Origin of the sequence: Kitasatospora sp. NPDC049258, from assembly GCF_040678895.1 — a bacterium.
GTDB lineage: Bacteria > Actinomycetota > Actinomycetes > Streptomycetales > Streptomycetaceae > Kitasatospora.
Genome location: NZ_JBFAQT010000003.1, coordinates 72,890 through 130,560, shown reverse-complemented (window position 1 = coordinate 130,560; position 57,671 = coordinate 72,890). Strand labels below are relative to the sequence as shown.

39 protein-coding genes and 1 tRNA gene (1 of these 40 cut by a window edge) are annotated in these 57,671 nt (G+C 73.5%); 11 read left to right on the top strand and 29 right to left on the bottom strand.

The window, feature by feature from the left end; all coding sequences use genetic code 11:
• The 4 genes from AB0K43_RS03895 to AB0K43_RS03880 form a co-directional block, all read left to right on the top strand.
• Positions 1–1,045, top strand: the 3' portion of a protein-coding gene (locus tag AB0K43_RS03895) for a serine/threonine-protein kinase (protein WP_363635463.1). It extends 956 nt beyond the left edge of the window; only the last 1,045 of its 2,001 coding nucleotides appear in the window; the start codon falls outside the window, past its left edge; it ends in the stop codon at positions 1,043–1,045.
• Between the two features lie 84 nt (positions 1,046–1,129).
• Positions 1,130–2,416, top strand: coding sequence for a DUF2786 domain-containing protein (locus AB0K43_RS03890; protein WP_363635461.1), 1,287 nt, complete (start codon positions 1,130–1,132; stop codon positions 2,414–2,416).
• A gap of 18 nt (positions 2,417–2,434) precedes the next feature.
• On the top strand, positions 2,435–3,463 hold the full coding sequence (locus AB0K43_RS03885) for an ADP-ribosylglycohydrolase family protein (RefSeq protein WP_363635459.1): 1,029 nt from the start codon (positions 2,435–2,437) through the stop codon (positions 3,461–3,463).
• On the top strand, positions 3,454–4,173 hold the full coding sequence (locus AB0K43_RS03880; protein ID WP_363635457.1) for a VWA domain-containing protein: 720 nt from the start codon (positions 3,454–3,456) through the stop codon (positions 4,171–4,173). Before AB0K43_RS03885 ends, AB0K43_RS03880 begins: the two co-directional genes overlap by 10 nt.
• 33 nt (positions 4,174–4,206) lie before the next feature.
• Here AB0K43_RS03880 and AB0K43_RS03875 read toward each other — a convergent pair whose 3' ends face one another.
• Both AB0K43_RS03875 and AB0K43_RS03870 read right to left on the bottom strand, forming a co-directional pair.
• Positions 4,207–5,181, bottom strand: a complete 975-nt coding sequence (locus tag AB0K43_RS03875) for an ADP-ribosylglycohydrolase family protein (RefSeq protein ID WP_363635455.1) — start codon at positions 5,179–5,181, stop codon at positions 4,207–4,209.
• Positions 5,182–5,192: 11 nt separating this feature from the next.
• Complete coding sequence (locus tag AB0K43_RS03870) at positions 5,193–6,398, bottom strand: cytochrome P450 (protein ID WP_363635786.1); 1,206 nt, start codon at positions 6,396–6,398, stop codon at positions 5,193–5,195.
• A gap of 112 nt (positions 6,399–6,510) precedes the next feature.
• Here AB0K43_RS03870 and AB0K43_RS03865 point away from each other — a divergent pair, with 112 nt between their 5' ends.
• Positions 6,511–7,635 (top strand): hypothetical protein, encoded by a 1,125-nt coding sequence (locus AB0K43_RS03865; RefSeq protein ID WP_363635453.1) that lies wholly within the window; start codon positions 6,511–6,513, stop codon positions 7,633–7,635.
• Between the two features lie 19 nt (positions 7,636–7,654).
• Here the strand turns inward: AB0K43_RS03865 and AB0K43_RS03860 are convergent, their stop codons facing one another.
• Positions 7,655–8,392: a Sir2 family NAD-dependent protein deacetylase gene (locus AB0K43_RS03860; RefSeq protein WP_363635451.1), complete on the bottom strand. Its 738-nt coding sequence runs from the start codon at positions 8,390–8,392 to the stop codon at positions 7,655–7,657.
• 118 nt (positions 8,393–8,510) lie between these two features.
• Here AB0K43_RS03860 and AB0K43_RS03855 point away from each other — a divergent pair, with 118 nt between their 5' ends.
• The 3 genes from AB0K43_RS03855 to AB0K43_RS03845 all read left to right on the top strand — a co-directional run bounded on the left by AB0K43_RS03855 (position 8,511) and on the right by AB0K43_RS03845 (position 13,874).
• Positions 8,511–10,901 carry a helicase-associated domain-containing protein gene (locus tag AB0K43_RS03855; RefSeq protein ID WP_363635449.1) on the top strand — a complete coding sequence of 797 codons (2,391 nt, stop codon included), beginning with the start codon at positions 8,511–8,513 and terminating at the stop codon, positions 10,899–10,901.
• A 94-nt stretch (positions 10,902–10,995) separates the two neighbouring features.
• A complete protein-coding gene (locus AB0K43_RS03850; RefSeq protein ID WP_363635447.1) occupies positions 10,996–12,060 on the top strand; it encodes a MoxR family ATPase in 1,065 nt (354 codons plus the stop codon).
• Positions 12,057–13,874, top strand: coding sequence for a hypothetical protein (locus AB0K43_RS03845; protein WP_363635445.1), 1,818 nt, complete (start codon positions 12,057–12,059; stop codon positions 13,872–13,874). Before AB0K43_RS03850 ends, AB0K43_RS03845 begins: the two co-directional genes overlap by 4 nt.
• Before the next feature lie 2 nt (positions 13,875–13,876).
• On the opposite strand, the gene AB0K43_RS03840 is transcribed toward AB0K43_RS03845, so the two are convergent.
• The 16 genes from AB0K43_RS03840 to AB0K43_RS03765 form a co-directional block, all read right to left on the bottom strand.
• On the bottom strand, positions 13,877–15,325 hold the full coding sequence (locus AB0K43_RS03840; RefSeq protein WP_363635443.1) for a WGR domain-containing protein: 1,449 nt from the start codon (positions 15,323–15,325) through the stop codon (positions 13,877–13,879).
• 70 nt (positions 15,326–15,395) lie between these two features.
• A complete protein-coding gene (locus AB0K43_RS03835; protein WP_363635441.1) occupies positions 15,396–15,992 on the bottom strand; it encodes a hypothetical protein in 597 nt (198 codons plus the stop codon).
• A 159-nt stretch (positions 15,993–16,151) separates the two neighbouring features.
• Positions 16,152–16,835, bottom strand: a complete 684-nt coding sequence (locus tag AB0K43_RS03830; protein WP_363635439.1) for a response regulator transcription factor — start codon at positions 16,833–16,835, stop codon at positions 16,152–16,154.
• Positions 16,836–16,843: 8 nt separating this feature from the next.
• On the bottom strand, positions 16,844–18,061 hold the full coding sequence (locus AB0K43_RS03825) for a histidine kinase (RefSeq protein WP_363635437.1): 1,218 nt from the start codon (positions 18,059–18,061) through the stop codon (positions 16,844–16,846).
• Positions 18,062–18,115: 54 nt separating this feature from the next.
• Positions 18,116–18,790, bottom strand: coding sequence for a DUF4097 family beta strand repeat-containing protein (locus AB0K43_RS03820; RefSeq protein WP_363635435.1), 675 nt, complete (start codon positions 18,788–18,790; stop codon positions 18,116–18,118).
• A 179-nt stretch (positions 18,791–18,969) separates the two neighbouring features.
• Positions 18,970–22,863 carry a DNA-directed RNA polymerase subunit beta' gene (locus AB0K43_RS03815; protein ID WP_363635433.1) on the bottom strand — a complete coding sequence of 1,298 codons (3,894 nt, stop codon included), beginning with the start codon at positions 22,861–22,863 and terminating at the stop codon, positions 18,970–18,972.
• Between the two features lie 103 nt (positions 22,864–22,966).
• Positions 22,967–26,443, bottom strand: coding sequence for a DNA-directed RNA polymerase subunit beta (gene rpoB, locus AB0K43_RS03810; protein WP_363635431.1), 3,477 nt, complete (start codon positions 26,441–26,443; stop codon positions 22,967–22,969).
• Positions 26,444–27,199: 756 nt separating this feature from the next.
• On the bottom strand, positions 27,200–27,583 hold the full coding sequence (rplL, locus tag AB0K43_RS03805; protein ID WP_363635429.1) for a 50S ribosomal protein L7/L12: 384 nt from the start codon (positions 27,581–27,583) through the stop codon (positions 27,200–27,202).
• Between the two features lie 90 nt (positions 27,584–27,673).
• Positions 27,674–28,237: a 50S ribosomal protein L10 gene (rplJ, locus tag AB0K43_RS03800; RefSeq protein WP_363635427.1), complete on the bottom strand. Its 564-nt coding sequence runs from the start codon at positions 28,235–28,237 to the stop codon at positions 27,674–27,676.
• A 394-nt stretch (positions 28,238–28,631) separates the two neighbouring features.
• Positions 28,632–29,456, bottom strand: a complete 825-nt coding sequence (locus tag AB0K43_RS03795) for a hypothetical protein (protein ID WP_363635425.1) — start codon at positions 29,454–29,456, stop codon at positions 28,632–28,634.
• Between the two features lie 193 nt (positions 29,457–29,649).
• A complete protein-coding gene (locus AB0K43_RS03790; RefSeq protein ID WP_363635423.1) occupies positions 29,650–30,534 on the bottom strand; it encodes a hypothetical protein in 885 nt (294 codons plus the stop codon).
• A gap of 235 nt (positions 30,535–30,769) precedes the next feature.
• Complete coding sequence (gene rplA / locus AB0K43_RS03785; RefSeq protein ID WP_363635421.1) at positions 30,770–31,492, bottom strand: 50S ribosomal protein L1; 723 nt, start codon at positions 31,490–31,492, stop codon at positions 30,770–30,772.
• 77 nt (positions 31,493–31,569) lie between these two features.
• Positions 31,570–32,004: a 50S ribosomal protein L11 gene (gene rplK / locus AB0K43_RS03780; RefSeq protein ID WP_350638176.1), complete on the bottom strand. Its 435-nt coding sequence runs from the start codon at positions 32,002–32,004 to the stop codon at positions 31,570–31,572.
• A gap of 162 nt (positions 32,005–32,166) precedes the next feature.
• Positions 32,167–33,069, bottom strand: coding sequence for a transcription termination/antitermination protein NusG (gene nusG / locus AB0K43_RS03775; protein WP_363635419.1), 903 nt, complete (start codon positions 33,067–33,069; stop codon positions 32,167–32,169).
• Positions 33,070–33,292: 223 nt separating this feature from the next.
• Positions 33,293–33,562, bottom strand: coding sequence for a preprotein translocase subunit SecE (secE, locus tag AB0K43_RS03770; protein WP_363635784.1), 270 nt, complete (start codon positions 33,560–33,562; stop codon positions 33,293–33,295).
• Positions 33,563–33,809: 247 nt separating this feature from the next.
• Positions 33,810–33,882, bottom strand: a tRNA-Trp gene (locus AB0K43_RS03765).
• A gap of 337 nt (positions 33,883–34,219) precedes the next feature.
• On the opposite strand from AB0K43_RS03765, the gene AB0K43_RS03760 reads away from it, so the two are divergent.
• Together AB0K43_RS03760 and AB0K43_RS03755 are read left to right on the top strand one after the other, a co-directional pair.
• A complete protein-coding gene (locus tag AB0K43_RS03760; protein WP_363635417.1) occupies positions 34,220–35,455 on the top strand; it encodes a pyridoxal phosphate-dependent aminotransferase in 1,236 nt (411 codons plus the stop codon).
• 96 nt (positions 35,456–35,551) lie between these two features.
• Positions 35,552–36,571, top strand: coding sequence for an adenosine deaminase (locus tag AB0K43_RS03755; protein WP_363635415.1), 1,020 nt, complete (start codon positions 35,552–35,554; stop codon positions 36,569–36,571).
• A gap of 19 nt (positions 36,572–36,590) precedes the next feature.
• Here the strand turns inward: AB0K43_RS03755 and AB0K43_RS03750 are convergent, their stop codons facing one another.
• Positions 36,591–37,631 (bottom strand): UDP-N-acetylmuramate dehydrogenase, encoded by a 1,041-nt coding sequence (locus AB0K43_RS03750; RefSeq protein ID WP_363635413.1) that lies wholly within the window; start codon positions 37,629–37,631, stop codon positions 36,591–36,593.
• Positions 37,632–37,747: 116 nt separating this feature from the next.
• Here AB0K43_RS03750 and AB0K43_RS03745 point away from each other — a divergent pair, with 116 nt between their 5' ends.
• Positions 37,748–38,386, top strand: coding sequence for a MerR family transcriptional regulator (locus AB0K43_RS03745; RefSeq protein ID WP_363635411.1), 639 nt, complete (start codon positions 37,748–37,750; stop codon positions 38,384–38,386).
• 49 nt (positions 38,387–38,435) lie between these two features.
• Here the strand turns inward: AB0K43_RS03745 and AB0K43_RS03740 are convergent, their stop codons facing one another.
• The 9 genes from AB0K43_RS03740 to AB0K43_RS03700 form a co-directional block, all read right to left on the bottom strand.
• The gene (locus AB0K43_RS03740; RefSeq protein ID WP_363635409.1) at positions 38,436–39,908 is read right to left on the bottom strand and encodes a DHA2 family efflux MFS transporter permease subunit; all 1,473 of its coding nucleotides are present in this window, start codon (positions 39,906–39,908) and stop codon (positions 38,436–38,438) included.
• A gap of 76 nt (positions 39,909–39,984) precedes the next feature.
• Positions 39,985–40,395, bottom strand: a complete 411-nt coding sequence (locus AB0K43_RS03735; RefSeq protein ID WP_363635407.1) for a DUF3291 domain-containing protein — start codon at positions 40,393–40,395, stop codon at positions 39,985–39,987.
• Between the two features lie 188 nt (positions 40,396–40,583).
• Positions 40,584–41,879: an FAD-dependent oxidoreductase gene (locus AB0K43_RS03730; RefSeq protein WP_363635405.1), complete on the bottom strand. Its 1,296-nt coding sequence runs from the start codon at positions 41,877–41,879 to the stop codon at positions 40,584–40,586.
• A gap of 10 nt (positions 41,880–41,889) precedes the next feature.
• Positions 41,890–42,111 (bottom strand): hypothetical protein, encoded by a 222-nt coding sequence (locus AB0K43_RS03725; RefSeq protein WP_363635403.1) that lies wholly within the window; start codon positions 42,109–42,111, stop codon positions 41,890–41,892.
• Positions 42,112–42,129: 18 nt separating this feature from the next.
• A complete protein-coding gene (locus tag AB0K43_RS03720) occupies positions 42,130–43,920 on the bottom strand; it encodes an acyl-CoA dehydrogenase family protein (RefSeq protein WP_363635401.1) in 1,791 nt (596 codons plus the stop codon).
• Positions 43,921–43,950: 30 nt separating this feature from the next.
• A complete protein-coding gene (locus tag AB0K43_RS03715) occupies positions 43,951–45,663 on the bottom strand; it encodes an acyl-CoA dehydrogenase family protein (protein WP_363635399.1) in 1,713 nt (570 codons plus the stop codon).
• Positions 45,664–45,671: 8 nt separating this feature from the next.
• Entirely contained in the window at positions 45,672–47,300 is a 1,629-nt protein-coding gene (locus tag AB0K43_RS03710) for a PfaD family polyunsaturated fatty acid/polyketide biosynthesis protein (RefSeq protein WP_363635397.1), read from the bottom strand.
• Between the two features lie 28 nt (positions 47,301–47,328).
• Positions 47,329–54,693: a beta-ketoacyl synthase N-terminal-like domain-containing protein gene (locus tag AB0K43_RS03705; protein ID WP_363635395.1), complete on the bottom strand. Its 7,365-nt coding sequence runs from the start codon at positions 54,691–54,693 to the stop codon at positions 47,329–47,331.
• Positions 54,694–54,772: 79 nt separating this feature from the next.
• On the bottom strand, positions 54,773–57,671 hold a 2,899-nt coding region (locus AB0K43_RS03700; protein WP_363635393.1), incomplete at its 5' end, for an SDR family NAD(P)-dependent oxidoreductase.

Sequence of the window (57,671 nt, the reverse complement as noted above, 5' to 3'; positions counted from 1 at the left end):
GGCGGCGGGCACCGCGGGCGCCGCGGCTCCCCCACGGCCCGCCACCGCCCCGGACGCCACCGCCCCGGATACCACGGCCCCGGATACCACCGAGCGGGACCGGACCGCCACCGAGCGGGACCCGGGCGCGCGGGACGGCCAGCCAGCGCCCGTGGTGCCGTGCGAGCCGCTGCCGCCGGGGGCGCCCACCGGCATCGGTTCCTACCGCCTGCTGGGCCTGATCGGCGCGGGCGGCATGGGCACGGTGTACCTGGCCCGGCGCCAGGGCTCGGCGACCCAGGTGGCGCTGAAGACCCTGCACACGGACCTGCTGGGCGACGCCGAGCTGCTGCGACGCTTCGAGAACGAGGCCGCCGTACTGGCCCAGGTGCCGGAGGCGTACACGGCCAAGGTGCTCGGCAGCGGCGTCGCGGACGGCGTGCCCTACATCGCGATGGAGCTGCTGGACGGCCGCCCGCTGGGCAGCCACCTGCGCGCCCACGGCACCTTCGGCTCGGGCGAGGCGCTGCGGGCGCTCGCCCTGGCGCTGGCGGTGGCGCTGGACGGCCTGCACGGGCGCGGCCTGGTCCACCGCGACCTGAAGCCGGCCAACATCATGATGACCACCGACGGCCCGAAGCTGCTGGACTTCGGCATCGCCCGGATGATCGACCAGACCCGGATCACCCGGACCGGCGGCTCCATCGGCACCCCCGCCTACATGGCGCCCGAGCAGATCCGGGACGGCGGGATCGGGCCCGCCGCGGATGTCTGGGCCTGGGGCTGCTGCGTGGTCGCGGCCGCGTTCGGCGGCAGCCCGTTCACGGCCGAGAACCTGTTCGCGATCTACCCGAAGGTGCTGGAGCAGCCGCCCGAGCCGGCCGCGCTGGCCGCCGTCCGCGCGCTCGACCCGGCGCTCGCCGCGGTGGTCGAACGGGCGCTCGCCAAGGCCCCGGCGGACCGCCCGGCCGACGGCGCGGCGCTGCTCGGGCTGCTGCGCCCGGGGGCCGCCCAGGGTGCGATCGGGTCGGAGATCGTACTGGGCTGGCGGACCCTGCGGCTCTGAGCGGCTGAGGGTTCGCGGGCCCGCTCGGGCATCATGGCTGGGTGCCCGGGATCGGGTGCGGTGGCGAGCAGAGGCGAAGAGACCGTGGGCAAGCGCAGCAGGGACGAGCAGGGCTCGGCCTCCACAGGACTGCTGGCGCAGGCGGTGCAGCAGGTGGTGGCGGCGCCGGCCGAGCGGCTGGACCGCGCGCTGGACGGCGGGGCCTCGCTGCTGGCGGCCTCCGCCGAGCAGTGGCCGCAGGTCAGCCGGGCCCTGCTGGCGCACGCCGAGCAGGCCGTCGGCAGCCGCTGGACGGCGGGCTGGCGGCCGGCCGACCTGGTCCGGGTGGTGCGGCGGGCGCTCGGCCCGGTGCACCTGGCGCTGGCGGTGGACCTGATCGCGGCCGAGGGGCGCCGGCACCCGGCGACCACGCTGGACCGGCGCTGGCAGGACCAGCTGCGCGAGCTGGCCGCCGAGGTGTGGTGGCCGGGCGACGAGGCGTACCTGGGGGCGTTCGCGGACCGGCACCGGCTGGACCGGTTCGCGCTGGCCACCGCCGTCCTCGAACTGCTGCGGGCCTGGGCGCACCTGCCGCCGATCGCGCCGGTCGGCCCGGTGCCCGGGCGGGCACCGGTGCGGGCGAGCGGTCCGGTGGCGGGCGAGCCCCGGATGCTGGGGCGGATCCGGGCGCTGCTGGCGAAGGCCGAGTCGACGGAGTACCCGGAGGAGGCCGAGGCGCTGACCGCCAAGGCCCAGCAGCTGATGGCCCAGCACTCGATCGACGCGGCCCTGCTGGCGGCCGGCGCGCCGGACCGGGACGCGCCGGGGGCGCTGCGGATCGGCGTGGACAACCCGTACGAGAGCCCGAAGGCGATGCTGCTGGACGCGGTGGCGGCGGCCAACCGGGCGCGGGTGGTGTGGGCCAAGGAGTTCGGCTTCTGCACGATCATCGGCTTCGACGCCGACCTGGACGCGGTCGAACTGCTCTACACCTCGCTGCTGGTGCAGGCCACCGCGACGATGCACCGGGCCGGCAGCCGCAAGCACCAGGACGGCGCACCGCGGACCAAGGCCTTCCGGCAGTCCTTCCTGGTGGCCTACGCCGCGCGGATCCGGGAGCGGCTGACGGCCGCCACCGAGCAGGCGGTGGAGGAGGCCGCGGCCGGCCGGCACCTGCGCGAGGACGGCAGCTCGGAGCAGCTGGTGCCGGACGAGCGGCTGCTGCCGGCGCTGGCGGCCCGGGAGGCGGCGGTCGACGACACGGTCGGCAGAATGTTCCCGAAGCTCACCTCGCAGCGGGTGCGGGTGAGCGACGGCGAGGGCTGGGCGGCCGGGCGGGCCGCCGCGGACCGGGCCGCGCTGCACGGGCGGGCCGGCTCGATCGGACGTTAGGAAGAAGAGGGGCGGGGCATGACGGTGGATCACGCGGAGCGGGTACGGGGTTCGCTGCTGGGCGGGGCGGTCGGTGACGCGCTCGGCTGGCCGGTGGAGTTCCAGCGGCTGGACGTCATCCGGGAGCGGTTCGGCGCCGAGGGGGTGACCGGGCCGAACGGCACCGAGGTCACCGACGACACCCAGATGACGCTGTTCACCGCCGAGGGCCTGCTGCGCGGCGGCACTCCGGCCGCGCTGAAGCAGGCCTACCAGCGCTGGCTGCTGACCCAGCGGCTGGCCGGCCCGGAGCGGGCGCCGGACGGCTGGCTGCTGAGCCTGCCGTTCCTGTACGCCTCGCGGGCCCCGGGGAACGCCTGCCTGAGCGGGCTGACCGAATGGCCGCGGTACGAACCCGCGGCGCCGTTCGGGCAGGAGGGCCCGATCAACCCGCACTCCAAGGGCTGCGGCACGGTGATGCGCTCGGCGCCGTTCGGGCTGCTGCGGCTCGGGCCGCGGCGCGCCTTCGAACTGGCCGCCGAGTGCGCCCAGCTGACCCACGGCCACCCGACCGGCTACCTGGCGGCCGGTGCCTTCGCCGCCCTGGTGGACCGCCTCGCGGCCGGCACGCCGCTGCGGGCGGCGCTCGCGCTGACCATCGAGCAGACCGCCGGCCACCCCCGCGGGGAGGAGACGGTCACAGCGCTGGAGCGGGCGGTCCGGATCGCCGACGAGGGCCCGGCCTCGGCCGAGGCGGTGGAGCGGGTCGGGCTGGGCTGGATCGCCGAGGAGTGCCTGGCCATCGCGGTGTACGCGGCGCTGGCCGGGGCCGACGCCCGGCAGGCCGTGCTGCTCTCGGTGAACCACTCGGGCGACAGCGACTCCACCGGCGCGGTCTGCGGCAACCTGGTGGGCGCGATGTACGGCGCGGCCGCGCTGCCGGCCGAGTGGACCGGCGTGGTGGAGGGCCGGGAGACGGTGCTCCAGGTCGCCGACGACCTGGTGGCGGTGGCGGCGGGCGCCGATCCGGCGGGCCTCGGCGGGCGGTACCCGGCGGCATGGGCCTGAGCCTGGAGAAGGTGGCGGCGGCCGCCCCCGGGCTGGTCGGCCTGTACGAGTCGGCCCGGGTCAGCCTGGACAAGGCCGGGCTGGACGGCACCCGGGCCGCGGTCTACCTGGTGCTGGACCGCTCCGGCTCGATGCGGCCGTTCTACCGCGACGGCACCGTGCAGCACTTCGCGGAGCAGGTGCTCGCGCTCTGCGCGCGGCTGGACGACGACGGCGTGGTGCCGGTGGTGTTCTTCTCCACCGGGGTGGACGGCGTGGCCGAGCTCTCCCTGGCGGAGCACCGGGGCCGGATCGCCGAGCTGCACGCCTCGTACGGGCACCTGGGCCGGACCAACTACCACCTGGCGATGAAGGCGGTGATCGCGCACTACCAGCGGTCGGGCGCGGTCGACCCGGCGCTGGTGGTCTTCCAGACGGACGGCGGCCCGACCGCACGCGGGGCGGCGCAGGACATGCTCTGCCTGGCCGCGGAGCTGCCGCTGTACTGGCAGTTCGTCGGCTTCGGCGACCCCGGCGACCAGGAGTTCGCCTTCCTGCGCCGGATGGACGAGCTCGCCGTCCCGGGCAGGCGGCCAATCGACAACGCCGGCTTCTTCCCGGCCGGCCGCGCACCCGGCACGGTGCCGGACGGGGAGCTGTACGACCGCCTGCTGGACGGCTTCCCGCAGTGGCTGGCCGCGGCCCGCGGCGCCGGCATCCTGCCGGCCTGACGGCAGCCCGGCGCGCACACCGGCTGCCCCGGGTCAGTCCCAGTGCGCGCCGAGCTCCAGCAGTTCGTCGCGGTACTCGATCCGCTCCACCCACCGGGCCGGCCAGGCCGCCTCGCCGTGGTGGGCGCCGGCGAAGGCGCCGGCCAGGCAGGCCAGCGAGTCGGAGTCGCCGGAGGAGTACGCCGCGCGGCGCACCGCCCCCACCGGGTCGTCCGGCAGCAGCAGGAAGCACAGCAGCGCGGTGCCGAGGGCCTCCTCGGCGACCCAGCCGGCGCCGGTGATCCCGCACGGGTCGGCGTCGAGCGAGGGGCGGGCGAGCGCGGCGTCCAGCCGGTCCAGCTCGAAGAGGCACTCGTCCCAGCCGCGGGCGATGAACTCCTCGGGCGAGTGGTCGTGCGCGTGCGCGGCCAGGTCGCCGAGCCAGAACTCGTCGTAGCTGGTCCGGGCGGCCCGTGCGTGCGCCCGCAGCAGGCCGGACAGCTCGCCCGGCGCGGTGCCGGTGGCCAGCAGCCGGACGGCGAGCGCGGTCGGGTGGCCATGGGTCAGCGCGGACTGGAGCTGCGCGACGCCGGAGAACTGGCGCTCGGTCAGGTCGGGCAGCAGGCCCACCGGGGCGACCCGCATGGTGGCGCCGCAGCCCTTGGAGCCGAGGTCGCTCGCCTCCTGCCAGCGCCGCTCGGGCCGGCTGAGCCGCTGGCAGGAGCGCAGGCAGGTCATACCGGGGGCCCGGTCGTTCTGCGGCGAGCGCCACCAGTCGACGAACTCCTCGCGCACCGGGCGCTCGACCCGCAGCGGGGCCAGCGGGCCGCGCTCCTGCGCGGTGCGCAGGCCGCGCGCGAGAGCGAGCATCATCTGGGTGTCGTCGGTGACCCGGGCCTTCTTCGGCAGCGGGAGCCGTCGCCAGTCCGGGCAGGAGGCGACGATCTCCTCGTAGGTGAGGAACTCGGTCGGATGCCCCATCGCATCGCCGATCGCCGCCCCCAGCATCGTGCCCGTAGCCCGCCCCATCGGATGCCCCCTCAGACCTCGACCTGCAACTGCGCCAGCCCCCGGATCACGTAGCCCGGACGCCACTCGGGCTCGCGGACCAGCCGCAGCCCGGGCGCCCGGCGCAGCAGCGCCCCGTACGACTCGACCAGCTCCAGTCTGGCGAGCGGAGCGCCGAGACAGAAATGGATTCCGGCGCCGAAGGTGATGTGCGGGTTGTCGGCGCGGCCGAGGTCCAGCCGGTCCGGGTCCGCGAACCGGGCCGGGTCGCGGTTGGCGGAGCCGAACAGCAGCGCCACCTCGGCGCCGCGCGGGATCGTCGTCCCGGCCACCTCGATGTCCTCCAGCACCCAGCGCTCGAACATCTGCAGCGGGGTGTCCCAGCGCATCAGCTCCTCGACCGCGGTGGGCAGCAGCTCGTCCACCGAGCCGCGCAGCCGGGCGAGTTCGCCCGGGTTGCGGAACAGCGCCCACCAGCCGTTGCCGGTGGTGTTGACGGTCGCCTCGTGGCCGGCGTTGAGCAGCAGCACGCAGGTGGAGACCATCTCCTGCTCGCTGAGCGCGTCCGCGCCCTCCTGGGCCTGGATCAGCGCGCTGATCAGGTCCTGGCCGGGTGCCGTCCGCCGCTCGCGGATCAGCGCCCGCAGGTAGTCGGAGAACTCCACGCTGGCCCGCACCGCCCGGGCGGCCGTCTGTGCCGACGGGTTGAGCTCGAACATCCCGGTGATGTCGGCGGACCAGGGCCGCAGCAGGTGCCGGTCCGGCTCCGGGACGCCCAGCATCTCGGCGATCACCGCGACCGGCAGCGGCTCGGCGACCCGGGAGATCAGGTCGCCGCCGCCGTCCTCGACCAGCCCGCGGGCCAGCTCGTCGGCGAGCCGGGCCACCGTCGGGCGCAGCGACTCGACCATCCGCGGGGTGAAGGCCTTGGAGACCAGCCGGCGGATCCGGGTGTGGTCGGGGGCCTCCAGGTCGAGCAGGCCGTGGTCGTTGAGGGTGTGGAACGGCTCGTGCGCCGGATCGGGGGCCGGGCGGCCGAACTCCTCGTGGGTGTAGCGGTGGGTGTAGGTGCGGCCCAGCCGCCGGTCCCGCAGCAGGGCGCTGACGTCGGCGTGCCGGGCGACGAGCCACTGGCCGGTGGGCTCGTAGTAGCTGACCGGGGTGTGCTCGCGCAGCCGCGCGTAGGCCTCGTACGGGTGCGCCACGAACTCGGCCGACCACGGGTCGAAGGTGTCGATCGCCACTGACCACTCCTGCTTCGTCGGGCTGCCCATGCTATTGACCGGCCGGGCCGAAGTGATCACCGCACTGCTAACTTCTCGGTGCCGACCGGCTGATCCAGGGGGACAGATGCACGCCCGCACCACCAGACACGTCCTGCTCGCCGCCGCCGTCGCGCTGGCGGCGCCGGCCTGCACCGCACCGCAGTCGCCGGCCCCGCCGGCGGCGGTCGCACCGCTCGGGGGCCCCGGCCGGGTGATCGTCGCCTGGTGCGACCGGTTCGCCGCGCCGTCGGCGACCTCGGCCGACACCAAGGTGCACGTGGTCACCGCGGCCGCGTACTCGACGGCGGACGGCAGCGAGCTGGTCGAGCGGTCGACCGCGCTGCCGGACGGCGCCTCGGTCGAGCCGCTCTGCGGGCAGCCCCGGTCGTCGGCGGCCGCCGCCGACCGGCAGCTCTTCGACGCCGGTTTCGACCTGGTGGCCGGCACCCTGCCCGGCCCCGGCGGCACCGGCACCGTCGCCACCGCCTTCGGCCTGCGGGACGGCCGGCCGGTCGGGGGGAAGGCCCCCGAGGGCCGCGCACCGGTCTTCCGGGCGGGCACCTCGGTGCTCTGGTACGAGAGCGCCGACCACCAGGTGGACAGCATCGACCTGGCCCGGGCCGACGCCGCCCCGGTGGCCCACGGCGCGGCGCCCGGAGCGGACTTCGCCCTCGCCGACGGCGACACCTGGCTGGTCCGGCCGCTGGACACCACCGCCGACCAGGTGGTCGTCTCCCCCGACGGCGCCGTGGCGGCCGGCAGCGGCCCGGTGCTGTGGCACCGCACCGACCCCGCCGCGCCGTACTCGGCGCAGTACGTCGAGCCCGCGGTGCTCGGCAGGGCCTCCAACGGCCGGGCGTCGGTGCCCGGTTCGGAGCAGCTGGAGTACTGCGCCCCCAGGCTGTGGACGGACCCGGCGACCCTGCTCTGCACCGGTGCGCAGCGGCTGCTGCTGCTCGGCTTCGCCGCCGACCACAGCCGGCTGGAGACCGTCACCGCCGTGTCCACCGGCAGCAGCCTGCGCGTCGAGAGCGCCGCGCTCGCGCCGGACGGCCGCTCGCTGGCCTTCCTGCTCCCCGCCCGCCGGGGCCACGAGCTCTACCGGGTCGACCTGGCCCCCGGGGCGCAGCCCGTCCTGGTCGCGCTCGTCCCCGGCTCGACGGCCGACCCGCAGACTGCGGGCACCCCCCACCTGGTGGGCTGGCAGTGACCTGGCCGGCGGTGACCGCTCACTGCCCCGCGATCAGCCGGCGCACCAGCGCCGGCAGCGCGGTGGAGATCGGCTCGCGGATCAGTTCGGCGGCCACCGGGTCGTAGCCGGTGGGCTCGGCGTTCACCACGATCAGCCTGGCGCCGCGCTCCAGCGCCACCTGGGGCAACACCGCCACCGGGTGGACCTGGAGCGTGGTGCCGACGGCGATGAACAGGTCGCAGGCCTTGGCGATGGCCTCGGCCTGGCGGAGCACCTCCGGGTCGAGGGTCTCGCCGAACATCACCGTGCAGGGCTTGAGCACTCCCCCGCAGGCCGGACAGGCCGGGTCCGGCTCGCCGGCCGCGACCCGGACCAGCGCGGCCGCCATCTCGCCGCGCACCCGGCAGCGGACGCACTGCACCCGGTGCGCGGTGCCGTGCAGTTCGAGCACCTTGCGGGCGGGCAGGCCGGCCCGCTGGTGCAGCCCGTCGACGTTCTGGGTGAGCACCCGCACCGGCAGCCCGCTGCGCTCCAGTTCGACCAGCGCGCGGTGGCCTGCGTTGGGCTCGGCCGCGAGCGCGCCCGCCTCGGCGCGCATCAGCCAGGAGCGGCGGCGCACCTCGGGGTCGGCCAGGTACGGGCCGATGGTGACCAGCTCCTGCGCGCTCGGGTCGCGCTGCCAGAGGCCGTTCGGGCCTCGGTAGTCGGGGATGCCGGAGTCGGTGGAGATGCCCGCGCCGGTGAGGACGGCGATCAGGGGGCGCTTCGCGTTCACACCCACGGACGGTACGGGCGCGGCCGGTGGCGGCGCGAACGGTTTGCGCCGGTCGAGCCCGGGCCGGGCCGGCCCCGAACGCCTCCGCGGGGCCCGGGGCCTGGGCTACCGTGGCCGGGTGACCAGCGCCGACGCCCTGAAGACCTGGCTGACCACCCGCACCCGCACCCAGCTCACCGAACTGCTGGAGCAGCGGATGCTGCCCTACTCGGCCGGTCCCGCGCTGGACGATCCGGCCCGGCTCGCGGAGCACCTGCTCGGCCCGACCTCCGTCCTGATCGGGATGAGCTTCCTGAACCGGCCGCAGCTCCAGGTGCTCACCGCGATCGCGACACTCGCCGAGCGGCTGCACGGCCCGTTGCCGCTCGCCCCGGTCGGCGCCGGACCGGCCGGCTTCACCGGCGGCCACCTGGCGCACCGCCCCGGCGCGCTCGCCGTCCGCCCGCCCGACCCGGCCGCACGGGCCGTGCCCAGGGCCCGGTTGCTCGCCGAGCTGGGCGAGGGGGCCGGACCGGTGCTGGACAGCCTGGCCGAGCGGGCCCTGCTCCTCCCGCCGGACGGCCCGCTGCTCACCGTGCCGGCCGTGCTGCACCAGCGCTCCGCCGAGCTGCGCGGCCTCGGCCGCCCGGCCGCCGCCCTGCTCACCGAGGCGTACAAGGCCGCCGAGGTGCGCCTGATCGAGCAGGCCCTGGGCCTGCCCCGGGCCCAGCACCGGGACGCGGCGCAGCAGCAGGTGGTCGCGTTCCTCGGCGACGCCGCGGCCGTCCGCGGGCTGGTGGGGGACGCCCCGGCCGACGCCCTGGAGCTGCTGGCCGCACTCGTCCCCGGGCCGCCGCTGCTGCCCACCCGCTGCTTCGCACCCGCCTCCCCCGGCTACTCCGGTGCCGGCGCCAAGTACGGCTTCCGCGAGGACGGTCCGGGCGACCGGGGGGCGACCTGGCTGGCCGCCCGGGGCCTGCTGGTACCGATCGGGCCGGATCTCGCCGAGCTGCCGTACGAGGTGGGCGCGGCGCTGCGCGACCCGGCCGCGGCGCTGCCGCTGGACGCCGAGCCGCCGGCCGTCCGCCAGGCCCTGGCGCTACCCGGGCGGGCGGCCGGCGAGGCCCAGGCCGCCGCCACCGCCGCCGTCTCCCGGGTCGAGCTGCTGCTGAGATCGGTGGCGGCCGCCCCGCTCGCGGTCCGCCGCACCGGCGGGATCGCCGTCCGCGACACCCGCCGGCTCGCCAAGGCGGTCGGCGCGAGCGAGCAGCACACCCGGCTGTGGCTCGACCTCACCGCGAACGCTGGGCTGATCGCCCCGTACCGGGACACCCCGCCGCCCTCCCGCGGCCGCCGGCCCGCCCCGCCGCCGGCGGCCCGGATGCTGCCCACCGAGCGGTACGACGGCTGGCTGGCCGCCGACCCCGCGGACCGGCTGGTGCCGCTGATCGCCACCTGGGCGGTCACCCCTGAGGTGTTCAGCCACTGGCCCGACGAGGAGCAGACCCCGGTCGCGCTGAGCGCCCCGCAGGACCCGGACGCGGTGGCGCTGCGCCGCGCGCTGCTGGAGGCACTGGCCCGACTGCCCGCCGGCCACGGGCTCGGGGCGGCGGCCACGCTCTCCCCGGCGGTGCTGGACGAGCTGTTCGAGGCCGCGCACTGGCACCTGCCGATCGCCGTCCGGCCGGTGGCCGCGACCCCCGCGCTGGTGGCGGCCACCCTGGTCGAGGCCGAGCTGCTCGGGGTGGTCGCGCACGGGGCGCTCACCCCGGTCGGGCACGCCGTGCTCGGGCTGCTGCGCGCGGGCGCGGACCGCTGGTTCCCCGCCGTCCCCGGCGCCGGCCCGTCGCTGACCGGCCACCCGGAGCTGGCCGCCGCCGCGGCCGGGCTGCGCGCCCAGCTCGCCGCGCTGGTACCCGCTCCGCTCGGCACCGCCCGCTTCCAGGCCGACCTCACCGCGGTGGTGGCCGGGCAGCCCTCACCCGAACTCGCCGAGCTGCTCGGCTCGGTGGCCGACCGCGAGTCGGACGGGCACGCCGTGGTCTGGCGGATCGGCCCGGCATCCGTACGCCGCGCACTGGACGCCGGCGCGGACGCCGCCGAGCTGGTGGCCCGCCTCACCGAGGTCTCCGAGGGCGGTCTGCCGCTGCCGCAGGCCCTGGAGTACCTGCTCAAGGACACCGCCCGCACCCACGGCCGGGTCCGGGTGGTGCGCTCCGGCTGCTGCCTGCGCTCAGACGACGAGGCCCTGGTCCTGGAGCTCTCCAAGGCCCGGGCGCTCGGCCGGCTCGGGCTGCGCCGGATCGCGCCCACCGTCCTGATCAGCGCCGCCTCCCCCGCCGAGACCCTGGCGGCGCTGCGGCTGGCCGGCTACGCCCCGGTCCTGGAGGCCGAGACCGGCACCACCCTGGTCGAGCGCGCACCCGAGGAGCGCGCCCCCTCCGACATGCCCGAACTCGCCGCCGCCCGCCACCACCACGGCCGCGGCCCCGGCACCCCGGCAGCCCTCGCGGCGGCCCTGCTGGGCTGAGCGAAAGCGGCCCTGCTGGGCTGAGCGAAAACCGGATGCGGCCCGGCCCCGACGGGCCCAGACTGCACGGGAATCCACGTACCGAAGGAGTCCCGTGCAGGGTGCCGTCACCGTCTCACCGTCCGAGGTGCCCGAGCTGCTGCTCGGCCTGGCCACCGTCCGGCCGGTGTTCCTGTGGGGCGCACCGGGCATCGGCAAGTCCTCGCTGGTACGGGAGTTCGCCGACTCGCTGGGGCTGGAGTGTGTGAGCCTGATCGGCACCCAGCTGGCGCCGGAGGACCTGGTCGGCGTCCCGCAGATCACGCCCGAGGGCCGCTCCCGGTTCTGCCCGCCGGAGTCGATCGCCCGTGACGAGCCGTACTGCCTGTTCCTGGACGAGCTCAACGCCGCCACCCCGGACGTCCAGAAGGCCTTCTACTCGCTGATCCTGGACCGCCGGATCGGCTCCTACGAGCTGCCGCCCGGCTCGATCGTGATCGGCGCCGGCAACCGGGCCACCGACGGCGCGCTGGCCCGTCCGATGGCCTCCGCCCTGGTCAACCGGCTGGTCCACGTGCACCTGCGGGCCAGCGCCACCGACTGGCTCGGCTGGGCCGCGGGCAGCGGCATCCACCCCTGGGTGACCGACTACCTGACCGACCGCCCCGACCACCTGTGGTCCGCGCCGCCGAAGACCGAGGAGCCCTTCTCCACCCCGCGCGCCTGGCACATGCTCTCCGACGCCCTGCACTCCTTCGGCCCGACCCTGGAGGAGGCGACCCTCAAGGTGCTCGCGCACGGACTGCTCACCCCGCAGCACGCGGTGGGCTTCTGCGGCTACGCCAAGATCGTCCGCAACTCCTACGGCCTGGACGCGATCCTCAAGGGGGATGCCCGCTGGCCGCACCGGCGCGAGGACCGCGACCTGCTCCACTACCTGGCCGACTCCTTCCGCACCCGGCTGGTCAAGGAGCTGCCGGCCCGCAAGGAGCACGCCTCCGACGCGCGGCGCCAGACCGCCTACCGGGCCAAGACCCTGCTGGTCCAGCTGGCCGAGATCTCGGTCGAGGTGGCCCAGACCGTGATCGCGGACGGGCCGGACGGCAACCCCGTCCTGCCCGCCTGGTTCCTGATCGAGGCCGCCCGGGACATGCCCCGCCTGGTCGAGGCCCGCCGATGACGCCCGCGCACCCCGTCCGGCCCGCGAAGGGCACGAAGGGCGCGAAGACCGAGGGGGCACCGCCCGACCCGAACGCCGAGGCCTTCGCCGCCGGCGTCCGGCTGCTGCGGGCCAACCACGCGCTCGCCTCGGTGGACGCCCGGATCTGCCGGTCACCGGAGTGCGAGCTGTGCCCCACCGGCGGCTGGGCCGTCGCCGACTCCAACGGCACCGTCCACGCCGACCCCCGCCGCCGGGCCGAACCCGCCGAGTGGGCCTGGGTGCTGGCGCACTGCCTGCTCCACCTGGGCTTCGGCCACGTGCCGGCCGCCGAAGGCCGCCGCACCGCACCCGATCAGCACGACCTGGCCGCCCGCTGCGCGGTGGTCATCCGCTTCCAGGCCACCTTCACCACCGGCCGCCCGCCCTTCGACCTGACCCCGCTCCCGGCCGGGGACGAGGAGGAGCTCGCCGCCCGCTGGCGCCGCGACGGCCTGCCCCGGCTGCCGGAGGTCGGCGGCGCCGGGCCGGACCAGCTGCTGCTGCCCTGGCACCGGCCGCACCGGAGGCCCGAGGACTGGACGGTGGCCTTCGCCGCCGCGCTCACCCGCACCATGTCCGCCGCAATGGACGTGGCCGGCGGCCGCCGCGACGAGCTGACCGGTCAGCGCACCCCCGAGCGGCCCTGGACCAGGGCGCTGAACTGGTTCATCTCCGCCTACCCGCTGCTCGGCGGCCTGGCCGCCGGCATCACCCTGGTCGCCGACGCCGAACTCGCCCGGGCCCGCGGCATCGCCGTCGCCGCCGTCAGCGCCGAGGCCGGTGAGATCTACCTCAACCCGCTGCGCCGGTACAGCGACCACGAGTGGCGGTTCATCCTGGCCCACGAGATGCTGCACGCCGCGCTGCGGCACGGTGAGCGCCGCGGGGCCCGCGACCCGTACCTGTTCAACGTCGCCGCCGACTTCGTGATCAACGGCTGGCTGCTGGAGATGGGCGTCGGCGAGATGCCCGAAGGCCTGCTGCACGACCCCGGGTTGAAGGGGCTGTCGGCCGAGGAGGTCTACGACCGGATCGTCCGCGACCAGCGCCGCATCCGCCGGCTGGCCACCCTGGCCGGCCAGGGCCGGCCCGATGTGCTCGGCGAACCGCTCGGCTCCCCGCGCGACTACGTCGACCTGGACGACTTCTACCGGCGCGGCCTGCAGCAGGGCTTCGAACTGCACCACCGCGAGCGCGGGCTGCTCCCGGCCGGGCTGATCGAGGAGATCCGGGCCCTGGCCCACCCCCCGCTGCCCTGGGACGCGCAACTGGCCCACTGGTTCGACGAGTTCGTCCCGTCACCGGTGGCGCACCGCAGCTACGCCCGCCCCGCGCGCCGTCAGGCCTCCACCCCGGACATCCCACGCGCCGGGCGGTACTTCCCGCCCGAGGAGGTGGCGCGCTGCACCTTCGGCGTCGTGCTGGACACCTCCGGCTCGATGGACCGGCGGCTGCTCGGCAAGGCGCTGGGCGCGATCGCCTCCTACGCCGCCGCCCGCGAAGTCCCGTCCGCCCGGGTGGTGTTCTGCGACGCCGCGCCGTACGACGCGGGCTACCTGCCGGCCGAGGACATCGCCGGCCGGGTCCGGGTCCGCGGCCGGGGCGGCACCGTCCTGCAGCCGGGCATCGACCTGCTGGAGCGCGCCGAGGACTTCCCGCCGGGCGCCCCGGTCCTGGTCATCACCGACGGCGAGTGCGACGTCCTGCGGGTGCGGCGCGAACACGCCTACCTCGTCCCCCAGGGCGCCGGTCTGCCGTTCACCCCCCGCGGCCCGGTCTTCCGGGTCCGCTGACGTCAGAGCAGGCGCTTGATCTCGCCGCGCGCCCGGTAGAAGCCGCCGCGCTCGGAGGTGTGCACCTCGGAGACCAGGTAGCGGGCGCCCGGGATCCGGATGTCCTTGGGGAACTGCACCCGCCAGCTCGGGTCGAACCCCGGCGAGGTGACCCGCACCCTGGTCCGGCCGCTCTCCTGGACGCACTCCAGCTGGATCCCGCCGAGCGTGCTCACCTCGGTGACGCTCACCGTCTCCAGGTCGGCGCCGGGCGCCACCCGCTCCCAGCCCGAGGACCGGACGTCCGTGGTGGTCGGCAGCTGCCCGCCCTCCGCCGCCCGGACCGCCGCCTCGCTCGCGTCGATGCAGGCCAGCGAGCCGTCGGTGGTCACGATGTAGAGCCGCTCGTCGCGGTACTGCATGCTGTACGCCGAGCCGCAGCCGGTCCCGAGCTTCCACAGCCGGGTGCCGTCCGCCGCGAAGCAGTACACCGAGGAGGAGTTGTCGCCGGCGAAGACGTACGTCCCGTCCGGCGAGGCGGCGCAGGAGAAGACCGAGGCGTCGCAGCGGTAGCGGGCGACCTGCGAGCCGTCCGACTTGGCGAGCCGGTAGACCCAGCCGCGGCTGGTGCCGGCGAACACCTCGGCCGACTCCTGCCAGCCGAACAGCACCGAACCCTCCGTCCTGGTGTGCCACAGCTCCTCGCCGCCGCGCGCCGAGTAGCGCGAGACCCCGGCCGAGTACCCGTGGTAGACGCCGTCCGCGTCGCACCGGACCATCCAGCCCGCGCTGCCGGCCGCCGAGCGCCGCCACTGGAACTCGTCCTCGTGGTCGACGGTGGTGATGCCGCCGCGCGCGTCGGCCACGCCGAGCACGCCGTCGTGGATGTCCAGCCAGTAGATGTCCACGTCGGCGGCGATCTCGTAGGCCACCCGGGGCACCTTGCCGCCGAGGTCGTAGACCCGGCCGTCGTCGCAGCCCGCGTAGATCCAGTAGTCGTCCGCGACGATGCACTTGACGCCGTCCGGCAGACCGAAGCGGCCGGTGACCTCGCCGTCGTGGGTGAGGGTGTAGACGTCGCCGGCCTCGTTGCCCACCCAGGCGTGCTCCTCGCCGACGAAGATCCCGAACGCGTCGGCGCCGGACCGGAACCGCCAGAGCACCGGGGCCTGACGGGCCGTCGAACGGGTCGAGACGATCTGGCGCCGGGTCACCGCCCGCCGCTGGCGGACCCCGCGGACGGCCGGCGCGTACCCCTTGCGGACCTTCTCGCCGACCTTCTTGGCGGCCGTCGCGGCCGCCTTCTCGGCCGTCGGGTAGCCGGTCGTCCTGGCCTGCCCCGGCTCGCCGATCCGCCCGTAGGTGATGGTGAGTTCGGCGCCCGCCTGCCGCACCTCGTAGAACTTGTGCGCCCCGCCGCCGTCCTCGGACAGCTCCAGGTAGGTGACCTGCTCATCGGTGGCGACGGACATGGCGGAGCCCCTTTCGGGCAGACGGGGAGGGTGCCGGCGGGCTCCCGCGCCTCGCCCGACACCCCTCAACCTAGGCCCCGGCACTGACAGCCGGACGGCCCGTCACCACCGCGGGCCGGCCGGCGAGGGGAGCCAGCGCGGCCAGGTACAGCAGGGCGCCCAGCGCCATCAGGTCGAGGTCGGCGGCCATCACCGCGGTGCCCGCCAGCATCAGCAGCGGCCCCCGGGGCCGGACCAGGCGGACCGCGGCCAGCAGCAGCGCCAGCAGGCCCACGTAGAACAGCAGCGGCCCGACCGAGTAGAGCGCCGGCACCACTCCCGGCCGGTCCTGGATCCGCTCGAAGAGCTGCTGCTGCGCGGCCTTGTCGGCCGCCACCGCCCCCACGTAGAGGTCGACGCCCACCTGCCCGAGCGAGGCGGCCAGCCCCGCGAGGGCCGTGCCCAGCGCCAGGGCGGCGACCGGCCGGCGGCGCGCGGCCACCCGGTACAGGGCCGCCAGGACGACCCCGAACAGCAGCAGGCCCGCCAGCAGCGCGGCGTGCCCGACCAGCCAGCCCGCCCCCGGCTGCTTCGAGCCGGGCAGCAGCCGGACGAGGCCGTAGACCGCGAGCAGCACCGGGCCCCCCACTGCGGCGACGCGGGTCGGGCGGGCGAGGTACGAGGCCATCTCGGGCTCCTTCGGGTCGGGTTCGTCGACCTGGATCCTGCTCGCTCCGGCGCCGCCGGGGATCGCCCGCGCCGGTGATCCCCCGGCCTCCCCCGCACGGGCGAGCCCACCGGCCCCCGAGCCGTCCGTCAGCCGGCCCAGCCGGCCCGGGCACGCCCGTCAGCCGTCCCCCGCCACCACCGCACCGGACTCGTACGCGAAGACCACCGCGTGCACCCGGTCGCGCAGCCGGAGCTTGCTCAGCACGTTGCTGACATGCGTCTTGACGGTGTGTTCGCTGACCACCAGCGCGGCGGCGATCTCGGCGTTGGACAGCCCGCGGGCCAGCAGCCGGAGCGTCTCCCGCTCCCGCGCGGTCAGCTGCTCCAGCAGCCTGGACGGCGGCCGGGCCGGGCCGCCGCCCTGGGCCGGTGGCCGGCGGGCCGCGAACTCGCTGATCAACCGCCTGGTCACGGAGGGCGCCAGCAGCGCCTCGCCGGAGGCCACCATCCGTACGCCGTGCGCCAGGTCGTCCCGGCGGACGTCCTTGAGCAGGAAGCCGCTCGCCCCCGCGTACAGCGCGTCGTAGACGTAGTCGTCGATGTCGAAGGTGGTCAGCATGATCACCTTGCAGTCCGGGAACTCGGCGCAGACCCGCCGGGCCGCCTCCAGCCCGTCCATCACCGGCATCCGGACGTCCAGCAGCAGGACGTCCGGGCCGTGCTCGCGGACGGCCTCGATCGCCTGCGCGCCGTCCGCCGCCTCACCGACCACCTCGATGTCCGGCTGCGCGTCCAGGATCATGCCGAACCCGGCGCGCACCAGCTCCTGGTCGTCCGCCACCACTACCCGGATCGGGCCCATGCTCTCCCTCACAGCCTCTGCGCACCCAGCGGGAACCGGGCCCGCACCACGAAACCCCGGCCGTCCGGCCCCGGCCCGGCCTCGGCCCGGCCGCCGCAGGCCGCGGCGCGCTCCCGGATGCCCACCAGGCCGCGCCCGCCGGACCACCCGCTCGCCACCGCACCGGCCGCCACCGGCACCCCCCGGCCGTCGTCCGACACCACCACCTCCAGCGCCCCGCCCAGCCGGCCGACCCGGACCACGGCCGCACCGCCCGCCGAATGCTTCACCACATTGGTCAGCGCCTCCTGGACGATCCGGTACGCCGCCGCCTGGACGTCCGGCGCCACCGCCGGGCCCGGCTCCCCCGGGGCAAGCTCGACCCGCAGCCCGGACGCCCGGACCCGCTCGACCAGGGCCGCCAGCTCGGCCAGGGTCGGCTGCGGGGCCAGCTCCCGGCCGGCCCCCTCCTCCTTGAGCACCCCGAGCACCCGGCGCAGCTGCACCATGGCGTCCCGGCCGGAGTCGGCGATGGTGTCGAAGGTGCGGATCGCCCGGTCCGGGTCGCTGCGCACCACCAGCGGGCCGGCCTCGGCCTGGATCACCATCAGCGAGACGGCGTGCGCCAGGATGTCGTGCATCTCGCGGGCGATCCTGGCCCGCTCCTCGGCGACCGCCCGGGCCGCGTCGGCGGCCGCCCGCATCCCGGTCTGGTGCGCCCGGTCGGCGGCCTCGCGGGCCCGCCGGCGCAGCTCGCGCACGAGCGAGCCGACGATGAAGGACCCGACCGAGGTCAGCAGGCTGAACAGCATGCCGTTCGGTGAGCGGGTGCCCAGGATGTTGGCCGGCACCAGGATCGCCAGGATCAGCCAGCGCTGCCAGTCCCGGCCCCGGTCGGCGACGGTGTAGGTGCTCAGGACACCGTGCAGCGGGATCTGCGGGGCCACCGAGTGCGCCACGATCGACTGCACCAGCGACAGCAGCCCGACCACCAGCCAGACCGTGAACGGTGCCCGCCGCCGCCAGGGCAGTGGCGCCGCGGCGGCCAGCACCAGCAGGTAGACCCAGGCCGGCCAGCCCTTGTTGTCGTAGGCCACCGCCCAGACCGCGATCGCCGCCGCGGCCACCGCCAGGCAGCCGTCCAGCAGGTACGGGCTCGCCCCGCCAGGTCCCGCGCCGCACCGGGCGGCCGCGGCGGCGAGCCGCCCGCGCAGCCGCGCCGTCCGCGCCCGGACGTCCCCGTTCACCTCAGCCCCTCCCCCGTGGCCGACCAGGGACGATCATGCCCTACCCGGGCAGGCTCAGGCACCGGCGACCGTGATGTCGCCGGTCCCGGTGTGCGCCGTGATGGTCCGGGGCGCGGCGTCCCGCCGGGGCACCGAGACGTGGACACTGCCCGTCCCGGTGGCGGCGGTCACCGCGTACTCCTCGCCCCGGGGCACCTTCACGCTGACGCTGCCGGTGTCGGACTTCACCTGCACGCCGGTCGGGCCGGCGGCGAAGTCCACGGCGACGTCCCCGGTGTCCGTGCTCAGCCGCACCACCGCGCCGGCCAGCGCCTCGGCCTCGATCGAGCCGGTCGAGGTCGCCGCGTCGACGGCCGCGGTGAGCCCGGACAGCCGCACCCCGCCGGTGGAGTTGACCACCCGCACCTGCGTCCCGGCCGGCACCCGCACCTCGTAGCCGACCCCGCAGTCGCCGTCCGGGCAGCGGTAGCCGAGGGTCAGGGTGCCGTCGGCCACCGTGTGGGTCGCCGCCGGCGCCTGGTCCCGGTACGACAGGTGCTCGGTGACCCGCACCCCGTCGGCGCCGCCGACCACCCGGATGTCCCCGGTGTGCCCCTCGATCACCAGCACCCGGACCGGCTCCGCGACGCCGTACGCCACGTCCCGGTGCTCGTCCTCCCCGATGAAGCACCCCGACATCCCCAGCACCACCAGGGCCGTGATGACGGCGTACGACAGCACTCTCTGCACAACCGGCTCCCCCGCTCCGCCCCGGACCCCCTCGGCCCGGCGCCTCCCCGAGCCTGCCGGACGGGGCCGCCGCCCGCATCGCCCGCACGAGCGGTCCTCCCGCCTCCCCCGCAGGGGGGAAACGCCGCAGGGCGGCCACCCCGAGTGGGGTGACCGCCCTGCGATCAGGTACCGCGACCTCAGCCGGTGTACGGGCCGTAGTCGTAGTCGTCCAGCGGGACGGCCTGGCCGGAGCCGGCGCCGAAGGGCGACAGGTCGTAGTCGTCGTAGCCGACGGCCGAGTACATCGCGGCCTTGGCCTCCTCGGTCGGCTCGACCCGGATGTTGCGGTAGCGGGGCAGACCCGTACCGGCCGGGATGAGCTTACCGAGGATGACGTTCTCCTTGAGGCCCAGCAGCGGGTCCGACTTGGCGTGGATCGCCGCGTCGGTGAGCACCCGGGTCGTCTCCTGGAAGGAGGCGGCCGACAGCCAGGACTCGGTGGCCAGCGAGGCCTTGGTGATACCCATCAGCTGCGGACGGCCGGAGGCGGGGTGACCGCCCTCGGACACCACGCGACGGTTCTCGGTCTCGAAGCGCCCACGCTCGACGAGCTCGCCCGGGAGCAGCTCGGCGTCGCCCGACTCGATGATCGTCACGCGGCGGAGCATCTGCCGGATGATGATCTCGATGTGCTTGTCGTGGATCGACACACCCTGCGAGTTGTAGACCTTCTGGACCTCGGCCACCAGGTGGATCTGGACGGCACGCTGGCCCATGATGCGCAGGACGTCGTGCGGGTTCATCGTGCCGGCCGTCAGCTTCTGGCCGACGGAGACCGCCTCGCCCTCGCTGACCAGCAGCTTGATGCGCTTCGAGATCGGGTAGGCGATCTCGTCGGTACCGTCGTCGGGGGTGACGACGATCTTGCGGGTCTTCTCGGTGTCCTCGATGCGGACCCGGCCGTCGGCCTCGGAGACCGGGGCGACACCCTTCGGGGTACGCGCCTCGAAGAGCTCGACGACACGCGGCAGACCCTGGGTGATGTCGTCACCGGCCACACCACCGGTGTGGAAGGTACGCATGGTCAGCTGGGTACCGGGCTCACCGATGGACTGGGCGGCGATGATGCCGACCGCCTCACCGATGTCGACCAGCTTGCCGGTGGCCAGCGAGCGGCCGTAGCACATGGCGCAGGTGCCGACCGCCGACTCACAGGTGAGGATCGAGCGGGTCTTGACCTCGCTGATGCCGTGCCGGATCAGCTCGTCGATCAGCACGTCGCCGAGGTCGGTGTTGGCGGTGGCAAGGAGCTTGCCGTCCACCGTGATGTCCTCGGCCAGCATGCGGGCGTAGACGCTGGTCTCGACGTCGTCGGCCTTGCGCAGGATGCCGTCCGCACCCACGGAACCGATCGGCAGCTTGAGGCCGCGCTCGGTGCCGCAGTCCTCCTCGCGAATGATGACGTCCTGGGAGACGTCGACCAGACGACGGGTGAGGTAGCCGGAGTCGGCGGTACGCAGGGCGGTGTCGGCCAGACCCTTACGGGCACCGTGGGTGGAGATGAAGTACTCCAGCACGGACAGGCCCTCACGGAACGAGGCCTTGATGGGACGCGGGATGGTCTCGTTCTTCGCGTTCGACACCAGACCACGCATACCGGCGATCTGCCGCATCTGCATCATGTTTCCACGGGCACCCGAGTCCACCATCATGAAGATGGGGTTGGTCTTCGGGAAGTTCGCGGACATGGCCTCGGCGACCTCGTTGGTCGCCCGGGTCCAGATGCCGATGAGCTCGCTCTTGCGCTCGTCGTTGGTGATCAGACCGCGCTCGTACTGCTTCTGGACCTTCTCCGCCTGCGCCTCGTAGCCCTCGAGGATCTGGGGCTTGCTCGGCGGGACGATGACGTCCGAGATCGAGACGGTGACACCGGAACGGGTCGACCAGTGGAAGCCGGCCGCCTTCAGGTTGTCCAGCGTCGCGGCGACGACGACCTTGGGGTAGCGCTCGGCCAGGTCGTTGACGATCGCGGAGAGCTGCTTCTTGCCCACCTCGTAGTCGACGAACGGGTAGTTCTCCGGCAGCAGCTCGTTGAAGAGCGCCCGGCCGAGGGTGGTGCTGAGGCGGAACGCCTCGCCCTCGAACCAGGTCGGCTGGCCGTCCTCGTCCACCGGCACGGTCCAGCCGCGCGGCGGCACGGTGCCGGCGGGCAGGCGCAGGTCGATCGCGGCCTGGACGTCCAGCTCGCGGGCGTCGAAGGCCATGATCGCCTCGGCGGTGGAGGAGAAGGAGCGACCGGCGCCCTTCACCTCGTCCCGGTCCGAGGTGAGGAAGAACAGACCGAGCACCATGTCCTGGGTCGGCATGGTGACGGGGCGACCGTCGGCCGGCTTCAGGATGTTGTTCGAGGACAGCATCAGGATGCGGGCCTCGGCCTGCGCCTCCGCGGAGAGCGGCAGGTGGACGGCCATCTGGTCACCGTCGAAGTCCGCGTTGAACGCGGTGCAGACGAGCGGGTGGATCTGGATGGCCTTGCCCTCGACCAGCTGCGGCTCGAAGGCCTGGATGCCGAGGCGGTGCAGGGTGGGCGCACGGTTCAGCAGCACCGGGTGCTCGGCGATGACCTCTTCGAGGACGTCCCACACGACCGGGCGGGCGCGCTCGACCATGCGCTTGGCCGACTTGATGTTCTGCGCGTGGTTCAGGTCGACCAGGCGCTTCATCACGAACGGCTTGAAGAGCTCCAGCGCCATGGCCTTCGGCAGACCGCACTGGTGCAGCTTGAGCTGCGGGCCGACGACGATGACCGAACGGGCCGAGTAGTCGACGCGCTTGCCGAGCAGGTTCTGACGGAAACGACCCTGCTTGCCCTTGAGCATGTCGGACAGCGACTTCAGCGGACGGTTGCCGGGGCCCGTGACCGGGCGACCACGACGGCCGTTGTCGAAGAGCGCGTCGACGGCCTCCTGGAGCATGCGCTTCTCGTTGTTCACGATGATCTCGGGCGCGCCGAGGTCGAGAAGCCGCTTCAGGCGGTTGTTGCGGTTGATCACGCGGCGGTACAGGTCGTTCAGGTCGGAGGTCGCGAAGCGGCCACCGTCCAGCTGCACCATCGGACGCAGGTCCGGCGGGATGACCGGGACGCAGTCGAGCACCATGCCCTTGGGCTTGTTGCTGGTCTGCAGGAACGCGGAGACGACCTTGAGGCGCTTGAGCGCACGGGTCTTCTTCTGGCCCTTGCCGGTGCGGATGATCTCGCGGAGGCGCTCGGCCTCCTCGGCGAGGTCGAAGCTCTCCAGGCGGTCCTTGAGCGCCGCGGCGCCCATCGAGCCGGAGAAGTAGGTGCCGAAGCGGTCGCGCAGCTCGCGGTAGAGCAGCTCGTCGCCCTCGAGGTCCTGGACCTTGAGGTTCTTGAAGCGGGCCCACACCTCGTCCAGGCGGTCCAGCTCACGCTGGGCCCGGTCGCGCAGCTGCTTCATCTCGCGCTCGGCGCCCTCGCGCACCTTGCGGCGCACGTCGGCCTTGGCGCCCTCGGCCTCCAGCTCGGCCAGGTCGGTCTCGGCCTTCTTGGCCCGGCCTTCCAGGTCGGCGTCGCGGCGGTTCTCGATCTGCTGACGCTCGACCGAGATGTGCGCCTCGAGGGAGGGCAGGTCACGCTGGCGGCGCTCGTCGTCCACCCAGGTGATCATGTAGGCGGCGAAGTAGATGACCTTCTCGAGGTCCTTCGGCGCCAGGTCCAGCAGGTAGCCCAGACGGGACGGGACACCCTTGAAGTACCAGATGTGGGTGACCGGGGCGGCCAGCTCGATGTGGCCCATCCGCTCACGGCGCACCTTGGCGCGGGTGACCTCGACGCCACAGCGCTCGCAGATGATGCCCTTGAAGCGGACACGCTTGTACTTACCGCAGTAGCACTCCCAGTCCCGGGTGGGACCGAAGATCTTCTCGCAGAAAAGGCCGTCCTTTTCCGGCTTCAGCGTGCGGTAGTTGATGGTCTCCGGCTTCTTGACCTCGCCGTGGGACCACTGGCGGATGTCGTCGGCGGTGGCCAGGCCGATGCGGAGCTCGTCGAAGAAGTTGACGTCAAGCACTGGTCGTCAAGCCCTCTTTCGTAATTCGAGAGTTTGTCTGTGGTCTGAGGGGGGCCTGGGGGCGGGGCCGGCTGCCTAGGAGGGGCAGCCGGCCCGGCCTCCGTCAGACCTCTTCGACGCTGCTCGGCTCGCGCCGGGACAGGTCAATACCGAGCTCCTCCGCGGCGCGGAACACGTCCTCGTCGGAGTCCCGCATCTCGATGGACTGGCCGTCCGAGGACAGCACCTCCACGTTGAGGCAGAGCGACTGCATTTCCTTGATGAGCACCTTGAAGGACTCGGGAATGCCGGGCTCGGGGATGTTCTCGCCCTTGACGATGGCCTCGTAGACCTTCACGCGGCCGAGGACGTCGTCGGACTTGATGGTGAGGAGCTCCTGCAGCGCGTACGCGGCGCCGTACGCCTCGAGGGCCCACACCTCCATCTCACCGAAGCGCTGACCACCGAACTGCGCCTTACCACCGAGCGGCTGCTGGGTGATCATCGAGTACGGACCGGTCGAACGGGCGTGCAGCTTGTCGTCGACCAGGTGGTGCAGCTTGAGGATGTACATGTAGCCGACCGAGACCGGCATCGGGAACGGCTCGCCGGAGCGGCCGTCGAAGAGCCGGGCCTTGCCGGTGGAGTTCACCAGGCGGTCACCGTCGCGGGTGAGCGTGGTGTGGTCCAGCATGCCGGTGATCTCGTCCTCGCGGGCGCCGTCGAAGACCGGGGTGGCGAGGTTGGTGCCGCCCTGGACCTGGTCGGCGCCGATCGCCTGCAGGCGCTGGGCCCACTCCTCCGCGAGACCGGAGACGTCCCAACCCTGCTTGGCGAGCCAGCCGAGGTGGATCTCCAGGACCTGTCCCGGGTTCATTCGGGACGGGACACCCAGCGGGTTCAGGATGATGTCGACCGGGGTGCCGTCCTCCAGGAACGGCATGTCCTCGACCGGCAGGATCTTGGAGATGACGCCCTTGTTGCCGTGACGGCCGGCGAGCTTGTCACCGTTGGTGATCTTGCGCTTCTGGGCCACGTAGACGCGGACCAGCTGGTTGACGCCCGGGGGCAGCTCGTCGCCCTCTTCGCGGTCGAAGACGCGGACGCCGATGACCTTGCCGGACTCACCGTGCGGCACCTTCAGCGAGGTGTCGCGGACCTCACGGGCCTTCTCGCCGAAGATCGCGCGCAGCAGGCGCTCCTCCGGGGTCAGCTCGGTCTCACCCTTGGGCGTGACCTTGCCGACCAGGATGTCGCCGGTGACGACATCGGCGCCGATCCGGATGATGCCGCGCTCGTCGAGGTCGGCGAGGACCTCCTCGGAGACGTTCGGGATGTCCCGGGTGATCTCCTCGGGGCCCAGCTTGGTGTCACGGGCGTCGACCTCGTGCTCCTCGATGTGGATCGAGGAGAGGACGTCGTCCTGCACGAGGCGCTGCGACAGGATGATCGCGTCCTCGTAGTTGTGACCCTCCCAGGACATGAACGCCACGAGCAGGTTCTTGCCGAGGGCCATCTCGCCCTCGTCGGTGCAGGGGCCGTCGGCCAGCACCTGGTTGACCTCGACCCGGGCGCCCTCGTCCACGAGCACCTTCTGGTTGAAGGCGGTGCCCTGGTTGGAGCGGGTGAACTTGGCGGCGCGGTACGTGGTGTACGTGCCGTCGTCGTTGGCCACGGTGACGTAGTCGGCCGAGACCTCCTGGACCACGCCCGACTTCTCGGCGGTGATCACGTCGGCGGCGTCGACCGCGCAGCGGTACTCCATGCCGGTGCCGACCAGCGGGGCCTCGCTCTTCAGCAGCGGCACCGCCTGGCGCATCATGTTCGAGCCCATGAGCGCGCGGTTGGCGTCGTCGTGCTCGAGGAACGGGATCATGGCGGTCGCGACCGACACCATCTGGCGCGGCGAGACGTCCATGTAGTCGATCTCGGTGCCCGGGATGTAGTCGATCTCGCCACCACGGCGGCGGACCAGCACACGGGGCTCCGCGAAGTGGAGGTCGTCCGTCAGCGGGGCGTTGGCCTGCGCGATGACGAAGCGGTCCTCCTCGTCGGCGGTGAGGTAGTCGACCTGCTCGGTGACGATGCCGTCGATGACCTTGCGGTACGGCGTCTCGATGAAGCCGAACGCGTTGACCCGGCCGTAGGAGGCGAGCGAGCCGATCAGACCGATGTTCGGGCCTTCGGGGGTCTCGATCGGACACATGCGGCCGTAGTGCGACGGGTGCACGTCTCGGACCTCGAAGCCGGCCCGCTCACGGGACAGACCACCGGGGCCGAGGGCGGACAGACGGCGCTTGTGGGTCAGGCCCGACAGCGGGTTCGTCTGGTCCATGAACTGCGACAGCTGGCTGGTGCCGAAGAACTCCTTGATGGAGGCGACGACCGGCCGGATGTTGATCAGGGTCTGCGGCGTGATCGCCTCGACGTCCTGGGTGGTCATGCGCTCGCGCACGACCCGCTCCATACGGGCGAGGCCGGTACGGACCTGGTTCTGGATCAGCTCGCCGACGTTGCGCAGGCGGCGGTTGCCGAAGTGGTCGATGTCGTCGACCTCGATGACGATGTCGCGACCGTCCTCGTCGCGCCACTCGACCTCGCCGGCGTGCAGCTTCACCAGGTACTTGATCGCACCGATGATGTCGGGCTCGGTGAGCACGCCGGAGTCCAGGGACTCCGCGTTGCCGAGCTTGCGGTTGACCTTGTAGCGGCCGACCTTGGCGAGGTCGTAGCGCTTGGGGTTGAAGTAGAGGTTCTCCAGAAGGGTCTGGGCGGCCTCACGCGTGGGCGGCTCGCCCGGACGCAGCTTGCGGTAGATGTCCAGCAGCGCGTCGTCCTGGCCCTGGGTGTGGTCCTTCTCCAGGGTGGCGCGCATCGACTCGTACTCGCCGAACTCCTCGAGAATCATCTCGTTGGTCCAGCCGAGGGCCTTGAGCAGAACGGTGACCGACTGCTTGCGCTTGCGGTCGATGCGGACACCGACCATGTCGCGCTTGTCGATCTCCATCTCCAGCCAGGCACCACGCGAGGGGATGACCTTGCAGGAGTAGATGTCCTTGTCGGACACCTTGTCCAGGCTGGAGTCGAAGTAGACGCCGGGAGAGCGCACCAGCTGGGACACGACGACACGCTCGGTGCCGTTGATGATGAACGTGCCCTTGTTGGTCATGAGCGGGAAGTCGCCCATGAAGACCGTCTGGGACTTGATCTCACCGGTCTCGTTGTTGGTGAACTCGGCGGTGACGAAGAGCGGGGCCGCGTAGGTGAAGTCGCGGTCCTTGCACTCGTCGATGGAGTTCTTCGGCGGCTCGAAACGGTGGTCGCGGAAGGTCAGCGACATCGAACCGGAGAAGTCCTCGATCGGAGAGATCTCCTCGAAGATCTCCTCCAGACCGGACTTGGTCGGGACGTCCTGACCACTGTCCAGGGCCGCCTCGACCCGGGACTTCCAGGCCGCATTGCCGAGCAGCCAGTCAAAGCTCTCGGTCTGCAGGGCCAGGAGGTTCGGGACCTCAAGAGGCTCCTTGATCTTCGCGAACGAGACGCGGAGCGGGGCGGTGGATGCGGCGGAATTGTTCGAGGCGTTGCGCGGCGCGGCCAAGAGGGGGGTCCTTCCGAGGGCTCGGAGCTCACTACGCGCATACCGGCCGGACCTTAGACGAGCCAGGATCCACCTCCGGCCGCCGACTCCGCCGGGGGTGAATCCCCAGGTCAGAACCGCTGTACGGAGGCGGTGCCAGGCCCCTTCAGGGCAACGCCGACTCCGGGCGACGAGTCACGGAGCAGCTAACAGGCAGCGCAAAGGGACAGTGTAGCCAAAAGGCACACTGCTGACAAGCCCTGATTCGGAGACCGAATCGGACGCTCCCTCCGGTCGCGACCCGAGCGCCGGCCGCCCCTGTCAAGGGGCTCCGCCGCAGGGGTTGCCCTGCCCTCGTACAACCGGACGACCCGGGACTCCCGGGCCGTCGCACCTCACATGTAGTCAGTTCCCAGCGGGGCCCCTGAATAACCATCCGGGGCGCTCCGGCCGACGGTGAACCGCCATCCACGCTGCGGCGCGCGCCTCGAGAATCGCGCGCCGGGTGCCGTTCGTCAAGGCCCCCACCACAGTGCGGACCTCGCACGGACCATCGCTCCCGGGCCCCGGCGCGTTACACATCACCCGAGGCCGGGGCGGGTGGCCACGACAGCGATCACCTTACCGGGGCACACCGACAGCGGCCCAGCCCCCGATGGGCCGGACCGGCGACACGGGATCGGCGGCCCGGTGCGCCGCATACGAAAAGAGGCCGGGCCGACCACCCGCAGGGGTGATCGGCCCGGCCTCCCGCGCCCTCTCAGAGAGGGCGAGAAGTCACTTGACGGTGACCTTGGCGCCAGCGGCCTCGAGCTGGGCCTTCGCCTTCTCGGCGGCGTCCTTGGCAACCTTCTCCAGGACCGGCTTCGGGGTGCCGTCAACGAGGTCCTTGGCCTCCTTCAGGCCGAGGGAGGTCAGGGCGCGCACCTCCTTGATGACCTGGATCTTCTTGTCACCGGCGGACTCGAGGATGACGTCGAACTCGTCCTGCTCCTCGACGGCCTCGGCGGCCGGAGCGGCCGGGCCGCCGGCGGCGATGGCGACCGGGGCGGCAGCCTTGACGTCGAACTTCTCCTCGAACGCCTTGACGAACTCGGAGAGCTCGATCAGGGTCAGGGTCTCGAACTGCGCGAGCAGCTCGTCCTGGGACAGCTTCGCCATGGTGGCGTCCTTCCACTTAATCGGCAGGTTGGTGCCGGATGTACGGGATGGCGGGCGTACGGGCCCGCAGCGAGGCGTGAGCCTGCGGAATTACTCCGCGGCCTCGTCCTCGGCGGCGGGAGCCGGCGTACCGGCACCGCCCTGCTCGACCTTCGCGCGCAGCGCCTCGGCGGTGCGAGCGAACTCGACCAGCGGAGCCTGGAAGGTCGCCGCGGCCTTGGCCATGGACGCCTTCAGGCCGCCGGCCAGCTTGGCGAGCAGCACCTCGCGGGACTCGAGGTCCGCGAGCTTCTTGATCTCATCGGCGGACAGCGCCTTACCGTCAAGGACACCGCCCTTGATGATGAGAGCGGGGTTCTCCTTGGCGAAGTCACGCAGAGCCTTCGCCGACTCCACCGGGTCACCGGTGACGAAGGCGACAGCCGTCGGACCAGCGAACAGGTCGTCCAGCGCAGAGATCCCGGCCTCGTTCGCCGCGATCTTGGTCAGCGTGTTCTTCACCACGGCGTACTGGGCGTTGTCACCCAGCGAGCGACGCAGATTCTTCATCTGCTTCACCGTCAGACCGCGGTACTCGGTCAGCACGGCCGCGTTCGAGGCACGGAACTTGTCCGTGATCTCGGCGACGTCAGCAGCCTTGTCAGGCCTTGCCATAGGCTTACGCCTCCTTCCGTGATGTCGAAGTCGGGCCGACCTTTGAGGAGTCGACCATCGATCACCTGGGACGCGCCGGCCGGAAGGAAGAGACCCTGCGGAATGCTCCGCAAAAACAAATCGAGCCCCAGTGCGCAGTCGCACGGGGCTCATGACGACCTCGACAGTCGCACGGCGAACCGTACGGACCGGAAGTCAAAGCTCCAAACACTCCTGCGCGGGCCGTCTGCGCACTGCGCAGATCCTTCGGTCGTCCGCACCCGTGAAGGTGTGGAACGACAACCAGCGGTCTTTGGCAAGCCCTACCGTACTCGACGCCTGCCGAACCGGGCAAATCCGCTCCGGCCGCCTGCGACTCGCAGGCCCGCAGCGGCCGCGCGGCGCCCGGCGGCGGCTACAGGCCGCTCAGGGCGGGCGGCGCGGTGCCGGTCCGGTCCAGGGTGTCCGCCTCGGCGGGTGCCTGGAGCGACAGCGGGCCGGCGATCTCGCTGTAGGCCACGGTGGCGGCGGTGCTCCCGGCCTGGCCGGTCCGGCGGAGCTGGACCAGCTGGTCCTTGTCGTTCAGCCAGAGGTCCAGGGTGAGCACCCGCCCGCTGTCCGCGCCCAGGGTCTCGCTCAGCGCCTGCCGGCGGGCCGCGCTCAGCTGGGTCTGCGCGGCCACGTACCCGGCGACGCCGATGGTCACCCGCAGGTGCGTGACGGTGGCGTCCTGGAGCTGCTCCTCGCCCACCAGCTCGGGCTCCTCGGCGGAGCAGGCCGCGGTGAGCGCCACCACCGGGTTGAGCTGGTCGATCAGCCCCGCGTACGGGGTCTCCTTGCTTCCGGTGGGCCCGCCGTACTTCGCCCAGTGCCGGCCGCCCAGCCTGGCCGCGGCGTCCGGGTCGCCGCCCAGGTAGGCCGCGGTGTCCAGGACGATCAGCTGCTCGGCGGTGGTCGGCCGGTTCAGCCGCAGGCCGGTCTTGGGAGCCCAGAAGATCATCCCGTCCGCCCCCTGCTGGGGCAGCCGGAACTTCGCCCGCCGGGCGTCGTGCATGGCCAGCTGGGCGGACAGCAGGATGCCGTGCGGCGAGCGGTCGGTCGGGGTGGCGAGCGCCGAGCTGGCGGCCGCGGTGCTGGGCGTCGGGCCGGGACCGGGCGTCGCCGCGGCCCCGCCGCACCCGGCGGCGCCGGCCAGCAGCAGCACCAGCGCCGCGGCGGCGGCCTTGCGCCGGACCGGCATGCGGTGTCCTCCCTGCCTCGATTGCTCGTTCCCCACCCTGTCATGCCCGGCTCCCGGGCACCCGGGCGGCTCCACCCGGGTGTGGGGCCGGGCCGGCGGTACGGGCTGCGAACCGGCCCGCAACGCCCCCGGGCGCGGCGGAGCGCCGCGCCCGGGGATCACCGGCCGTCCGGCCGGCGGTTCGTCAGCCGGTTCAGCTGGTGCCGAGGCTCTTCAGCAGCTCGGACATGTCGGCCACCTCGGCGGCCGGCGGGGCGGCCGGCACGGTGGCCTTGCCCAGCTCGGTGTACTTCAGGGTGGTGGTGCCCGCGGTGGAGGCGGCCGAGGCCGCGCCCTTGCCGGGGTTCAGGTCGGTGCCGCCCATCTGGACGAGCTCGGCCTTCTCGTTGATCCAGAAGTCCATGGTGGACTCCGCACCGGTCGAGGTGAGCTCCTTGAGCACCGAGGCCTTCAGCGCGTCGCTCAGGCCGGTCATCGCGGCGACCAGGTCCTTGGCGGCGATGGTGCTCTTGTAGTGCACGGTGTCGACGCCGTCGACCTTCTCCGGGCCGACCTTGGCCAGCTTGCCGGCCTGCGCGTTGGCGGCGAGCTCGACGGCCGGGTTGAGCAGCTGCAGCATGCTGCCGAAGGCGTTCAGGTCCTCCATGCCGGGCGCGGCGGCGCCGGCCTTCGGGTCCAGCTTGAGCCACTTCTTGCCCGGGAACATCGCGCCCATCTCGGCGTCGACGCCGACGTACATGACGTCGCCCGCGAACAGGACCTTGGTCTCCTTGCCCTCCTCCTTGACGGAGAGCTCCAGCGCCTGCGGGCTCTTCCACGAGAACAGGCCGGTGCCGTTGTCGTCGGGCGTGCTGCCGCTCATGACCAGCTTGGCGTTGCCCGCCTTCTCCATCACGGCGGCGGCGGCCGCGAGGGCGGCCTTCGGGTCCAGGTCCTTCTTGCCGCCCGCCGCCGGCGCCGAGGCCGCGGTCGAGGCGGCGCCGGAGGGCGCGCCGGCCGCGGCCGCGTCGCCGCCGGACTTCTTGTCCCCGCTGTTACAGGCCGACAGGGCGCCGATGAGCACGGTGGAGACAACCACCGCAGAAGCGATGCGCAGGGTACGCACAGTTCCCCCTCTTAATGTTTCTCTCATACTTATTGCGCCCCGGACTCTAGCCGATTCCGGCGACAACCCTGCTGCGGATTTGCCACCGCTGAGCCACGGCGGCACCCCGGGTACGCCGACGGGCCCGCACCCCCTTCTGCAAGGGGATGCGGGCCCGTCGAACGGAAATCCGTCGCGCCCAGGACGCGGCCGGTCAGAGCACGGGGGCTCAGACGGCGGCCGGGTCCTCCTCGACGAGGAGGTTGCGGGTGCGGTTCGGGTCGACCTGGATGCCGGGGCCGATCGTGGTGGAGATCGCGGTCTTCTTGATGTAGCGGCCCTTGGCGGCGGCCGGCTTGGCCCGGAGGACCTCCTCGAGCGCGGCGCCGTAGTTCTCGACCAGCTGCTCGTCGGTGAAGGAGACCTTACCGATGATGAAGTGCAGGTTCGAGTGCTTGTCGACGCGGAACTCGATCTTGCCGCCCTTGATGTCGTTGACAGCCTTGGTGACATCGGGGGTGACGGTGCCGGTCTTCGGGTTCGGCATCAGGCCACGGGGACCGAGCACGCGGCCGAGGCGGCCGACCTTGCCCATGAGGTCCGGGGTGGCGACGACGGCGTCGAAGTCCAGACGGCCCTTGGCGACCTCGTCGATGAGCTCGTCGGAGCCCACGATGTCGGCGCCCGCAGCACGCGCGGCCTCGGCACGGTCACCGGTCGCGAAGACCAGGACCCGAGCGGTCTTACCGGTGCCGTGCGGGAGGATCACGGTGCTGCGGACCATCTGGTCGGCCTTGCGCGGGTCGACGCCCAGACGCATGGCAACCTCGACGGTGCCGTCGAACTTGGTGGTGGAGGTCTCCTTCGCGAGGCGGATGGCCTCGAGGGGAGCGTAGATCCGGCTGCGGTCGACCTTGGCGTCCGCGGCCTTGAGAGCCTTGCTGCGCGTCACTGCTTCTCCTGAAGGTGAATGGAGTCGTGGTGTGTACGGGCCGCGCTCGGCCCTACCACGTGGGACTGGGGGGCTGATCAGCCCTCGACGGTGATGCCCATCGACCGGGCGGTGCCGGCGATGATCTTCGCCGCGGCGTCCAGGTCGTTGGCGTTCAGGTCGGGGAGCTTGACCGTGGCGATCTCGCGGACCTGGGCGCTGGTGAGCTTGGCGACCTTGGTCTTGTGCGGCTCGGCCGAGCCCTTGTCCACGCCGGCGGCCTTCAGGATGAGGCGCGCGGCCGGCGGCGTCTTCGTGATGAAGGTGAAGGAGCGGTCGTCGTAGACCGTGATCTCCACCGGCACGATCATGCCGCGCTGCGACTCGGTCGCAGCGTTGTAGGCCTTGCAGAACTCCATGATGTTGACGCCGTGCTGGCCCAGCGCGGGGCCGACCGGCGGGGCCGGGTTCGCGGCACCGGCGTTGATCTGGAGCTTGATGAGCCCCGTGATCTTCTTCTTCTTGGGAGGCATTTCTCTCCGGGTCCTTCCGAGAGGTGATTGCTGGTGCGTCCGCGGCAGGCGCGACACCCGGCCGGGCGGACACACATCGGACCAGGCTAACGCGGATGCGCCGCTGGACCAAAACGGATTGGGGGCGGAGCAGGCGCTCCGCCCCCGATCCGAAGATCAGTGCTAGTTCTTCTGGATCTGGTCGAAGGACAGCTCGACCGGGGTCTCCCGGCCGAAGATCTCGACCAGGCCCTTGACCTTCTTCGAGTCCGGGTTGATCTCGTTGATGGTCGCCTGCAGGGTGGCGAACGGACCGTCGGTGACGGTGACCGAGTCGCCGACCTCGAAGTCGAGCACCTGGACCTCGACCGGACGGACCGGGGAGGCCTTGCCCGCGTCCTTGGCCGCCTGGCGCTCGACGTCCGGGGCGAGCATCTTGACGACCTCGTCCAGGGTCAGCGGGTACGGGTCGTAGGCGTTGCCCACGAAGCCGGTGACGCCCGGGGTGTTGCGGACCACGTTCCAGGACTCGGCGTCCAGCTCCATCCGGACCAGCACGTAGCCGGGGAGCTTGTTCTGCCGGATGGTCTTGCGGTCGCCGTTCTTGATCTGGACGACCTCTTCCTGCGGCACGGCCGACTCGAAGATGCGGTCCTCGACGTTCAGCGAGACCGAGCGCTGCTCCAGGTTCTGCTTCACGCGGTTCTCGTAGCCGGCGTAGGTGTGGATGACGTACCACTCGCCCGGCGCGAGGCGCAGCTTCTCGCGGAACTCGGCGACCGGGTCGCTCTCGCCCTCGGCCTCCTCGACTGCCTCCTCGACGCCCTCGGCCTCGATACCCTCGGCCTCGCCGGCCTCGGTCTCGTCGGCGTCGTCGGCGTCGGCGACGACCGCGTCCTCGGCGTCCTCGTGCAGTGCGGCCTCCTCGGCCGGCTCGCCCGCCTCGGCCTCGTCGGCAGCCTCGACCTGGTCCTCGTCGGCGTCGGCGGCGTCCAGGATGTCCTCGGCAGCCTCGGCGTCGGCCTCGGCCGCGACATCCGCCTCGCGGACGGTCTCGTCGGCGTCGTACAGGGGGGACTCAGACACGGTCGCTGCTTCTTTCCTGGTTGTGGAGATGGAACGGCTCCGGGCCGTCCGGCCGCCGTCAGGCGTACGGGCGGGAAAGTCTCGGATACCTCAACAGTACCGAGTCAACGGTAGCGGGCTCGTCCGGTCGGCGCAGACAGCTCGACCCGGGCAGCTCCGTCCGTGTGGACGGTGCCGACCCGGGTCGGGGTGACTGGCTGGATACAGCGGGCTGCCGAGCTGGTCAGCCGAAGATCCACAAGCTGAGCTTGGAGAAGCCGTAGTCGATGCCGTAGACCAGCATCATCATCACGATGACGAAGGTCACCACGACGGTGGTGTACTGGATCAGCTCGTTGCGCGTCGGCCAGACGACCTTGCGCAGCTCGGCGATGATCTGGCGGTAGAAGATCGCCGCCCGGGCGAAGAGGCCCTTCTTGGCCCGCTTGCCGGGCTTCCTGCCGCCGTCGCCACCTGCGGCCTTGTTGGCACGCCGGCGCTCGCGTCGGGACAGCGCCTTGTCGTCGGCAGGCGTGGTTTCGTCCGCCGCGCCGTCGGCCCCCTCGGGGTTGCCGCTCTCAGGCGTTGCGGTGGAGCCCGTGGTCTCCGTCACTCGTCCTCACCTGAATCCGGGTCCTGCCGAGCGCGCCTACGTGCGTGTGCCGCACGAGCGATCCGGCGAAAGCAGTGCTTGGTGGGGCCCTCTCCGCATCAAGCCCGCTCGCTCTGTGGAGCGAACGGGCTCGTTACGGATCAAGCTGCAGGGCACGAGGGACTCGAACCCCCAACCGCCGGTTTTGGAGACCGGTGCTCTACCAATTGAGCTAGTGCCCTTCGGTGCCTCGCGGCACCGGACTGCGCCCAAACCTACCGCATCCGGGGCGCTGCGTGCTGTACGCGGCGGCGGATCCGCACTTCGGGAGCCATCGAGCAGTGAGTGTACGTGTTCTTGAGCGTTTGGTCGAACCTCATTCACCGCAGCCTCACCCACCACTCCGTCAGGGACACATCGTGCGGGGACACATCGGGCGGCGGCGCATTCCCGGCGCCGCCAACGGCGACGACAACGGCGACGACAACGGCGACGACAACGGCGACACATTGTGGACCGGCCGGTACGCATGTTGAAACCGTCGTGCCCGCCGGGGGTCGACTCTGGGACGATGCAGGCATGAGCGCTTCCACCCCCGCCAACCGTCCTGCCGACCGCCGGGTCTCCGCCCGGGTCGGCGCCATCGCCGAGTCCGCGACCCTCGCCGTGGACGCCAAGGCCAAGGCCCTCAAGGCGGCCGGCCGTCCTGTGATCGGCTTCGGCGCCGGCGAGCCGGACTTCCCGACCCCCGGCTACATCGTCGAGGCCGCCGCCGCCGCGTGCCACGACCCGAAGAACCACCGCTACACGCCGGCCGGCGGCCTGCCCGAGCTGAAGGCCGCGATCGCCGCCAAGACCCTGCGGGACTCCGGCTACCAGGTGGATGCCTCCCAGGTGCTGGTCACCAACGGCGGCAAGCAGGCGATCTACGAGGCCTTCGCCGCGATCCTCGACCCGGGTGACGAGGTGATCATCCCGGCGCCGTACTGGACCACCTACCCGGAGGCCGTGAAGCTGGCCGGCGGTGTCCCGGTCGACGTGGTGGCCGACGAGACCACCGGCTACAAGGTCTCGGTGGAGCAGCTGGAGGCGGCCCGCACCGAGCAGACCAAGGTGGTGCTGTTCGTCTCGCCGTCCAACCCGACCGGCTCGGTCTACACCCGCGCCGAGGCCGAGGCGATCGGCCGCTGGGCCCTGGAGCACGGCCTGTGGGTGCTCACCGACGAGATCTACGAGCACCTGGTCTACGGCGACGCGGAGTTCACCTCGCTGCCGGCCCTGCTGCCCGAGCTGGCCGACAAGTGCATCGTGGTCAACGGCGTGGCCAAGACCTACGCCATGACCGGCTGGCGGGTGGGCTGGCTGATCGGCCCGAAGGACGTGGTGGGCGCCGCCACCAACCTGCAGTCGCACGCCACCTCCAACGTGTCCAACGTGGCGCAGCAGGCCGCGCTGGCCGCCGTGTCCGGCGACCTGTCGGCCGTGGACGAGATGAAGGCCGCCTTCGACCGCCGCCGGCAGGCGATCGTGCGGATGCTGAACGAGATCGACGGCGTGGTCTGCCCGGAGCCCGAGGGCGCGTTCTACGTGTACCCGTCGGTCAAGGCGCTGCTGGGCAAGGAGATCCGCGGCCGCCGGCCGGCCAGCTCGGCCGAGCTGGCCACCCTGATCCTGGAGGAGGCCGAGGTCGCGGTCGTCCCCGGTGAGGCCTTCGGCACCCCCGGCTACCTGCGGCTCTCGTACGCGCTGGGCGACGCCGACCTGGCCGAGGGGATCGGCCGGGTGCAGAAGCTGCTGGGCGAGGCCCGGGACTGATCCGCGCCGCTGTCGCACAGCCGCCCCCTCTCACCCCTTCGGGGGATGTGCAGGGGGCGGTTCCCGTTTCGGCCCCGGATGCGGCAGGATCGGCCAATGGAACGCCAGCGTGATGTCCGAGGCCTCCCGAAGGCCCATCTGCACCTGCACTTCACCGGTTCGATGCGCCCCGCCACCCTGCTGGAGCTGGCGGACAGGCACGGGGTCCGGCTGCCCGAGGCGCTCAGTTCGGGCGAGCCGCCGCAGCTGCGGGCCACCGACGAGCGGGGCTGGTTCCGGTTCCAGCGGCTGTACGACACGGCGCGCTCGGTGCTCCGGGACGAGCAGGACATCCGGCGCCTCGTGCTGGAGACCGCCGAGGACGAGCGGCGGGACGGCTCGCGCTGGCTGGAGATCCAGGTCGACCCCACCTCGTACGCGCCCCGGCTCGGTGGGCTGACCCCGGCGCTGGAGCTGATCCTGGACGCGGTCCGGGTGGCCTCCGAGACCACCGGGGTGGGGATCCGGGTGCTGGTCGCGGCGAACCGGATGAAGTCCCCGATGGACGCCCGCACGCTGGCCCGGCTCGCCGTCCGGTACGCCGATCAGGGGGTGGTGGGCTTCGGGCTGTCCAACGACGAACGGCGCGGCCTGGCGCGGGACTTCGACCGGGCCTTCAGGATCGCCCGGGACGGCGGGCTGCTGGCCGCGCCGCACGGCGGCGAGCTGGCCGGCCCGGAGTCGGTCCGGGACTGCCTGGACGACCTGGGGGCCGGCCGGATCGGTCACGGGGTCCGTGCGGCGGAGGACCCCCGGCTGATGCAGCGCCTGGCGGACCGGCAGATCACCTGCGAGGTGTGCCCGTCCTCCAACGTCTCGCTCGGGGTGTACGAGAGCGCCGAGCTGGTGCCGCTGCGCAGGCTGTTCGACGCCGGGGTGCCGATGGCGCTGGGCGCCGACGACCCGCTGCTGTTCGGCTCCCGGCTGGCGGAGCAGTACCGGCTGGTGCGCGAGGTGCACGGGTTCTCCGACGCCGAGCTGGCCGAGCTGGCCCGCCAGTCGGTCCGGGGCTCCCGGGCGCCGGAGGGCGTGCGCAAGGAGCTGCTGTCGGACATCGACGCCTGGCTGGCCGAGTAGCGCCCCGGCCGGCCCGGCCTCAGAGCTCGACGCCGACCATCACCGGCTCGTTGACCAGCTCGACGCCGAAGGCGGCGCGGACGCCGTCGCGGACCTCGCGGGCCAGGGCGAGCAGGTCCTCGGTGGTGGCGGCGCCCCGGTTGGTGAGGGCCAGGGTGTGCTTGGTGGAGAGGGTGGCCGGGCCGGCGCCGTGGCCCTTGCGGAAGCCGGCGTGGTCGATCAGCCAGGCGGCGGAGGTCTTGGTGCGGCCGTCGGACGCCGGGAAGGCGGGGGCGGTCCGGTCGCCGAGCCGGGCGGCGAAGGCCGCGTACTGGTCGGGGTCGAGGACCGGGTTGGTGAAGAAGGAGCCCGCCGACCAGGTGTCGTGGTCCGTCGCGTCCAGCACCATGCCCTTGCCGGCCCGGAGCTTCAGCACGGTGTCGTGGGCCGTCCGCAGGTCGACCCGCCGGTCGGCCTCCACCCCGAGGGTGCGGGCCACCTCGGCGTACTTGACCGGGGAGGACTGCCCGGCGGCGTCCTCCAGGGCGAAGCGAACCCGGAGCACCACGTAGCGGGCGGGGTCGGCCTTGAAGCGGCTGTGCCGGTAGGAGAAGGCGCACTCGGCGTTGGTGAGGGTGACCCGCTCGCCGGTGGCCCGGTCGTAGGCGAGCACCTCGGTGATGGTGCTCGCCACCTCCTGGCCGTAGGCGCCCACGTTCTGCACCGGGGTGGCGCCGGCCGAGCCGGGGATGCCGGCCAGGAACTCGATCCCGGCCAGGCCCTGCTCGACGGTGCGGGTGACGGCATCGGCCCAGACCTCGCCGGCGGCCAGCTCCAGCCGGGTGCCCGCCAGCTCGAAGCCGGTGGTGGCGATCCGCAGCACGGTGCCGTCGAACCCGGCGTCCGCGATCACCAGGTTGGAGCCGCCGCCGAGCACCAGCAGCGGCTCGCCCGCGGCGTCCGCCGCGCGGACGGCGGCGACCACCTCGTCGTCGGTCCTGGCGGTGACCAGCCGGCGGGCGGGGCCGCCGAGCCGGAGGGTGGTCAGCGGGGCGAGCGGCGCGTTCTCGAGTACCTGCACGCCCACCACGGTATACGGGCGGGAAGGCTGGTCCGTGCCGGTCCCGCCGGCAATTTGGAGAGATACACTATCCATGTGGCCCGCCCGGGCCCGACGGCTTCGGGAACGGGGACGCGATGCGGATCGGGGAGTTGAGCAGGCGGGCCGGCGTGCCGGTGCCGACCATCAAGTACTACGTGCGGGAGGGCCTGATCCCCGGCGGCGAGCGGATCGGGCCCAACCAGGCCCGGTACGACGAGGCGCACGTCCACCGTCTGAAGCTGGTCCGGGCGATGGTCGAGGTCGGCAAGCTCTCGGTGGCGACCACCCGGGAGGTGCTCACCGCGATCGACTCCCCCGGCAGCAGCCTGCACGACGTGCTCGGGATCGCCCAGGCCGCCGTCACCCCGCAGGTGACCGTCTCCGACCGGGCCGCCTGGGCGCTCGCCGAGCAGGCGGTGTCGGAGCTGGTGGCGCGGCACGGCTGGGTGGTCAAGGAGAGCAACCCCGCCCGGCAGGCGCTGGCCCAGCTAGTGGTGACCTTCCGGGACCTGGGCCAGGACGACCTGCTCGGCGTGCTGGAGGACTACGCGAGCGTCGCCGAGCGGCTGGCGGCCGCCGAGCTGGCGGCGATCGGGCACCGGGAAGGCGTGGACAGCAAGGTCGAGGGAGCGGTGCTGGGCACCGTGCTCGGCGACGCGCTGATCGGCGCGATGCGCCGGCTCGCCCAGGCGAACGCCTCGCACCGGGCGTTCGAGGCCCCGCTCCAGCACTGAGGCGGCCCGCGGCCCTCCCGGCGGAGGGTCGCGGGCCGCCTCGGTGCGCTCAGACGCCGGCCGGCGCGGGCTCGTCGGCGCTGCGCGGTGCGCTCTGCGCCACGGCCGGCCGCGGCGGGCGCGGGATGAACAGCGCGCAGATCCCGCCGAACACCACCACGCCGACGCCGACCCAGACCGCGGGGTGCAGGCCCCGGACGAAGTCGGCCGGGCTCGCCTCGCTGCCGTGCGCCAGGAAGACGCTGCTCAGCACCGCGATGCCGAACGCCCCGCCGATCTCCCGGACGGTGGTGTTGGCACCGGAGGCCTTGCCGCGGTGCTCGGGCCCGACCGCGCCGAGCACCACCGCGGCCGTCGGCGCGATCGCGAAGCCCATCCCGGCGCCGGCCACCAGCATCGCGCCGACCAGCCGGGAGTACGGGGTGTCGTCGGTGGCCGCCAGGTTGATCCAGGCCAGGCCGGCGGCCTGCAGGAAGAGCCCCAGGGCCATCAGCCGGCCGCCGCCCACCCGGTCGGTGAGCGCCCCGGCGATCGGGGCGATGAACATCGGCATCAGGGTCCAGGCCAGGGTCAGCACACCGGCGTGCAGCGGGGTGCGGAACGGGGCGATCTGGAGGTACTGGGAGAGGAAGAAGATCGACCCGAAGACCCCGAAGTACATCGTCGCCGAGACGATGTTGGTCAGGGTGAAGGCACGGATCCGGTAGAAGGAGAGCGGCAGCAGCGGGTGGGTCTGCCGGCGCTCCCAGAGCACGAAGGCCACCAGCAGCACGGCCCCCGCCACGAAGGCGGCGACGATCCGGGTCGAGGTCCAGCCGTCGGTGCTGCCGTTGACGATGCCCCAGACCACCGCGAGCAGGCCGGCCGAGGCGAGCAGCATGCCGATCAGGTCGAGCGGCGCCTTCTCCCCCTTGCTCTCCTTGAGCACCCTGAGGATCAGCGGGACCGCCAGGATGCCCACCGGCACGTTGATCCAGAAGATCCACTCCCAGGCCAGCCCGTCCACCACGGCGCCGCCGACCACCGGGCCGAGCGCGATGGCCAGACCGCTGACCGCACCCCACAGGCCGAGCGCCAGGCTGCGCATCTTCTCCGGCACGGCCTGCGAGAGCAGGGTGAGCGAGAGCGGCATGACCGCGGCGGCGCCGAAGCCCTGCACCGTCCGCGCGGTGATCAGCTCGGCGCTGGTGTCGGCCAGGCCGCAGGCGATCGAGGAGAGGGTGAAGATCGCGATGCCGATGGTGAAGACCTTCCGGCGGCCGAACCGGTCGCCGAGCGCCGCACCGATCAGCAGCAGGCAGGAGAAGCTCAGCACGTAGGCGTTGACGAACCACTGGAGGTCCTGGGTGTCGGCCTTGAGGTCGACGGCCAGGGTGCGCAGCGCGGTGGAGACGACCAGGTTGTCCAGCGCCACCATGAACATCGGCACGCTGCACGCGACGATCGACAGCCAGAGCGGGACCTTCGGCCCCTGGTCGGCGGGGCTCGGGGAGCCGGCCGCCGTCGGATCGGACGAAGCCATGACTTCTCACTCCTTGGGAAGCGGTGCAGGTGTCGGACGCTCGGGCCCGGGCCCGGGCCCGGGCCCGGGCGCGCGCTCAGGCGTCGGCGGCGTCGGCCCGGGCCTGGTCGGCGAGGTGCTGCTTGGCGTCGGGCCAGCGGATCGGGAGCTGCTCGACCGGGACCTCCCAGAAGGTGAAGGTGGAGTCCTTCATGGTCGGCCGCAGCGAGGTCATCACGCTGTAGTGCGGCTCGGTCTTGGCGTAGGTGTAGAGGGCCTCCCGGGTCTCCCAGGCGGAGAGCGTCCAGAAGGTCCGCTTGAGCGGCTGCGCGATGAGCGAGGCGCCCAGCGCGCCGGGGGCGGTGCGCACCTGCTTCCAGGCGGCGAGCGACTTGAGGAAGAAGCGCGGCACGTCCTTGAACGACCGGACTTCCAGCCGCGAGGCCATCACGAGTGCGCGGGTCTGCGGCTGGGCCGGGTTCGGGGTGGTCCAGGGGAGCGTGGGCATGGCGGTCGGCCTTTCCTCGGTCGCCGGCTCGGCGCGTGGCGTTCGGGGCGTCCGGGCGACGCCGCCCGAGTCGATAGTGGAACCTAGCGCTATCCATTATAGGGAGCAAGGATCCCCGAGTGCCAGTACCCATGTCGGGACGGGGTCGACCCCTTGCGGGCCGGCCCCGTCAGTGCCGCGGGCGCGCCTCAGGCGTCGAGCTCGCGCAGCAGTTGCTCGGCCGCCTCCAGGCCGGAGGAGAACGCCGCCTCGTGCGAGCCGATCTGGTCGTGGTGCAGCTGCTTGGAGTGGAAGTAGGAGCCGGCCAGCTTCACCCGGGTGCCCTCGTTGACCTGGTAGATGGTCCGCTGGAGGGTGCGCAGGTCCATGTCGATGACCGGGTGCTCGTAGTGCAGCTCCTTGATCACCAGGTCCTCGCGCAGCGGGCGCGGGTAGTCCAGGGTGACGAAGTAGTCCAGCTCGGACTCGAAGCCGTGCAGCCGGTTCATGTAGTAGACGACGTACGGGCGCACCTGGCCGTCCACCACGACCTTGCCGTAGTTCCAGTTCTCCCAGCGCGAGCGGTCCTCCGGCATCACCGAGGCGTCGGTGTGCAGCACCACGCTGGACGGGTTGTAGCGGATCTTCGCGAGGGTCTGCCGCTGCAGCTCGGTGGGGTCGGCGAGCAGGGTCCTGGCCTGGTCGCCGTGGACGGCCAGCACGGCGTGGTCGAAGTGTTCGGTGCCGGCCGCGGTGGTCACCGCCACGCCGTCGGGCAGCGCGCGGACCTCGGTGACCTTCTCGGTCAGACGCAGCTTGGGGTCGATGGCGGCCAGCGCCTTGCGGACGTAGGAGATGGAGCCGCCGCCGACGGTCCGCCAGTCCACCCTGGCCCCGCCGAGGCCGCCCTCGTCGTGCGCCATGAAGAAGGCGATCACGGTGGTGGCCGGCATCTCCCAGATCAGCTCGGCCGGCACCGACCAGACGGCGGTGCACAGCAGGATCACATAGCCGTGCCGGAACTCCTGGCTGTAGCCGCCGCGGTCGAGGTACTCGCCGAGCGGGAGGTCGGTGCGCTTGCGCAGGAAGTCCCTGCGGCCCTCCTCGTGGAAGCGGCGGGCCTCGCGGCGGATGGTCAGGAACTCCTCCGGGTAGCGGCCGGCCGCCTCCTCCTCCGCCAGCGCCATCTCCTCGGTGCCGAACTGCAGGCCGGTGTCCAGGTCGAAGAAGGTGAAGCCGCCCTCGTGCTGCCGGAACGGCACGTCCAGTTCGTCGAAGAAGCGGCTGAGGTTGGGGTAGCTGGGCCGGTTGAAGATCACGAACGCGGTGTCGATGCCGAGGATCCGGCCGGCGTCCGGCACCTCGATGGTGTTGGCGTGGCCGCCCGGGCGGTCGTCCTGCTCGAAGACGGTGAGCTCGGCGCGCTCGCGCAGGCGGTAGGCGGCGGAGAGGCCGGAGACGCCGGCGCCGATGACCGCGACCCGGGGCTTGAGCGGTGCTGACATGGCAGAGTCCTTAGCTGGCTGGGGCGATGGGGGTGTCGGTGCGGGAGCCGGCCTCCAGGACCGGCCCGAGGACGGCGAGGCCGACCAACTGCTGGAGCCAGGCGCAGGTCTCCCGGCGGAGTTCCTGGCGGCAGGCGGGGCAGACCTTGAGGTCGCGGTCGAGCCGGCCTGCGGGCACCTCGGCCCGGCAGCCCGGGCAGGTCGTGGACGGCTCGGGGCGAGGTCTCGGCATCTGTCGGCTCCTGGGTGCTCAGGTCTGCGCGAGGCCGAGGTCGCCGCGCTCGGCGAGCCGGAACTGCCAGTGCGAGAACAGCCGGTTCTCCTGGTAGAGGCGGCGCAGCACCGCCATCACCTCGTCCACCACCCGGCTGTCGGTGACCGCTTGGTGCGGGTGCAGCTGCCGGCGCAGCCGCTCCAGCTGGAGCAGCAGCAGGGCCGAGCTGGGCAGCGGTTCGGCGAGCTGCCCGGCCGAGTGCAGATAGGTGTGCAGGCAGGCGGCCGTGGCGTGCAGCAGGCAGTACTGCTTGGCCAGGTCGAAGAGTTCGGCGGACTGCCCGTACTCGCGGCCGAGCTCGGCCCGCAGCCGGGCGCACTCCTCGCGCAGCACCCCGGCCCGGCCGAGCAGTTCGCCCGCCACCTTCGCGGCGGCGAGCAGCCGGCCGCGCTCCGCACCCTCGGCCTCGGCCGCGAGCCGGTCCAGCTCGGCGAGCGCGGCGGGCGCCGCGAGCAGCGCGTCGTCCCGGCCGCGGCTGAACAGCTGCTGGTCCCAGGGCCGGTAGAGCGGCAGCTCGCGGCCGAGCCCGTAGAGCGTGCGCACCCGCTGCTCGGCGGTGGTCCGGGCCGCGGGCTCCGGATCGGTGGCGGCGGCGAGCAGGCCCTCCAGCTGGAGGGCGAGGTTCTTGAGGTTCACCACCGTGTTGCCGTCGGCGAAGTTGGCCACCAGCATGTCGCGGAGCATCTTCTGGTGGATCCCGTAGTGCGGTTCGGCCCGCAGGTAGAAGCGCGCGCCCAGCACGATGTTGAGCTGGGACATGGTGCTCTCCAGCATGGTGGGGACGTAGTACTTGACCACCGAGGACCAGACGCTGGCCTGCTCGGGGGCCAGCTGCAGGCTGCGCACGGCGCCCAGGCTGACCGCGTCGGCGATCATCAGGTCGGCGAAGCACTCGGCCAACTGGCGCCGGGAGTAAGGGATCTCGCTCACCGTCCGGCCGAAGATGACCCGGCGCTCGGTGAAGTCGAGGGTGATCCGCAGCGCGGTGTCCACGGCCGAGAGCGCGATCGAGCCGATCAGGGTGCGGGCCACCTGGGAGGTCTGCAGGGCGATCTCCAGCCCGGCCCCCTCGGCGCCGAGCCGGGCGGAGTCGGGGACGAAGACCCGGTCCAGCCGGATCCCGCTCATGTCCAGGGCGCGCAGGCCGTGCAGCCGCTCGTTCGGCAGCTCCTCGACGGCGCCGGCCGGGGTGCGGCGCTTCTCCAGCAGGAAGATCGAGTAGCCCGCCGGGCCGCCGCTCTCCTTGGTGCGGGCGAACACGCTCAGGCCGTCGGCCACCCGGGCGTTGCCGATCAGCCACTTCTCGCCGGTGAGCAGGTAGCCGCCGGGCACCTTCTCGGCGGACAGCTCGTTGCTGAGCACGTCGCTGCCGTGGCTGCGCTCGGACAGGCCCCAGGCGTACCGGCTGCCCTGCTTCATGGCGTCGCTCAGGTACTGCTTCTGCTCCTCGGTGCCGGCGATCCAGGCCGGCAGGAAGGCCAGGCTGGTGATGATCAGCGCGGTGGCGGTGGTCGGATCGCGGCGGGCGATCAGCCGCAGCAGGTTGAAGCCGGTCTCCACGTCGCCGGCCTTGCCGCCCTGCGCCTCGGGGATGTTGTACTCGTGCACGCCCCAGCGCTGGAGCAGGTTGACGAAGGCGTACGGGTACTCCTCGCGCTCGTCGTGGTCGAGGATCCGCCCGAACGGCATCCGGCTCGCCGGGTCGTGCGGGTCGCCCAGGTAGTCCTCCAACTCGGCCGCGAGACTGCGCAGGTCTGAGCTGTTCACCGGTCCTCCAGTCGCACATCGGTCCATCGGTCACACCACCGGCCGGGCGAGCGGTACCGGGACCGCGGAGAACAGCCGGTGGTCGGCCCGCAGGTCGAGCAGTACATCGAGGGCGGGCAGCAGCTGCTCGGCGGCCCGGCGGACCGGCCGCTGGTCGGCCCGGGCGAGCAGGTAGCCGAGGCAGGCGGTGAGCCAGTCGGCCGCGCCGGGCTTCTGCCCGTGCAGCGGCAGGTGCCGGCCCGCCCACCACAGCTGGAGGCAGCAGGCGGCGGCGTGCAGCCAGGCGAACCGCTCCGCCAGGTCGATCGCCCCGGTGCCGGCGCCCGCCGCCGCGACCTCCTCGGGCAGGCCGCGGACGGCGGCCAGCAGCTGCTCGGCCAGCGCCGCCGCCACCGGGGCGCCGGCCTCGGCGAGCGCCCGGGCGGCCGGGCCGGCCACCGCGGCCAGGGTGCCGGTGGGCAGGTCCCGGCCCCGGGCGTTCAGGTCGAGGCGGGCCGGGTCGTACGGCGGCAGCGGCTCGTCCGGCGCGAAGACCGTCCGGGCCGCCTGCGGGTCGCCCCCCTGCCCGGCCGCCGCGGCCAGCGCCGGCAGCTGACCGGCGAAGGACCGCAGGTTGGCCAGGGTGCTGGTGTCCACCACCCGGACCAGGGCGGCGTCCCGCTGGAGCTTCTGGAACAGCCCGCCGCCCGGCCCCTCGGTGCGCAGCACCGAGCGGGTCGCCAGGGTGGCGCCGCAGCGGGCGATCGCGTCCTCGACCGCCTCGGCGACCACGTGCTTGGCCGCGCAGCCCCAGACGCTGAACTGCTCCGGCGCCACGTGGATGCCCCGGGCGGCCACCAGCGCCACCGCGTCGGCCGCCAGCAGGGCCGCCGAGGCGATCGCCAACTCCCGCCGCTGGTAGGGCGTGTCCACCAGCAGGGCGCGGCCGGTGCGGCGCTCGGTGGCGAAGTCGAGGGTCAGCCGCAGCGCGGTGTCGGCGCAGCCCAGGCTGCCCGCCGTGCTCATCAGCCGGACCACCTGCTGGGCCTTGACCGCCACCTCCAGCGCCTCGCCCGGCCGGCCGACCAGCTGCTCCCGGGCGACCGGCAGCCGGTCGAAGCGCGGGTGGGCGAAGTCGATGCCGCGCATCCCGGAGGTCGGCACCCAGGCGCCCCGGTCCAGCCGGTGGGTGTCCGCCGCCAGGTCCAGCAGGACGGCGGTGAAGGCGCCCGGTCCGCGCTCGCCGGTGCGCGCGACCACGTACATCGCCTCGCAGCGCTGCCCGAGGCCGACCATCCACTTCTCCCCGCTGAGCCGCCAGCCCTCGCCGTCCGGCTCCAGCCGGGCGGTGTTGGCCAGCAGGTCGCTGCCGTGCCCGGCCTCGGACAGGGCGAAGCCCACCGAGCCGCCGCGGCGCAGGAGTTCGGCCACCCGGCGGTGCTGCTCGGGCGAACCGTGCAGCCGTACGCAGGTGGCGGCGGTGATCGAGAACATGGTGGCCGGCATGACGTTGAGGTCGCGGCGGGCCGCCGTGCGGACCAGCAGCAGGCTGCGGTCGAAGGACTCGAAGCCGCCGCCCCACTCGGCCGGCAGGTGGTCCAGGTGGAAGCCGGCCTCGCGGAGCACCCCGGCCAGCTCGGCCGGGAACTCCCCGCGCTCGTCCCGGCGGACCGCGGCGGCGAAGCCGTACGGGCCCGCGGGGTCGCCCGGATCGCCGAGCAGCAGCTCCAGCCCGGCCGCCTTCCCGGCGAGCCGGTCGATCACCGGGTCGATCACAGCGCACCGCCCAGGGCCGCCACCGGGGATTCCAGCGGCACCGGCCGGTAGTCGGCGACGGCGGCCGGCAGCTGCACCCCGGCGGTGCGCAGCGCGGCCACCCGGGTGTGGAAGGCGGCGCCGCGCATCAGGTGGTGGGCGACGTCGGCGACCCGCCGGTTGCCGGGGGCCTTGAGGTAGCTGGCGGTGACCCAGTCGTTGAAGCTGCCCATCGCCGGGCCGCACCAGACCTGGTAGTCCAGGGTGCGGTCCGGGTCGCCGACCGTGGACCAGCGCGAGGACATCCCCAGGTACCAGCGGAAGACCAGCGCCATCCGGCGCTTGGGGCTGTCCTGGGCGCGGGCCAGCTGCTCGGGGTCGCGGCGGCTGAAGTAGCCGACGCACTCCTGCCAGACCTCCTCCAGCGGACGCCGGAAGACCTGCGCCTCCAGCCGGGCCCGCTCCTCGACCGGGAGCTCCTCCAGGCCGCCGTGGGCCTGGTAGAGCTCGTACAGCTTCTTGGCCCGCATCGGGAACAGGGTGCCCTTCTTGAGCACCTGGAGCTCCACGCCCAGCTCGAACATGTCGGCCGCCGGGGCCATCTCGCAGTCCGCGATGCCGGCCTCGGCCAGCAGCGCCTTGGTCGCCTTGGAGGCGCCCGACTCGACGCAGGACTGGTTGACCGAGCCGGTCACCACGTACGCCGCGCCCATCGCGAAGGCGGCGGCGACCGCGATCGGGGTGCCGAGGCCGCCGGCCGCGCCGACCCGGATCGGCGCCGGGTAGCGGTGCTCGCGCTGCACGCTGTCGCGCAGCCGCAGGATGCTGGGCAGCAGCGCGGGCAGCGGGCGGCGGTCGGTGTGCCCGCCGGAGTCGGCCTCCACGGTGATGTCGTCGGCCATCGGCACGTACTTGGCCAGCTCGGCCTGGAGCGGGGTGATCAGGCCCTGGGCGAGCAGCGCGCTGACCGTGGCGGCCGGCGCCGGCCGCATGAACCGCTCGGCGGTCTCGGTCCGGGAGATCTTCGCGATCACCCGGTGCTCGGCGACCGGCTGGCCGTCCGGGCCCTGGCGCAGGCCGGCCAGCCGGTAGCGGACGATGTGCGGGCTGAGCGCCATGAAGGCGGAGGCCTCCACGCAGCGCACGCCGTGCCGTAGGAACAGCTCGACGGCCTCGCGCTCCAGCCGCTCCTCGCTGGGGCTGTGGATCAGGTTCACGGCGTACGGCAGGCCGGGGATCTCGGCGGCGAACCGGCCGAGCGCCTTCTCGATGCTCTCCGGCAGCAGGCCGGCCGCGCCGAAGGAGGCCAGGAAGCCCTCCCGGGCGAGCGCGACGACCAGGTCGGCGGAGGCGATCCCGCCGGCCATCGCACCGGCCAGGTACGGCTGGCGGACGCCGTGCGCGGCCAGGAAGGCGGCCGAGCCCAGCCGGTGCGGGGGCAGCGGGGCCACCGCCGCCAGCAGCGGCAGGCCGTCGGCCGCGCCGGCGGGGACGGGCCGGCCCTCGCAGGCGGCGCCGATGCCGCGCGGGGTGTGGACCACGAAGCAGGGCCGTTCCAGCTCGGCGAGGACCTGGTAGACCCCGGCGGGGTCGGTACTCGGATACTGCTCCCCCTGCCAGAGCAGTGGTGTCTGCGGGCGGTTCATGTCGTTCGGTCTCCTTGGGCAGGGATGGTCAGGCGGTGGCCGGGCGGACCTCGATCGCCACCCCGGTCAGCTCGTAGATCCGCAGGCCCGGCTTCCAGAGGTCGGCGTCCGCGATCACCACGACCCGGCCGGCCTCCCGGCGGATCTCCCGGACGTGCACGTCGAAGCTCAGCTCCCGGTCGTGGCGCAGGATCTGGCCCCGGTACTTCCAGGCCGTCTCCACGTCGGTGGCGAGCGCGAAGCGGGGCTGCTCGACGCCCTCGGCCAGGCCCTGCTCCAGCACGAACAGCCGCAGCGCCTGGAGCACCGCCTCCACCCCGAGCGAGCCCGGCATCACCGGGTCACGGTGGAAGTGGCAGTCGAAGTACCACTCGTCGGGGCGGACCTCGCGCCGGCCGTGCAGGTAGCCGAGCCCGTGCCGGCCGCCGTCGGCGACCAGGTCCACCTGGTCGACCAGGTGGAAGTGCTCGCCGGGCAGCCGCAGCCCCTCACCCGTGAACAGCGTTGAGCCGTCGACGAGTTCGATCCGCCGCACCCGCTCGGCGGCGGGCTGCTCCTGCTCGATCCAGGGCGCCACGTAGCGGCCCGCGTCCAGGCCGGCCTGGTTGGCCAGCGCGGCCTCGCTGAAGTAGCCGAAGAGCGACTCGCCGGTGTAGAACACCTCGCCGTCGGCGGAGAGTTCGTAGCTGAAGTTCTGCAGCACCGCGCCCTGGACGGCACTGGTCATCAGCAGCTTGGAGTGGTGCCGGACGGTCTTGCCGCGCAGGTCCAGGTCCTTGACCAGGGTGGCCCGCCCGTCCAGGTTGCGGATCGAGTACTCGGTCTGCGGCTGCTTGAGGGTGGCGCCCAGGTAGTAGCCGAGCAGGATGGCGGCCTGCAGCGAGGTCTCCATCTGGACGCAGTTGGGCATGTGCGGGTGGGAGTTCTGGGTGTAGTACCAGGCGTCGGCCGGGGAGTCGTACTCGGTGACCATCTCGGAGCCCGGGCCGAGCTCGCCGCGGGTGCCCTTCAGCGACATGATCCGGTCGACGAACTGGAAGTCCCCGTTGGGGATGTACGGCGCCCGGCTGGCCCGGTAGACGTCGAACTCCGGCCCCATCGCGGTGCCCAGGTCGCCCTTGGCCGCGTGCGCCAGGTGCAGCTCGTTGATCATCGCGGCCTCGCCGGATCGGTTGCGCCGCCCCAGGAAGGCCGGGACACCGCCGGGTTCGGGCCGGTAGGGGGTGCCCTCCTTCTCCCGGATCTGGATGCCGAAGTTGCGCATCCGGATCACCGGCTTGTCGCCCAGGTACACCAGGATGTCGGCGACCACCGAGGGGCGCGGGAGCATGGTCAGCTCCATCACCTCGATCTCGTACCGGATCTCCCGGTGCGCCGGGGTGATCTGGCCGCGCACCTGCACCTCGGTCTGCAGCCCGATGATGGTCTGGAAGCGGGCGTCCGGCAGTACCAGGTGCATGCCCTGGTGCAGCAGGTAGGCCTGCAGGGCCTGCACCGCGCCCTCGGCCACCATCGAGCCGGCCAGCACCGGGTCGTCCGGGAAGTGGCACTCGAAGTACCAGGCGTCGGGCTGGAGTCGCTTGGTCGCGGTGAGGGCGCCGAGGCCGCGCGGGCCGCCGGTGCGGTCGATCCGCAGCTCGTCGATCATCCGCAGCCGGGCGTCCGGCAGCCGCAGGGCCGGGTTGAGGCCGGCGTCCTGGGCGTGCTCGGGGCCGAACACCTCGCCGGGGCGGCCCTGGGCGAGCAGCTCCAGGTCGGCGGCGGTGAGGTGGTCCCGGTCGGTGCGGGCGAGCGGCTTGAACCAGGTCTTGGTGAGCGCCGCCCGGGCGGCCTTCTCCTTCTCGGTGATCACCACGCCCAGCGGGGTGTCCAGCTCGGCCTGGCTGAAGAAGCCGGCCGAGGCGTCCTTCAGCTCCAGGATCAACTCGCCGTCGGCGTAGCAGAGGTAGCTGAAGAAGAAGAGGGTGGTGTCGCCCTGGGTGACGAACCGGTTGATCGAGATGTCGTACCGCAGGGTCTGCCCGGCCCGGGGCAGGTCGCCGTGGAAGACCAGGGTGGAGTCGAGCAGCCGGTAGACCCGCTCGCCCTTGTTGCGGAAGTCGATGCCCAGGTAGCTGATCAGCAGCAGGTCGCACTGCCCCGCCTCGATCGCCACCGCCGGCGGCACCCCGTCGTCGACGGTGTACCAGGCGTCCGTCGGCACGTCGTACTCGGTGCGGATGAAGGACGGCTTCATGACGCCGGTCTCCGCCCGCAGGTCGGTGACCCGGGTGACGAAGTGGTACGGCGGCGCGGGCAGCCGCACCCGCTTGCCGTAGCCGTCGATCTCGGCGAAGGCCGGGCCGAAGACCGCCGCGAGCGAGCCGGTGGCGAACTCCAGCAGATCGGCCTCGTCCCAGATCACCCCGGGGGCCTTCACCGGGGCCGGCTCGGGCACGGGGGCCGGCTCCGGGGCGGGAGCCGGCGGGAGTTCCGCTCTCGGGGTGAAGCCGATCGGCTCCGGCGCCGGGGCGGGCGGCAGCTGCGAGGGGGCCGGGGGCGGGCCGGCGAGCAGCGCCTCGGTGCGGGCCAGGGTGCTCTCCTGGAGCACCCGCTGGGTCTCCATCACCACCGAGTGGGTGGCCACCATCTGCTGGCGCAGCTCGCGCACCAGGTCCCGCGCGCGGTCCTCGGCCGCGGGCGGCGTGCTCGCCGGGGCGGGCCGCGTGGTGGCCGCGTCCGCTGCCCCGGCCGCCCGGTCGGCGGCCCGCGCGGCCGAGGGCCGGGCGGCGGGCGTCGCGGCCGGTTCGGCCCAGGGCAGGAAGGCGATCGGCTCGCCGTCGAAGGTGATGACCTCGGGGTCGGCGAGGGTCGGGTCTGCGGGCATCTGGTCCTCCGGCGGAACGGGACCGGCTGGTCCGGAAGGGCCGGCCGGGGTGGGGCCGACCGGGAGCGGGCGGGCGGTGCCGGGGCCACCGGGCCCCGCACCGAGGGCGGCCAGGACCGGCGCGGCGAAGGCGGGCGGCGCGCTCACGGGCAGCTCGGCGGCGGCAGCACCCGCGGCGACAGCACCCGAGGTGGCAGCACCCGAGGTGGCAGCAGCCGGGGCGGCAGCGGCCGGGGCGGGCGCCGCGGCGGCCAGCAGCTCGGCCGTGCCGGTGGCGATCCGCCCGGGGATGGAGGGCCCGCCGCCGACCGGGAAGGCCGTCCGGGCGGCCCGCGCCGGGGCCACCGGTGCCGGCCCGAGCAGGCCGGCCAGGTCCAGCGGCACCCCGTGCGCGATCAGCCGGGCGGCCAGCTGGGCGACCGAGCGGGCCGCCGGCACGCCCCGGCGGTCGACGGCGACCGCCACGTGCGGCGCCCCGCCGAGCGTCTCGCGCACCCAGCGGGTGCAGGTGGCGCCCGGACCGACCTCGACGAAGTACCGGAAGCCCCGGTCGTACGCCGTGCGGACGAGCCGCGGGAAGTCGATCGTGGAGCGCAGCGTGTGCGCGATCCGGTCGGCGATCCGGTGCTGGTCGAGGTCCTCGACCGGGCCGTAGTCGTACGCGCTGAGCAGTTCGAGGCCGCCGGTCGGTCCGGTCGGGTGGTTGTTGAGCTCGGCCAGGCCGGCCACCTCGCCGTCCACCACCGGGCAGTGCATCACCCCGTTGACCGGCGAGCGGGCCGCCGGGCAGCCCAGCTCCTCGATCAGCGCCCGGCACTGCGCCGGATCGCCGGCCACCACCAGCTCGCCGGGGGTGTTCACATGGGTCAGGAAGACCCGGTCGTAGCGGGGCAGCGCCGCCCGTACCGTCTCCGGGTCGGTGAGCAGCACATGGCCGGCCCAGACCGCGGCGTCGGGGGTGTCGGCGGGCAGCCGCCACAGGTCGCGGACGGTGTCCCGGCGGCCGTTCAGCCGGTGCTTGAACAGCGGGGTGGCACTGATCCGGTCGTCCCGGCGGGCCGAGCGCCGCCAGCCGCCGGTGGCGAACAGCATGCTGCTCTCGCCCAGGCTGTAGCCGAAGGCGCCGTGCACCGGGACACCCAGCAGGTCCCGCACCAGGTCGGTGTTGAGGATCGCGAAGGTGGTGCCGGTGGCCAGCATGAACGGGAGGTCGTCGGCGAGTTCGGCCTCCAGCGCCATCAGCTCCCGCCGTCCGGGGGCGACCTGGGTGCGCGGGTGCAGCCGGGCGGTCCGGAAGGTCCGGTCCGGTTCGGCCACCTCCGCCTCGAAGCGCTCCAGCAGTCCGGGGAAGGCCCGGAACAGGTCGCGGCCCAGGCCCGGGTAGGAGTTGACGGCGCCCGGGTAGACCAGCGCGACCTTGCCCTCGGGCCCGATCGGGCGCGGGGTGAAGCAGCTCCCGGCCGGGGTGGCCCAGTCCTCGCCGCGCTCCTGCGCCCCGGGCAGGTCCCGGGCGGCCAGCTCCAGCTGGCGCAGCAGCTCGGCGGTGTCCCGGCCGACCAGGACCACCCTCGGGGTGCCCACCGGCAGCTGCTCGGCGGCCCGCCGGGCCAGCTCGTACGGGTCGGCGCCGCCGGCCAGCAGCGCACGGTGGCGCTCGACCTCGGCGAGCAGCCCGGCCGGCTCCGCCGCGCCGAGCGCCAGCAGGACGGGCCCGCCGGCCCGCTGCCAGTCGCGCTCCTGCGTCCGGCCCCGGGTGCGGTCGGCGGAGAGCACCAGGTGCCCGTGCGCACCGCCGCCGCCGATGAAGGAGACCGCCGCGTGCCGCCGGCCGGCGCGCTCCTCGCGCAGCCAGGGGCGGGAGGCGTCCGGCAGGTAGCAGCCGGTGGCGGCCAGCGGCCCGGCCCACCGCTCGGCCGGACGCTGCCAGCCGGGCACCCCGGGCAGGTAGCCGTGGTGCACGCTGAACACCGCGCGCAGCAGACCGGCCATCGCGGCCGCGCCCTGGGCGTCACCCAGCTGCGCCTTGGCGCTGCCGAGTGCCGGGCCGGGCGTGCCGGCCGGGTGGATCCGGGCCAGGGCGGCCAGTTCGGCGCTGTCCTCGGCCTCGGTGCCGCCCGCGTGCAGCTCCAGGTAGCCGAGGTCGGCGGCCTCGATGCCGGCCTCGGCGAGCGCCTGGCGGGCGGCCTCGGCCAGCGCCCGCGGGTCGGCCGCGGGCAGCTCCCCGTCCACTGGTACGGCGTGCCGGACCGCGACCGCGTCCAGCCGGGCGTACGCCGGCCGGGCGCCCTCACCGGGCCGGGTGAGCACCACCGCGCCGGCGCCCTCGCCGATCCGCCAGCCCCCGCTGCCCTCGCCGAAGGTCAGCCCCGGGCCGCCGACCGGCGCGCCGGCGCCGCCCTCGACCCGCAGCAGCAGGCTCTCGGGCGAGCCCGCCAGGTCGACCGCGCCGACCAGGACCGCCTCGATGCTCTGGTCCAGCAGCAGCAGCCGGGCCAGCTCCAGCGCCTGGGCGGTGCCGGCGGCCTCCGCGGAGATGGTGAAGGAGGGGCCGGTGAGGTTCCACAGCGAGGAGATCCGGCTGGCCATGATGTTGCCGATGTAGCTGAGCACCTCGTTGGCGACGATCGGCTGGTGCACGCCCTCGCGGGCCAGCTCGGTGAGCCGCTGCCGCTGGGCCTCGGTCAGGTCGAGGCCGGCGGCGTCGAAGAGTTCGCGCAGGTGGCCGCCGAGCCGGTGGCGGGCCAGGTGCAGGTGGGCGCTGGGCTCGATCTCCATCGCGACCACCACGGCGACCCGGCGGGGGGCCGGGCCGCCCTGTCCGGGCAGCGCCTCGCGGCTGAGGCCGGCGTCGCCGAGCGCCTCGTCGGCGACCTTGGACATCAGCGCGTGCTGGAGGTTGTAGTTGCGCAGGTCCGCGGGCGGGATCCGGTGGTCGACCGGGTCGAGCCCGACGGTGTCCACGAACGCGCCCTCGGGAAGTGCGTCCCGGGTCAGCCCGGCGGCGGCGAGCGCGCCCTCGGCGGTCTGCTCCAGGCCTCGCCAGCGGCGCTCGGGCAGCGGGCCGAAGGCGTCCGTACCGTCGTGGACGGCGCGTTCGAAGGCCGCGGCGGAGGTGAACGAGCCGAAGTGCGCGCCCAGGCCCACCACGTCGAGCGCGGGCGGAGCGACCGGGGCGGCCGGCTCGGGGGCGGCCGCGGCCGCGTCCGAGAGCACCACGTGCGCGTTGGTGCCGCCGAAGCCGAAGGCGGAGACCGCGCCCCGGCGCTCGCCGGGCGGGGCCGGCCAGTCCCGGCCGGTGCGCACCAGCGCGCCGGCGACCGGGCCGTCCGGGGCGGTGATCGGCTCGGTGACACCGATGGTGGGCGGGAGCTGGCCGTGCCGCATGGCCAGCACGACCTTGAGCATGCTGCTCAGACCGGCGACGGTGAGCAGGTGGCCGATGTTGCCCTTCACCGAGCCGAGCAGCGGCACCTTGCCGGCCGGCCCGAAGAATTCCGCCACCGAGGCCGCCTCGGTGGAGTCCCCGATCGGGGTGCCGGTCGCGTGGCACTCCAGGTAGTCGATCGCGCCCGGCGCCACCCCCGCGTCGGCGTAGGCGAGTTGGTACGCCCGGTGCTGGCCGGCCCGGCTCGGCACCAGCAGGTGGCGACCGGCGCCGTCGTTGGACAGCCCGATGCCGTCGATCACGGCGTGGATCCGGTCGCCGTCGCGCTGCGCGTCGGCGAGCCGGCGGACCGCGAACATCCCGGCGCCCTGGCCGGTCAGGATGCCCGCCGAGCGGCTGTCGAAGGGCTGGCTGAACCCGTCCTCGGGGTAGGCGTGCAGGTCGGAGAAGGAGAGGTGGATCAGGGTCGGGTCCGGGGCGCAGACCCCGCCCGCCAGCACCAGGTCGGCCTGGCCCGCGGCCAGGTGGTCGCAGGCCAGCTTCAGCGCGTACAGCGCCGAGGAGCACGCGGCGTCCAGCGCGTACCGCGGGCCGCCGAGGCCGAGCGCGGCGCCGACGATCCGTGCCGGGGCGCCGCTGACCCGGGCGTCCGCCGGGTCCTCGGCGACCGTGCCGGACGGCTCGCCGAGTCCGTCCAGGCCGCCGGAGACCAGTCCGGCGCGGACCGCCTGCTGCACCAGCGGCAGGCTGATCCGGGCCGAACCGGGCGTCGGGAAGGAGTAGTTGCCCAGCACCAGGCCGGTCCGGGCGAGCAGCTCGGGCCGCTCCAGGTGGCCGCCGTCGCGCAGCGCCTCGCGGGCGACGTACAGGGACCAGTGGAACACCCGGTCCAGCCGGGCCAGCCGGTCCGCCGCCAGCCGGTAGCCGGTGGGGTCGAAGGTGAAGTCGCGGACGAATCCGCCCCTGGTGCAGGTGATCGGGTGCTGCGGGTCGAGGTCGCGGGGGTCGGCGGGCGGTCCGAAGACCTCGGGGCCGCCCTCGGTGCGGCTGTCCGCACCCGCGCTGAGGTTCTGCCAGAACTCCTCGGGGGTGGCCGCACCCGGGAAGAGGCAGGAAAGTCCGACGATGGCGTACTTGCTCATGGAAGCCGGGTCCCTCCGGGCTGTGGGAGGTCCGGCCGGCCGCGCTCGGCGGCCGGCCGGACCAACCGGGTCGGGTACGTCAGCTGCTGACGAACTTGGCGGCCAGCTGCGGGGTGGAGACCAGGCTCACGCCGGTCAGCCGGGCCAGCACCCGGCCGCCCTCACCGACGGCGGTGACCGTCAGGCTCGCCGAGGTCCCGTTCACGGCGCCGGGCTCGACGACCGCGAGGAAGGTGCCCTGGTCGGGCAGCGCCTGGTGGAACTCCGCCCGGGCCACCGACAGCGGCAGGCTGGCGGTCGACCGGAACAGCCGCATCCAGACCAGGCCCGCCTGGAGCAGCAGATCCGCCGCTCCGGGCCGGTAGAGCCGCCCGGCGTACGCGCCGCCGGCCGGCTTGGGCTCGACCAGCGAGCACTCCAGCACCAGCCGGCCCTCCTCCTCGGCCAGCACCCGGCGCACGCCCTGCAGGGCGGGGCCGTGGAACAGCGTGCCGTCGGTGTAGAACCCGGCGGCGTCCCGGCCCCGGCCCGGGGCGGGCAGGCCGGCCATCGTCGGGTGGTTGAGCTCGGACGCCGGGTCCGCGCCCAGCACCACCCCGGCCGCGTAGTGCGGGCGGACCGTGCCGTCCGCGGCCACCGAGCGGATCACCACCTCGGTGGTCGCCTGGTCGCCGGCCGGCGTGGCCGCCAGCTGCAGCCGGGCCGGCTCGCCGCCGTCCAGCACCAGGCCCTTGTGCACCGCGAAGTCCCGGACCTGGCGGACCGTACCGCCGCCGAGCCGCTCCACCGCACCGATCGCCCAGCCGAGGGCGACCGCCGCCGGCAGCACCGGCACCCCGCCGATCAGGTGGTCGGCGACGATCGGCTCGGCCACCAGGCCGGCCGTCGCCCGCTCCAGCACCGCCGCGGCGGGCGCAACGGGCCGGCGCACCGACAGCGGTGTGGTCGGGCCGAGCACGGTCACCGTGTCGTGGCCGTGCCCGGCGTCGAACTGGCCGGTGAACAGGGCGGTGCCGGTCTGCTCGGGGATCAGCGTGATGCCGCGCTCCTGGAAGACCGCCTTGACCTGCGGCGAGACCATCCCACTGTCCCAGGCACCCCAGTTGAGCGAGGAGACCCGGGCGGCCGGGTGCCGCCGCTTGAAGGAGCCGGCCCAGGCGTTCAGCACCTCGTTGGCCATCGCGTAGTCGGACTGCCCCTGGTTGCCGAAGAACCCGGCCACCGAGGAGAACAGCAGCACGTGCCGCAGCCGGTCGGCCGGCAGCGCCTCGACCACCGCCCGCAGGCCGCCGAGCTTGGGCGCGAAGACCCGCTCGATCTCGGACGCCCGCTTGTTGGCTATCAGCTGGTCGGCGAGCACCCCGGCGCCGTGCACCAGGCCGGTCACCCGCCCGGCGTACGGGGCGAGCGCGGCCGCGGTGGCCGCCGCGTCGGTGATGTCCACCGCCAGGTACTCGGCGTCGGAGCCCGCCGCGCGCAGCTCGGCCAAGGTCCGCCGGATCTCGCGCTCGCCGGCCACCGCCTGGTAGAGCTGCTCCACCCGCTTCGGGGTGGGCTTCTCCCCCGCCGCCTTCAACTGCGCCGCGGCGGCCGCCTTCAGCTCGGGCTCGCCGTTCAGGCCCAGCGCCCAGGCGGGCTCCTCGCCGAGCGCCGTCCGGCCGAGCAGCAGCAGCCCCGGCCGGTACGCGGCGGCCAGGTCGACCACGCAGCGGGCGGTGATGCCGCGGCCGCCGCCGGTGACCACCAGCAGGTCCTCCGGGCCGAGTTCGGGCACCGGGGTGGCCGGGTCGGCGGCCAGCGCGGTGGGCGCCTGGCCGAGGGTCAGGGCGACCCGGCGGCCGGCGTCCCGGCCCACCTGGACCGGCTCGGCGGAGGCGTCGTTGATCTCGGCGAGCAGCAGCTCCGCCGCCGCCTGCGGCTCCAGCCCGGGGGCCAGGTCGACCGCGCGGCAGAACAGCTCGGGCGCCTCCACCGCCAGCGTCTTCACCAGGCCGCCGAAGCCGCCGGCCGGGACCAGCTCCTCGGCCACCCCGGTCAGCCCGAAGACGCCGTCCAGCCGGGTCACCGTGAGGAAGCCGGCCCGTCCGGTGGCCGCCTCCTTGGTCAGCGGTTCGACCAGGTGCTTGGCCACCAGCAGGGCGTGCGAGAGCCGGCGGACGCCGTCGGCCCAGTCGAGGTCCTGCCGGGTCGCCAGGTTCACCAGCAGGCGTACCGGCCGGGCCAGGATCCGCTCGACCCGCTCGGTGAGCTCGGTGACACCCCAGCCGCCGAGCGCGAAGTCCTCCACGCCCTCGATCCGCCGGGTCACGGCGGGCAGCCGCAGCACCCGTACGTCCCAGCCGCCGGTTCGCAACCCGGCGGCGACCAGCGGGGTCAGCTCTCCCCCGTCGTCCACCAGCAGCGCGCCGGCGCCGGCCGGGTAGGCACCCACCAGGGCGTCCGGGGAGGGGAGTTCGAGCAGGGCGGCCTGCGCCCGGCCGATCACCCCGCGGTGGACGGGGGTGGCGGGCGCGGCGGCGGTGGCGGGCGCGGCGGCGGTGGCGGGCGCGGGTTGCTCCCGGACCGGTTCGGCTCTGGCCGGCGTGGTGGCGCCCGTGACGCCCGCCATGAAGTCGACGATCTGCCCCAGCGTGCGCAGCTCACCCAGCTGCTCCGGGCCGACCGGGGTGTCACTCGGGAAGCGCTCGGAGAGCACCCCCAGGATCTCCACCCGCTTGATCGAATCGATGCCGAGATCCGCCTCGACATCCATCCCCAACTCCAACATCTCCACCGGATAGCCGGTCTTCTGCGCCACCACCTCCAGCAACGCCGCCGACACCTCACCCGGCCCCGCCACCGCACCAACCGACACAACCGGCGCCGCCTGCGCGACACTGCTCATGAAGTCGACGATCTGCCCCAGCGTGCGCAGCTCACCCAGCTGCTCCGGGCCGACCGGGGTGTCACTCGGGAAGCGCTCGGAGAGCACCCCCAGG

Bases quoted from the DNA above. Each gene is read 5' to 3' on its own strand.
- AB0K43_RS03885 (WP_363635459.1), top strand. From the start codon at position 2,435: ATGACGGTGGATCACGCGGAGCGGGTACGGGGTTCGCTGCTGGGCGGG.
- AB0K43_RS03880 (WP_363635457.1), top strand. From the start codon at position 3,454: ATGGGCCTGAGCCTGGAGAAGGTGGCGGCGGCCGCCCCCGGGCTGGTC.
- AB0K43_RS03875 (WP_363635455.1), bottom strand. From the start codon at position 5,181: ATGGGGCGGGCTACGGGCACGATGCTGGGGGCGGCGATCGGCGATGCG.
- AB0K43_RS03865 (WP_363635453.1), top strand. From the start codon at position 6,511: ATGCACGCCCGCACCACCAGACACGTCCTGCTCGCCGCCGCCGTCGCG.
- AB0K43_RS03845 (WP_363635445.1), top strand. From the start codon at position 12,057: ATGACGCCCGCGCACCCCGTCCGGCCCGCGAAGGGCACGAAGGGCGCG.
- AB0K43_RS03840 (WP_363635443.1), bottom strand. From the start codon at position 15,325: ATGTCCGTCGCCACCGATGAGCAGGTCACCTACCTGGAGCTGTCCGAG.
- AB0K43_RS03835 (WP_363635441.1), bottom strand. From the start codon at position 15,992: ATGGCCTCGTACCTCGCCCGCCCGACCCGCGTCGCCGCAGTGGGGGGC.
- AB0K43_RS03830 (WP_363635439.1), bottom strand. From the start codon at position 16,835: ATGGGCCCGATCCGGGTAGTGGTGGCGGACGACCAGGAGCTGGTGCGC.
- rplL (WP_363635429.1), bottom strand. From the start codon at position 27,583: ATGGCGAAGCTGTCCCAGGACGAGCTGCTCGCGCAGTTCGAGACCCTG.
- rplJ (WP_363635427.1), bottom strand. From the start codon at position 28,237: ATGGCAAGGCCTGACAAGGCTGCTGACGTCGCCGAGATCACGGACAAG.
- AB0K43_RS03795 (WP_363635425.1), bottom strand. From the start codon at position 29,456: ATGCCGGTCCGGCGCAAGGCCGCCGCCGCGGCGCTGGTGCTGCTGCTG.
- rplK (WP_350638176.1), bottom strand. From the start codon at position 32,004: ATGCCTCCCAAGAAGAAGAAGATCACGGGGCTCATCAAGCTCCAGATC.
- AB0K43_RS03760 (WP_363635417.1), top strand. From the start codon at position 34,220: ATGAGCGCTTCCACCCCCGCCAACCGTCCTGCCGACCGCCGGGTCTCC.
- AB0K43_RS03755 (WP_363635415.1), top strand. From the start codon at position 35,552: ATGGAACGCCAGCGTGATGTCCGAGGCCTCCCGAAGGCCCATCTGCAC.
- AB0K43_RS03745 (WP_363635411.1), top strand. From the start codon at position 37,748: ATGCGGATCGGGGAGTTGAGCAGGCGGGCCGGCGTGCCGGTGCCGACC.
- AB0K43_RS03740 (WP_363635409.1), bottom strand. From the start codon at position 39,908: ATGGCTTCGTCCGATCCGACGGCGGCCGGCTCCCCGAGCCCCGCCGAC.
- AB0K43_RS03735 (WP_363635407.1), bottom strand. From the start codon at position 40,395: ATGCCCACGCTCCCCTGGACCACCCCGAACCCGGCCCAGCCGCAGACC.
- AB0K43_RS03730 (WP_363635405.1), bottom strand. From the start codon at position 41,879: ATGTCAGCACCGCTCAAGCCCCGGGTCGCGGTCATCGGCGCCGGCGTC.
- AB0K43_RS03725 (WP_363635403.1), bottom strand. From the start codon at position 42,111: ATGCCGAGACCTCGCCCCGAGCCGTCCACGACCTGCCCGGGCTGCCGG.
- AB0K43_RS03710 (WP_363635397.1), bottom strand. From the start codon at position 47,300: ATGAACCGCCCGCAGACACCACTGCTCTGGCAGGGGGAGCAGTATCCG.
- AB0K43_RS03705 (WP_363635395.1), bottom strand. From the start codon at position 54,693: ATGAGCAAGTACGCCATCGTCGGACTTTCCTGCCTCTTCCCGGGTGCG.